This window comes from Arthrobacter sp. StoSoilB22 (genome assembly GCF_019977315.1).
In the GTDB taxonomy this organism is placed as follows: domain Bacteria; phylum Actinomycetota; class Actinomycetes; order Actinomycetales; family Micrococcaceae; genus Arthrobacter.
This window is the reverse complement of the sequence record NZ_AP024652.1, coordinates 3,723,075-3,779,385: the sequence shown is the minus strand read 5'-3', so window position 1 is coordinate 3,779,385 and position 56,311 is coordinate 3,723,075. Positions and strand designations below refer to the sequence as shown.

General features: G+C 62.3%; 56 protein-coding genes (2 of these 56 only partly in view). 29 read left to right on the top strand and 27 right to left on the bottom strand.

The features are described 5' to 3' along the window. The 6 genes from LDN70_RS17500 to LDN70_RS17470 all read left to right on the top strand — a co-directional run. Positions 1 to 20: the 3' portion of an IclR family transcriptional regulator gene (locus tag LDN70_RS17500; protein ID WP_223940930.1), read on the top strand. It extends 745 nt beyond the left edge of the window; 20 of the gene's 765 nt are visible here — the last part of the coding sequence; its start codon lies beyond the left edge, outside the window; the stop codon is at positions 18 to 20. Positions 21 to 252: 232 nt separating this feature from the next. Then, a complete protein-coding gene (locus tag LDN70_RS17495) occupies positions 253 to 411 on the top strand; it encodes a hypothetical protein (RefSeq protein WP_018778776.1) in 159 nt (52 codons plus the stop codon). Further along, positions 408 to 671, top strand: a complete 264-nt coding sequence (locus LDN70_RS17490; protein ID WP_142937947.1) for a hypothetical protein — start codon at positions 408 to 410, stop codon at positions 669 to 671. The genes LDN70_RS17495 and LDN70_RS17490 overlap by 4 nt, the downstream gene beginning before the upstream one ends. 587 nt (positions 672 to 1,258) lie before the next feature. Beyond that, positions 1,259 to 1,612 (top strand): hypothetical protein, encoded by a 354-nt coding sequence (locus LDN70_RS17480; RefSeq protein WP_165450170.1) that lies wholly within the window; start codon positions 1,259 to 1,261, stop codon positions 1,610 to 1,612. 115 nt (positions 1,613 to 1,727) lie between these two features. Next, positions 1,728 to 2,321 carry an SRPBCC family protein gene (locus LDN70_RS17475; RefSeq protein WP_142937949.1) on the top strand — a complete coding sequence of 198 codons (594 nt, stop codon included), beginning with the start codon at positions 1,728 to 1,730 and terminating at the stop codon, positions 2,319 to 2,321. A gap of 134 nt (positions 2,322 to 2,455) precedes the next feature. Next, positions 2,456 to 3,985, top strand: a complete 1,530-nt coding sequence (locus LDN70_RS17470; RefSeq protein WP_223940928.1) for a CYTH and CHAD domain-containing protein — start codon at positions 2,456 to 2,458, stop codon at positions 3,983 to 3,985. Positions 3,986 to 4,054: 69 nt separating this feature from the next. Here the strand turns inward: LDN70_RS17470 and LDN70_RS17465 are convergent, their stop codons facing one another. Together LDN70_RS17465 and LDN70_RS17460 are read right to left on the bottom strand one after the other, a co-directional pair. After that, positions 4,055 to 4,891: an alpha/beta fold hydrolase gene (locus tag LDN70_RS17465; protein ID WP_223940927.1), complete on the bottom strand. Its 837-nt coding sequence runs from the start codon at positions 4,889 to 4,891 to the stop codon at positions 4,055 to 4,057. A gap of 73 nt (positions 4,892 to 4,964) precedes the next feature. Continuing rightward, entirely contained in the window at positions 4,965 to 5,963 is a 999-nt protein-coding gene (locus LDN70_RS17460) for an aldo/keto reductase (protein ID WP_142937952.1), read from the bottom strand. Between the two features lie 160 nt (positions 5,964 to 6,123). On the opposite strand from LDN70_RS17460, the gene LDN70_RS17455 reads away from it, so the two are divergent. Then, positions 6,124 to 7,857, top strand: a complete 1,734-nt coding sequence (locus LDN70_RS17455) for an ABC transporter ATP-binding protein (protein WP_223940926.1) — start codon at positions 6,124 to 6,126, stop codon at positions 7,855 to 7,857. Continuing rightward, positions 7,854 to 9,821, top strand: coding sequence for an ABC transporter ATP-binding protein (locus tag LDN70_RS17450; RefSeq protein WP_286198865.1), 1,968 nt, complete (start codon positions 7,854 to 7,856; stop codon positions 9,819 to 9,821). Before LDN70_RS17455 ends, LDN70_RS17450 begins: the two co-directional genes overlap by 4 nt. Positions 9,822 to 9,945: 124 nt before the next feature. On the opposite strand, the gene LDN70_RS17445 is transcribed toward LDN70_RS17450, so the two are convergent. Further along, positions 9,946 to 10,518, bottom strand: a complete 573-nt coding sequence (locus LDN70_RS17445) for an MOSC domain-containing protein (protein ID WP_223940925.1) — start codon at positions 10,516 to 10,518, stop codon at positions 9,946 to 9,948. A gap of 64 nt (positions 10,519 to 10,582) precedes the next feature. On the opposite strand from LDN70_RS17445, the gene LDN70_RS17440 reads away from it, so the two are divergent. From LDN70_RS17440 to LDN70_RS17430, 3 genes are read left to right on the top strand one after another with little or no spacing between them, the layout of a single operon-like run. Continuing rightward, positions 10,583 to 11,020: a hypothetical protein gene (locus LDN70_RS17440; RefSeq protein WP_223940924.1), complete on the top strand. Its 438-nt coding sequence runs from the start codon at positions 10,583 to 10,585 to the stop codon at positions 11,018 to 11,020. Next, positions 11,017 to 11,208: a helix-turn-helix transcriptional regulator gene (locus LDN70_RS17435; RefSeq protein WP_142937956.1), complete on the top strand. Its 192-nt coding sequence runs from the start codon at positions 11,017 to 11,019 to the stop codon at positions 11,206 to 11,208. The genes LDN70_RS17440 and LDN70_RS17435 overlap by 4 nt, the downstream gene beginning before the upstream one ends. A 54-nt stretch (positions 11,209 to 11,262) precedes the next feature. Continuing rightward, positions 11,263 to 12,045, top strand: a complete 783-nt coding sequence (locus tag LDN70_RS17430; RefSeq protein ID WP_223940923.1) for an alpha/beta fold hydrolase — start codon at positions 11,263 to 11,265, stop codon at positions 12,043 to 12,045. Positions 12,046 to 12,069: 24 nt separating this feature from the next. Here the strand turns inward: LDN70_RS17430 and LDN70_RS17425 are convergent, their stop codons facing one another. From LDN70_RS17425 to LDN70_RS17415, 3 genes are read right to left on the bottom strand one after another with little or no spacing between them, the layout of a single operon-like run. After that, complete coding sequence (locus tag LDN70_RS17425; protein WP_223940922.1) at positions 12,070 to 12,249, bottom strand: hypothetical protein; 180 nt, start codon at positions 12,247 to 12,249, stop codon at positions 12,070 to 12,072. A gap of 15 nt (positions 12,250 to 12,264) precedes the next feature. After that, entirely contained in the window at positions 12,265 to 12,636 is a 372-nt protein-coding gene (locus tag LDN70_RS17420; protein WP_166842363.1) for a hypothetical protein, read from the bottom strand. Next, the gene (locus tag LDN70_RS17415) at positions 12,624 to 13,250 is read right to left on the bottom strand and encodes a TetR family transcriptional regulator (protein ID WP_223940921.1); all 627 of its coding nucleotides are present in this window, start codon (positions 13,248 to 13,250) and stop codon (positions 12,624 to 12,626) included. Before LDN70_RS17415 ends, LDN70_RS17420 begins: the two co-directional genes overlap by 13 nt. An 80-nt stretch (positions 13,251 to 13,330) precedes the next feature. Between LDN70_RS17415 and LDN70_RS17410 the strand changes: the two genes are divergently transcribed. Next, positions 13,331 to 14,110, top strand: coding sequence for an SDR family NAD(P)-dependent oxidoreductase (locus tag LDN70_RS17410; RefSeq protein WP_223940920.1), 780 nt, complete (start codon positions 13,331 to 13,333; stop codon positions 14,108 to 14,110). On the opposite strand, the gene LDN70_RS17405 is transcribed toward LDN70_RS17410, so the two are convergent. Continuing rightward, positions 14,105 to 14,584, bottom strand: a complete 480-nt coding sequence (locus LDN70_RS17405) for an NUDIX hydrolase (RefSeq protein ID WP_223942679.1) — start codon at positions 14,582 to 14,584, stop codon at positions 14,105 to 14,107. The two genes, LDN70_RS17410 and LDN70_RS17405, sit on opposite strands and share 6 nt — an antisense overlap. Before the next feature lie 365 nt (positions 14,585 to 14,949). Here LDN70_RS17405 and LDN70_RS17400 point away from each other — a divergent pair, with 365 nt between their 5' ends. Continuing rightward, entirely contained in the window at positions 14,950 to 16,200 is a 1,251-nt protein-coding gene (locus tag LDN70_RS17400; protein WP_223940919.1) for a hypothetical protein, read from the top strand. Between the two features lie 92 nt (positions 16,201 to 16,292). On the opposite strand, the gene LDN70_RS17395 is transcribed toward LDN70_RS17400, so the two are convergent. The 6 genes from LDN70_RS17395 to LDN70_RS17370 form a co-directional block, all read right to left on the bottom strand. Then, complete coding sequence (locus LDN70_RS17395) at positions 16,293 to 16,469, bottom strand: hypothetical protein (RefSeq protein WP_165450171.1); 177 nt, start codon at positions 16,467 to 16,469, stop codon at positions 16,293 to 16,295. 7 nt (positions 16,470 to 16,476) lie between these two features. Then, on the bottom strand, positions 16,477 to 17,616 hold the full coding sequence (locus LDN70_RS17390; RefSeq protein ID WP_166842365.1) for a glycosyltransferase family 2 protein: 1,140 nt from the start codon (positions 17,614 to 17,616) through the stop codon (positions 16,477 to 16,479). 273 nt (positions 17,617 to 17,889) lie between these two features. Then, the gene (locus tag LDN70_RS17385) at positions 17,890 to 18,060 is read right to left on the bottom strand and encodes a hypothetical protein (protein ID WP_178994140.1); all 171 of its coding nucleotides are present in this window, start codon (positions 18,058 to 18,060) and stop codon (positions 17,890 to 17,892) included. A gap of 205 nt (positions 18,061 to 18,265) precedes the next feature. Continuing rightward, the gene (locus tag LDN70_RS17380) at positions 18,266 to 18,808 is read right to left on the bottom strand and encodes a GNAT family N-acetyltransferase (RefSeq protein ID WP_223940918.1); all 543 of its coding nucleotides are present in this window, start codon (positions 18,806 to 18,808) and stop codon (positions 18,266 to 18,268) included. Further along, on the bottom strand, positions 18,805 to 20,154 hold the full coding sequence (locus LDN70_RS17375; protein ID WP_223940917.1) for an LLM class flavin-dependent oxidoreductase: 1,350 nt from the start codon (positions 20,152 to 20,154) through the stop codon (positions 18,805 to 18,807). Before LDN70_RS17375 ends, LDN70_RS17380 begins: the two co-directional genes overlap by 4 nt. 88 nt (positions 20,155 to 20,242) lie before the next feature. After that, the gene (locus tag LDN70_RS17370; RefSeq protein WP_223940916.1) at positions 20,243 to 21,127 is read right to left on the bottom strand and encodes a MetQ/NlpA family ABC transporter substrate-binding protein; all 885 of its coding nucleotides are present in this window, start codon (positions 21,125 to 21,127) and stop codon (positions 20,243 to 20,245) included. A 221-nt stretch (positions 21,128 to 21,348) separates the two neighbouring features. On the opposite strand from LDN70_RS17370, the gene LDN70_RS17365 reads away from it, so the two are divergent. The 4 genes from LDN70_RS17365 (at position 21,349) to LDN70_RS17350 (ending at position 24,754) form a co-directional block, all read left to right on the top strand. Next, positions 21,349 to 22,452, top strand: a complete 1,104-nt coding sequence (locus tag LDN70_RS17365) for a methionine ABC transporter ATP-binding protein (protein ID WP_223940915.1) — start codon at positions 21,349 to 21,351, stop codon at positions 22,450 to 22,452. A gap of 2 nt (positions 22,453 to 22,454) precedes the next feature. Continuing rightward, positions 22,455 to 23,114: a methionine ABC transporter permease gene (locus tag LDN70_RS17360; protein WP_090823323.1), complete on the top strand. Its 660-nt coding sequence runs from the start codon at positions 22,455 to 22,457 to the stop codon at positions 23,112 to 23,114. A gap of 19 nt (positions 23,115 to 23,133) precedes the next feature. Further along, positions 23,134 to 24,294 carry an LLM class flavin-dependent oxidoreductase gene (locus tag LDN70_RS17355; protein WP_223940914.1) on the top strand — a complete coding sequence of 387 codons (1,161 nt, stop codon included), beginning with the start codon at positions 23,134 to 23,136 and terminating at the stop codon, positions 24,292 to 24,294. Positions 24,295 to 24,430: 136 nt separating this feature from the next. Then, entirely contained in the window at positions 24,431 to 24,754 is a 324-nt protein-coding gene (locus tag LDN70_RS17350) for a hypothetical protein (protein WP_223940913.1), read from the top strand. Here the strand turns inward: LDN70_RS17350 and LDN70_RS17345 are convergent. From LDN70_RS17345 to LDN70_RS17335, 3 genes are all read right to left on the bottom strand, one after another. Then, positions 24,718 to 25,182, bottom strand: coding sequence for a rhodanese-like domain-containing protein (locus LDN70_RS17345; RefSeq protein WP_223940912.1), 465 nt, complete (start codon positions 25,180 to 25,182; stop codon positions 24,718 to 24,720). The two genes, LDN70_RS17350 and LDN70_RS17345, sit on opposite strands and share 37 nt — an antisense overlap. A 41-nt stretch (positions 25,183 to 25,223) precedes the next feature. Beyond that, the gene (locus tag LDN70_RS17340) at positions 25,224 to 26,360 is read right to left on the bottom strand and encodes an LLM class flavin-dependent oxidoreductase (protein WP_223940911.1); all 1,137 of its coding nucleotides are present in this window, start codon (positions 26,358 to 26,360) and stop codon (positions 25,224 to 25,226) included. Between the two features lie 111 nt (positions 26,361 to 26,471). Further along, the gene (locus LDN70_RS17335; RefSeq protein WP_223940910.1) at positions 26,472 to 27,146 is read right to left on the bottom strand and encodes an SRPBCC family protein; all 675 of its coding nucleotides are present in this window, start codon (positions 27,144 to 27,146) and stop codon (positions 26,472 to 26,474) included. 325 nt (positions 27,147 to 27,471) lie between these two features. Between LDN70_RS17335 and LDN70_RS17330 the strand changes: the two genes are divergently transcribed. From LDN70_RS17330 to LDN70_RS17320, 3 genes are all read left to right on the top strand, one after another. Continuing rightward, entirely contained in the window at positions 27,472 to 27,834 is a 363-nt protein-coding gene (locus tag LDN70_RS17330; protein ID WP_142937962.1) for an ArsR/SmtB family transcription factor, read from the top strand. Further along, positions 27,831 to 28,319: an SRPBCC family protein gene (locus LDN70_RS17325; RefSeq protein WP_166842374.1), complete on the top strand. Its 489-nt coding sequence runs from the start codon at positions 27,831 to 27,833 to the stop codon at positions 28,317 to 28,319. Before LDN70_RS17330 ends, LDN70_RS17325 begins: the two co-directional genes overlap by 4 nt. Positions 28,320 to 28,420: 101 nt before the next feature. Beyond that, on the top strand, positions 28,421 to 28,999 hold the full coding sequence (locus LDN70_RS17320) for an adenylate kinase (RefSeq protein ID WP_223940909.1): 579 nt from the start codon (positions 28,421 to 28,423) through the stop codon (positions 28,997 to 28,999). Between the two features lie 24 nt (positions 29,000 to 29,023). Here LDN70_RS17320 and LDN70_RS17315 read toward each other — a convergent pair whose 3' ends face one another. From LDN70_RS17315 to LDN70_RS17300, 4 genes are all read right to left on the bottom strand, one after another. Then, a complete protein-coding gene (locus LDN70_RS17315) occupies positions 29,024 to 29,767 on the bottom strand; it encodes a glycosyltransferase family 2 protein (RefSeq protein WP_223940908.1) in 744 nt (247 codons plus the stop codon). Positions 29,768 to 29,769: 2 nt separating this feature from the next. Further along, positions 29,770 to 31,128 carry a PIG-L family deacetylase gene (locus LDN70_RS17310; protein ID WP_223940907.1) on the bottom strand — a complete coding sequence of 453 codons (1,359 nt, stop codon included), beginning with the start codon at positions 31,126 to 31,128 and terminating at the stop codon, positions 29,770 to 29,772. Then, a complete protein-coding gene (locus LDN70_RS17305; protein ID WP_223940906.1) occupies positions 31,122 to 32,195 on the bottom strand; it encodes an acyl-CoA dehydrogenase family protein in 1,074 nt (357 codons plus the stop codon). Before LDN70_RS17305 ends, LDN70_RS17310 begins: the two co-directional genes overlap by 7 nt. 102 nt (positions 32,196 to 32,297) lie before the next feature. Further along, on the bottom strand, positions 32,298 to 34,310 hold the full coding sequence (locus tag LDN70_RS17300; RefSeq protein WP_223940905.1) for an FG-GAP-like repeat-containing protein: 2,013 nt from the start codon (positions 34,308 to 34,310) through the stop codon (positions 32,298 to 32,300). 431 nt (positions 34,311 to 34,741) lie between these two features. Between LDN70_RS17300 and LDN70_RS17295 the strand changes: the two genes are divergently transcribed. Beyond that, entirely contained in the window at positions 34,742 to 37,021 is a 2,280-nt protein-coding gene (locus LDN70_RS17295; protein WP_223940904.1) for a SulP family inorganic anion transporter, read from the top strand. A 202-nt stretch (positions 37,022 to 37,223) separates the two neighbouring features. Beyond that, positions 37,224 to 37,820: a DnaJ family domain-containing protein gene (locus tag LDN70_RS17290; protein WP_142937970.1), complete on the top strand. Its 597-nt coding sequence runs from the start codon at positions 37,224 to 37,226 to the stop codon at positions 37,818 to 37,820. A 70-nt stretch (positions 37,821 to 37,890) separates the two neighbouring features. Here the strand turns inward: LDN70_RS17290 and LDN70_RS17285 are convergent, their stop codons facing one another. Together LDN70_RS17285 and LDN70_RS17280 are read right to left on the bottom strand one after the other, a co-directional pair. Next, positions 37,891 to 39,216, bottom strand: a complete 1,326-nt coding sequence (locus LDN70_RS17285) for an ammonium transporter (RefSeq protein WP_223940903.1) — start codon at positions 39,214 to 39,216, stop codon at positions 37,891 to 37,893. 140 nt (positions 39,217 to 39,356) lie between these two features. Then, positions 39,357 to 40,583, bottom strand: coding sequence for an MFS transporter (locus LDN70_RS17280; RefSeq protein ID WP_223942678.1), 1,227 nt, complete (start codon positions 40,581 to 40,583; stop codon positions 39,357 to 39,359). Between the two features lie 166 nt (positions 40,584 to 40,749). On the opposite strand from LDN70_RS17280, the gene LDN70_RS17275 reads away from it, so the two are divergent. Continuing rightward, positions 40,750 to 41,481: a glutamine amidotransferase gene (locus tag LDN70_RS17275; protein ID WP_142937972.1), complete on the top strand. Its 732-nt coding sequence runs from the start codon at positions 40,750 to 40,752 to the stop codon at positions 41,479 to 41,481. A 287-nt stretch (positions 41,482 to 41,768) separates the two neighbouring features. Here LDN70_RS17275 and LDN70_RS17270 read toward each other — a convergent pair whose 3' ends face one another. The 4 genes from LDN70_RS17270 to LDN70_RS17255 all read right to left on the bottom strand — a co-directional run bounded on the left by LDN70_RS17270 (position 41,769) and on the right by LDN70_RS17255 (position 45,803). Then, positions 41,769 to 43,394, bottom strand: coding sequence for an FAD-dependent oxidoreductase (locus LDN70_RS17270; protein ID WP_223940902.1), 1,626 nt, complete (start codon positions 43,392 to 43,394; stop codon positions 41,769 to 41,771). Then, a complete protein-coding gene (locus LDN70_RS17265; protein ID WP_223940901.1) occupies positions 43,391 to 44,452 on the bottom strand; it encodes an alcohol dehydrogenase catalytic domain-containing protein in 1,062 nt (353 codons plus the stop codon). Before LDN70_RS17265 ends, LDN70_RS17270 begins: the two co-directional genes overlap by 4 nt. Before the next feature lie 9 nt (positions 44,453 to 44,461). After that, a complete protein-coding gene (locus LDN70_RS17260; RefSeq protein WP_223940900.1) occupies positions 44,462 to 44,794 on the bottom strand; it encodes a YciI family protein in 333 nt (110 codons plus the stop codon). A 112-nt stretch (positions 44,795 to 44,906) separates the two neighbouring features. Further along, positions 44,907 to 45,803, bottom strand: a complete 897-nt coding sequence (locus tag LDN70_RS17255) for a LysR family transcriptional regulator (protein ID WP_223940899.1) — start codon at positions 45,801 to 45,803, stop codon at positions 44,907 to 44,909. Positions 45,804 to 45,903: 100 nt separating this feature from the next. On the opposite strand from LDN70_RS17255, the gene LDN70_RS17250 reads away from it, so the two are divergent. The 6 genes from LDN70_RS17250 (at position 45,904) to LDN70_RS17225 (ending at position 54,478) form a co-directional block, all read left to right on the top strand. Beyond that, positions 45,904 to 46,704: an IclR family transcriptional regulator gene (locus LDN70_RS17250; RefSeq protein WP_223940898.1), complete on the top strand. Its 801-nt coding sequence runs from the start codon at positions 45,904 to 45,906 to the stop codon at positions 46,702 to 46,704. Positions 46,705 to 46,944: 240 nt separating this feature from the next. Further along, complete coding sequence (locus LDN70_RS17245; protein ID WP_223940897.1) at positions 46,945 to 48,306, top strand: MFS transporter; 1,362 nt, start codon at positions 46,945 to 46,947, stop codon at positions 48,304 to 48,306. A gap of 133 nt (positions 48,307 to 48,439) precedes the next feature. Further along, positions 48,440 to 49,579, top strand: a complete 1,140-nt coding sequence (locus LDN70_RS17240) for a Gfo/Idh/MocA family protein (RefSeq protein ID WP_223940896.1) — start codon at positions 48,440 to 48,442, stop codon at positions 49,577 to 49,579. Positions 49,580 to 49,581: 2 nt separating this feature from the next. Continuing rightward, the gene (locus LDN70_RS17235; RefSeq protein ID WP_223940895.1) at positions 49,582 to 51,834 is read left to right on the top strand and encodes an FAD-dependent oxidoreductase; all 2,253 of its coding nucleotides are present in this window, start codon (positions 49,582 to 49,584) and stop codon (positions 51,832 to 51,834) included. Next, positions 51,831 to 52,721: a sugar phosphate isomerase/epimerase family protein gene (locus tag LDN70_RS17230; protein ID WP_223940894.1), complete on the top strand. Its 891-nt coding sequence runs from the start codon at positions 51,831 to 51,833 to the stop codon at positions 52,719 to 52,721. The genes LDN70_RS17235 and LDN70_RS17230 overlap by 4 nt, the downstream gene beginning before the upstream one ends. After that, entirely contained in the window at positions 52,718 to 54,478 is a 1,761-nt protein-coding gene (locus tag LDN70_RS17225; protein WP_223940893.1) for an FAD-dependent oxidoreductase, read from the top strand. Before LDN70_RS17230 ends, LDN70_RS17225 begins: the two co-directional genes overlap by 4 nt. Positions 54,479 to 54,574: 96 nt before the next feature. Here LDN70_RS17225 and LDN70_RS17220 read toward each other — a convergent pair whose 3' ends face one another. Next, positions 54,575 to 56,311, bottom strand: the 3' portion of a protein-coding gene (locus tag LDN70_RS17220; RefSeq protein ID WP_142937981.1) for a transglycosylase domain-containing protein. Its footprint extends 444 nt past the window's final position; 1,737 of the gene's 2,181 nt are visible here — the last part of the coding sequence; its start codon lies off the right edge, out of view — the gene reads right to left on this strand; it ends in the stop codon at positions 54,575 to 54,577.

Here is a 56,311-nt window from a genome sequence, read left to right as displayed (position 1 = left end):
TCTCCACAAAGGGCTACTAAGTTTCCTCTCTGAATACTTCGTTCCGGCCTAATGCGCGCCTATCATGATGCTATGTACGTACCCCTTCACGGGCAGAGGGTCCGTTTGAACTAATTCCGTGGGGGTACGTAAGCGATATAGGGAAGAAATTCTCTCATCGGTGCCCGTTGGCATGGGTGGCGCTTCAGTAATGGAGTACCAGCGGACGCCTTCCTGAATAGACAACAGTTATTGAAAGGGATGCGTAGCTCAATGAACACTCTCTTAATAATCGCCGGTGTTATAGCGATCATCTTGCTCTTGGTAGGCGGATTCAATCAGGCCCTCAGCTTCCTGCTGTGGGTGGGAATCATCCTGCTGGTGCTGGCACTGATTGGCTGGGTAGTAGGCCGAGGCCGGTCGCGCGTATGACAACAGACCCAAGCGAAGTTGCAGGTTTTGCCCAAGTTCGCGATGGGACCACCACCCCCGGCAACCCTATTCCCAGGGATCCGGGGACGCCCGGCCAAAGCAGCCAAGTGCCTGCAGGTGATGCTTCGTCGGAAAGTCCGGACGACGCCGTCGATACCGGTCCCAGCGAATCGGCCAGTCCGCCCGGACCAGCCGAAGAAAAGGACGAGAAGACCGCGGACCCGCGTGGTCTGACTACCGAAACAAATCCTACGGATTGATCGGCACCAGCGCGGCCGCGAGCAGGAGATATCCCGTCCGCGGCCGCGTTCTCGTGGCAAACCAGGATCTGTGGTTTGCTGCTAATTGCCGGGCCTTGTCTTAGCGATTGGGAAAAAGATGCGAATCGGTTCAATCATCGGGTTGTTGGTGGTGGTGTGGCTCATTATTGGAGCTATTGCTGCCGGTCAGCGGGGATATTTCACATCACCGCCCGCGCAGTGTTCGCAGTTTGCCACCATAGCGCTGAATATCGTTGCCGGCCCGCTGAATTACACAGGCTTGAATCCTCAGGGTGGCTGTGAGATTCCACAGCCGTCATAAGTAGATCCGCAGGACACCTCGTTGGCGCGTTGGCGCCCGCGCGCACTCAAGCCCGCGCCCGCTCAAGCCCGCCCGCTCACGCCGCGCGCGCTGATGGCGCCTGCCGTGATGGCATCCCACCCGCGGCGGCATCCTAGCCCCCGAATAGCCTTTTACTAAGTTTGCTGACTATTATCGTCAAAGGCATGGACATGCCACCAAGGGGCCTTATAGGTTCGAAGTGTTCCATTAACACGTTCCACCGCTCAGGGAAAGGACAGTTCACATGGACAAGCAGAATGCCACACCGGAAGAGGAAGTGGGAGGCTACGGCACTCCTACCGCGGAGCAGGAAGCCGGCGGAGGGCAGGCACAGCCCCGCGTGGAAGAAGACATCGAGGAGGCTTCCCTCGGAGAGGGCACTGGCGCGCCAAACCTCAGCCACCTGAATCCTGAGGACTCAGACAGTGCGGGCGAGCCCGGTGCCGGCCGATTCGGCGGTACTGAGGAGCAGGCCCACGCGGAGCAGTCCTCGTTGCCTGACGGCAATAACGGCAACCTTCCGGACGGAAGCGGCAACGACCTTCCTGAGGAAGAGTCTCCCAACGACGATGACGAAGAAAGTTTCGACGCCGGCTAAGAGCTTTGGCTGGCGCGCTTTAGACAGGCGCGCCACTGGTTAAGCAGCCAGCTGGCTGGCGCGCCACCAGCAGTACAGCATGAGCACCCGAGACGAGATCGAAGGAGCAAAATCTATGGCTACCGTCCATAAATCAGTCGAAGTGGATGTCCCCGTATCTGTCGCCTACAACCAGTGGACACAGTTTGAGGCGTTCCCCCAGTTCATGAATGGAGTGGAGGCCGTACAGCAGATTGACGAGACCGGCCTGCACTTTTCAACCAACGTGGGTGGAGTGAAGCGCGAGTACAACGCGCAGATCATAGAGCAAGTCCCGGATACCTTGGTGAGTTGGGCCAGCGTTGACGGGCCCCGCAACGGCGGCACCGTAAGCTTTGAGCCCCTCGACGCCAGCCGCACGCGGGTGAACGTTGAGATTGTCTGGGAACCCGAGGGCCTTGCTGAGAAGGCGGGTTCAGCCCTTGGTGCGGACAGCCTCCGGGTTGGCGCGGATTTGGACAAGTTCAAGAAGTTCATTGAAGCCCAAGGCCATGAAACGGGTGCTTGGCGCGGCACGGTGTCCGGGGGCGATGTTGATGACACCGGTGAACCTTTTGGTAGCGGGGGAGTGGCAACAGCCGAATTCCCGTCCGTCGACCCGGATCTCTCAGCCCCCGCGGCCAATGAGGGGCCTGCCGAGCCGCCCCAGCCGCGTGCTCCTGGTCTCTAGGCACTCTGGCGCCAGGCTGAGGACTGGTTCAAACTGGATATCGAATCATCAGTAGCACTAGCGAGGGCCGGCCACCACAAGGGCCGGCCCTCGCGGCATAGCTAAGACCAGCGGCAGAAGGAGTTCTGACAGCGATGGCAACGTCTTGGAGCGTGGAAGCTGAGCAGAAATTCGACGCCGAAGCGTCCACGCCGCTGCCACGCCTTGACGCGATTGACGGGGTAAGCCGTGTGGGCGAGCCTGGCACGTACAACCTGGAAGCCGTCTACTTCGATACACGGCATTTGGCCCTCGCCGCCCGCGGGATCACGCTGCGCCGCCGCACGGGCGGACCCGATGCAGGCTGGCACTTGAAGCTCCCACATAGCGCGGGACGGCGAACGGAGATTCAGGCACCTTTGGGTACTGCCGATACTGTCCCGGTTGAACTCATGGACCGCATACTGGCCTACACCCGGGGTGATGCAGTGGCCGCCATCGCAACTCTGAACACGGAACGTACCAGCTACTCCTTGTACGGCAAGGATGGCCACCGCATGGCCGACTTTGTGGATGACCGCGTTCGCGCCCGGTCGATGCTCGGCGAACCGCGCGATATGACTTGGCGGGAATGGGAGGTGGAGCTGGCACCGGATGGAACTGACGACGGTGACGACACCCTGCTGGGCACACTGACACAGCAACTTTCCCAGGCCGGAGCAAAGCCGAGCCAGCGTACCTCCAAGCTGGCTACTGCGTTGGGCGACGCTTGGCCTACGTCGGAACAGTCAGAACGTGAAGCGCCCAGCGATAGTGGTCCTGCAGTAACACCAGTGCTCCTTTATCTGGAGGAGCAGGTGGCTGAGATGCTCCTCCAAGACTCCCACGTACGCCTCGCCCGGGACGATTCAGTCCACCAAATGAGGTCCCAGATTCGCCGAATCCGTGCAGTGCTGCATGGTTATAGCGAGCTTTTCGCGCAGGCCGCGGTGAAGGATCTGGAAAGGGAGCTGAAATCGCTTGCAAAGACACTTGGCCGGTACCGCGATGTGGAGGTTTTGCACGAACGGTTGAAGGTCAGCCTCGATCAATTGCCGGGGAAGCTTGTTCTGGGTCAGCTCGGGGACGAGTTGGAAGAGCGAATGACCCTGAGGGCCCGGAATGCGATGTCTGCCGTGAAGAACCGGTTGAACAGCCCGCGCTACTTCACGTTGCTGGACAATCTGGAGTCCTTTCTTAGTCATCCGCCGCTGACATCAGAGGCTTCCGTGCCGGCGAAGAAGGCCACGGCAAGGCTCGTCAACAAAGCCGGCAAAAGGCTCCGCAAACGTCATGACGCAGCGGTGGGAGCCGCCGTCGGGCCTCAACGCGACACGGCGTTCCACGAAGTTCGGAAGGCCGCCAAAAAGTTGCGTTTTGCCGCAGCGGCAGTGGAGGCCATCCACGGCAAACCCGCGGTGAAGCTGGAGGATGCCGCCCACAGGATTCAATCGATCCTTGGCGACCATCAGGACAGCGTCATGGCCCAAACGGAACTGCTGAAGCTGGGGTCCTCGCCAGGCGTCAGCAACGGCGCTTTCACCTATGGAGTGCTCCACGCGATGGAAAGCACCGCCGCTGAAGCGACGCTGGACGAGTACCTGCGGAAGGGAAAGAAGGCGCGAAAGCTTCGCCTGAAGAAGTAGGAGTTTGTGTACAGCAAATGCCCTTAAAACGCCCTCTAAAGGTCATCTGCTGTACAAAAACTGCGGGCTTTACTTCTTGAGGAACGCCAGCAAGGCCTGGTTGATTTCGGCGCCGTGCGTCCACAGCAGGCCGTGCGGCGCGCCTTCGATTTCCAGGTACTCGGCGCTGGGCAGGGCGTCCTTGAAACGCCGGCCGGTGACGTCGATCGGCAGGATGTTGTCCGCAGTGCCGTGAACAATCAAGGCCGGCACGTCAATCTTGGGGATGTCGGCACGGAAGTCGGTGAGCCACGTGGGCTGGGCTGCCACCGAGGCGAAAGCACCCGACTTGCTGGCCAGGTTCCAGCTCGCATCCACGGCTTCCTGACTGAGACGATCCGTGCCCAGGAAGGTGTCGCTGTTGTAGAAGTTCTTGAAGAACTCGGTGAAGAAGGCGTAGCGGTCAGCCTTGACGCCGGCGGCGAGGCCATCGAAGACTTCCTGCGGCACGCCGTCCGGGTTGTCGTCGGTTTTCAGCAGGAAAGGCTCCAACGAACCGAGGAACACGGCCTTGGCGACACGGGCCGAACCGTAGGTGCTGATGTAGCGCGCAACTTCGCCGGTGCCCATGGAGAAGCCCACCAAGACGGCATCGTTCAGGTCCAGCGTGTCCAGCACGGTTTTCAGGTCTGCGGCGAAGGTGTCGTAGTCGTAGCCCTCGGTGGGCTGGCTGGACTTGCCGAACCCGCGGCGGTCGTACGTGATGACGCGGTAACCGGCGTCGAGCAGCGCGGCTGTCTGCTTCTCCCAAGAGGAACCGTCCAACGGGTAGCCGTGAATCAGGACCACTGCCTGGCCGGTCCCGTGGTCCTCGTAGTAAAGCTCGATCTCAGTGCTGTTTTCGTTTCCGACGGTGATGTAAGCCAAAACTCAAGTCCCTTCGATGCGGTTCAACACGAACGTTTCCAGCCTACTGTCCTGCTGCGACGCCGGCACGGGTTTACAGGTTGGTCATCCGCTCGCCAGCCTCGTTGTAGCGGCCACCCTCCACGGTGATTTTCGCCGCGGCCGCCTCGATTTCGTCCAGCTCAGCAGATGAAAGTTCGACGTCGGCCGCGGCCAGGTTTTCTTCCAGGCGGTGCAGTTTCCGTGTACCGGGAATGGGAACAATCCAAGGCTTCTGTGCCAGCAACCATGCCAAGGCGATCTGGCCCGGCGTCGCGCCTTTTCGTTCAGCGATTCCGGCGAGGAGGTCCACCACGGCCTGGTTGTTCTGCATGGCCTCGGGCGTGAACCGGGGGATGGTGCTGCGGATGTCGTTGCCGGATTCGAAGCTGGTGGAAGCGTTGATGGTGCCGGTCAGGAAACCTTTGCCGAGTGGGCTGAAGGGAACGAAGCCGATTCCAAGCTCTTCGCATACACCCAGGACTTCTTCCTCCGGACGGCGCCACCACAACGAGTACTCGCTCTGAACCGCAGCCACGGGGAGAACTGCGTGGGCTCGCCGGATGGTGCCTGCGGCTGCCTCCGACATACCGAAGTGCTTCACCTTTCCGGCGTCTACCAATTCCTTGACGGCACCTGCCACGTCCTCGATGGGCACCTCCGGATCGACGCGGTGCTGGTAGTAGAGGTCCAGTGCGTCCACGCGGAGCCGCCGCAGGGATCCCTCAACTACTTCTTTGATGACCTCGGGCCTGCTGGTGACCTTGCCGCTTGGCTTCCGCTCAGCTGGGTCGATGTCCCAGCCGAACTTGGTGGCGATGACCACCTGATCCTTGAACGGTGCCAATGCTTCGCCAACAAGTTCCTCATTGGCGTAGGGCCCGTAGATCTCGGCGGTATCGAAGAACGTCACGCCGCGTTCCACGCCTGTGCGGATGAGGGAGATCATTTCGTCGCGATCCGGCCGTTCGCTGTAGCCGCCGCTCATGCTCATGCATCCCATGCCAATGGCGGAAACTTCCAGGCCGCCGGTACCGAGTGTGCGCTTTTCCATGGTTGGTTTCCTCTGCAGTTCGGGCTGATGATTACTTCGACGTTATGGGGCCACGGCAGAGTGAGGGAGTCCCTGACATTACCCCTCACTTCCCTCTAGTTGCCCACAGCAACCAGACGTAAACTGGCCTTCGGTTCACAACCCTTGGTTCGGAGACCCTATGCTGTGGAAGGTTCTTGTTCGCTTCCTGCGGCCGCATCAGCGGCTGCTGATCGCCGTCGTTCTCTTCCAACTGGCGCAGTCCATCGCGTCCCTGTACCTTCCCACACTCAATGCGGACATCATCGACAACGGCGTTGCTACCGGGGATACCGAATACATCCTGCGCATGGGCGGGCTCATGCTGCTCATTACCTTGCTGCAGATCGCGTGTGCCGTGGTGGCCGTGTACTTCGGCGCCAAGGCTGCCATGGGGATGGGCCGTGACCTCCGGGATGCCATCTTCAGCAGAGTAGGGGAGTTCTCGGAACAGGAGGTCACCAGGTTCGGGGCGCCCTCCTTGATTACCCGTTCCACCAACGACGTCCAACAAGTGCAGCAACTGGTCCTTATGTCCTGCACCCTGATGGTCGCGGCGCCCATGCTGAGCATTGGCGGCGTGATCATGGCGGTGCGACAGGACGCGCAATTGTCATGGCTGATCGCAGTGTGCGTGCCGGTGTTGCTGGTGGCCGTGGGGCTGATCGTCACCCGGATGGTGCCGCTGTTCCGGAAAATGCAGATCCGGATCGACGCCGTCAACAGGGTCCTCCGCGAGCAGTTCACCGGCATCCGTGTGGTGAGGGCCTTCGTCCGGGAGGACATGGAAGCCGCCCGTTTTGCCAAAGCGAACGACGACGTCACTGACGTTGCGCTGCGGGCCGGCCGTCTGATGGCTCTCATGTTCCCTGTGGTCATGCTGGTGATGAACGTTTCCTCCGTGGCGGTGATCTGGTTCGGGTCTTTCAGGATCGAGGACGGCTCCATGCAAGTGGGCACCCTGATAGCGTTCCTGAGCTACCTCATGCAGATCCTGATGTCCGTCATGATGGCCACGTTCATGGCCGTGATGATCCCGCGTGCGTCCGTTTCTGCCGACCGCATCGGCGAGGTTCTGGACACCGCATCAAGTGTCCAGCCGCCGTCGAACCCTGTCACGGGCGGCATCCGTCGCGGCGAACTGGAAATGCACGACGTCGGATTCGCCTACCCGGGTGCCGAGCAACCGGTGCTGAGCGGGCTTTCTTTCACCGCCCGAGCGGGGGAGACCACCGCAATCATCGGCAGCACCGGCGCCGGCAAAACCACGCTCGTGAACCTCATGCCTCGGCTGTTCGACGCCACCTCCGGGTCGGTTCGGATGGACGGCGTGGACGTCCGCGAACTGCACCCGGATCTGCTCTGGGGCCACATCGGGCTGGTGCCGCAGCGGCCCTACCTGTTCTCCGGGACGGTCCGCAGCAACCTTCATTACGGCAAACCCGACGCCACTGAGGACGAGCTGTGGCAGGCGCTGTCCGTGGCTCAGGCCCGGGATTTTGTGGAGGAAATGGAAGGCGGACTGGATGCGGTCATTTCGCAAGGCGGCACCAACGTGTCCGGCGGGCAACGTCAACGGCTCGCGATCGCCCGGGCACTGGTGAAACAGCCGGAGCTCTACATCTTCGACGACTCCTTCTCATCCTTGGACACCGCCACCGATGCCCGGCTCCGGCAGGCCCTCAAACGCCACACCAACGGAGCCACGCTGGTGATCGTGGCGCAACGCGTGTCCAGCATCGCGGATGCGGACCAGATCTTAGTGCTCGACGACGGCAGGATTGTTGGGCGCGGAACGCACCATGAGTTACTGGAGACCTCCGAAACCTACAGGGAAATCGTGTCCTCCCAGCTCGCGGCGGAGGAAGCGGCATGAGCTCCGTGTCAGCTGGCCCGCGCGGTCCCCAGCGGCCGGCCATGGGACCGGGCCGCGGAGGACCCTTCGCCGGTATGAACATCCCGGCCGAGAAGGCCACGAACTTCAGTGCCTCCGCCCGGCGCTTGCTGGGAACCTTGCGGCCGGAGCGATTCTGGCTGATCCTGGTGCTGGTGTTCGCCGTGGTCAGTGTTGCCTTGTCTGTCATTGGTCCGAGGCTACTGGGCGAAGGCACCAACCTGATCTTCGCCGGCGTCGTCTCAAAACAGCTTCCCGCCGGCGCCTCCAAAGCCGACGTGATCGCAGGGCTGCGCGCCTCAGGTGAGGACAGCAAGGCCGACATGTTGAGCGCCATGACCCTCACTCCCGGCGTCGGAATCGACTTTGCTGCGCTGTCCTCGGTGCTGCTGTGGGCGCTGGCGCTGTATGTCCTGGCCTCAGCGTTCGGTTGGATGCAGGCGTACGTGCTCAACGGCGTTGTCCAACGCACCGTGTACCGCTTGCGTGAACGGATCGAAGCGAAAATACACCGGCTGCCCCTGAGCTACTTCGACAAAATCCAGCGTGGAGAACTGCTCAGCCGCGTCACCAATGATGTGGACAACATCTCCCAAAGCCTCCAGCAATCCATCAGCCAAGTGGTCTCCTCCCTTCTGACCGTGCTGGGTGTGCTGGTGATGATGTTCCTGCTCTCACCGCTGCTGGCCCTGATCGCCTTGGTAACCATTCCGCTGACGCTGGGAACCACACTGCTGATCGCCAAACGCTCGCAGAAATTGTTCGTGGCGCAGTGGAAGAACACCGGTGAACTCAACGGCCAGATCGAGGAGACCTACACCGGGCATGCGCTGGTGAAAGTCTTCGGACGGCAGAACGAGGTGCAGGAAAAGTTCCGTCTCAAGAACTCGGAGTTGTACCAGGCGAGCTTCGGGGCGCAGTTCGTGAGCGGCCTGATCATGCCGGCCATGACGTTCATCGGAAACCTGGTGTACGTGGGGATCGCCGTAGTGGGTGGCCTGCAAGTCGCCTCCGGTTCCATGCAGTTGGGTGACGTCCAAGCCTTCATCCAGTACTCACGGCAGTTCACCATGCCTTTGGCGCAGCTTGGCTCGATGGCCAACATGCTGCAATCCGGTGTTGCCTCGGCCGAGCGGGTGTTTGATCTGTTGGATGAGGATGAAGAATCGGAGGAGCCGGCTGCTTCGGCTTCCGGCCCTTCCCGTGGGCGGCTCGTGTTCGAGAATGTGTCCTTCCGGTACTCGCCGGACAAGCCGCTGATCACAGACCTCAGTCTGGTTGCCGAGCCGGGGCAGAGCATCGCGATTGTTGGGCCGACGGGCGCAGGCAAAACCACCCTGGTGAACCTCATGATGCGGTTCTACGAGCTAGACTCCGGGCGCATCACCTTGGACGGCGTGGATATTGCGTCTCTCTCGCGGCAGGAACTGCGCTCGCGGATGGGCATGGTGCTGCAGGATACGTGGCTGTTTGGCGGGACTATCCGGGACAACATCGCCTACGGCAGGCCCACGGCTTCCGAGGACGAGATTGTGGAGGCCGCCCAGGCAACCTATGTGGAGCGCTTTGTTCGGTCCTTGCCCGAGGGCTACGACACCCTGCTGGACGACGAAGGCGGGAATGTCTCCGCTGGCGAAAAGCAGTTGCTCACCATTGCCAGAGCCTTCCTATCCCGCCCCTCAGTGTTGATCCTGGACGAGGCCACCAGCTCCGTGGACACCCGGACCGAGGTGTTGGTTCAGAAAGCCATGAACGCGTTGAGGTCTGACCGGACCAGCTTCGTGATCGCCCACCGGCTCTCCACCATCCGCGACGCCGATCTCATCCTGGTGATGGAGGCCGGGCAGATCGTGGAGCAGGGGACACACTCGGAGCTGCTGGCCGCGGGTGGGGCGTACTCGCGGCTGTACGAGGCCCAGTTCGCGGCGCCTGTCTCTGAGGTGTGAGGTCTCGCCTGTCGCTTCTGGCTCGTCGCTTCTGGCCCAACTTTCGACGCCGATGGGCCGCTTTGCAACTAGTATAGGTTGATTTTGGGTACTGATGGCTCAAAGAAGGGCTGGAAGCGACGGATTATGGCAACCTCGATGGCCTCAGCACGTTGGCGTCCCCGGCCTTAGCAGGGTCGAGCGGCACGGGGCTGACGAGTACTGCCGGGCCTCGATGCAGCACGCCGCCTGTGATCACCTGGCACCGGACGCCACCACGCCCGCGCATCGCCTTGTGGGCGCCGGGAGCGAGCATTTCATCCATCCAGGCGCAGGGGTGAGTGGGTCGCCCGGCCTTGAGCCGCACGGTGTCTCCGCCGGACTCAAGGGTGAACTCGTGTCCGAGCAGGGGAGCCAGCTCAACGCCTCGCAGCACCACATTTCGACGGGTCAGGAGAGGGTCAAACGGTCCAGCCCCAAGCTCGGCTGCCATGGACTCAAGTGCCTCCACCGCGAACAGCGTCAAGGCAGCATCCATGTGTGCGGCCTTGCCGTAGAATCGGTCGCCAACGATGCCTTTGCCCGCTACCAATTCCGCGTGGTCCGCGTCGGTGGTGGGGACATCTGCAGCTCCCTCGCGGGCGCGGCCGAAGTAGGCGTGTGCCGGCGACACCAAAAGGTGCAGCACCTCGACGTCGTACCTGTAGTCAGCGCTCATCCCCCAACGCTAGCCCCGATGCGCAACCATTGCCTCCACATGTAAAGGGTGCTTTACTTTGAAGATGAGTAAAGCTTCCTTTACATCTAGGCGGGCACCGTTCCATCACTACGTGTTGGCGGTGACGCTCGGCATCATCCTGACCATGGCGGTTTCTGTCCTGGTGGGTGCATCAAACCCGGATGACTTCTGGCTAGCTGCGGGGATCGGAGCCCTTTGTGCCGTTTACCCGGCTATGTCGCTGGGTGCCAAGGTTTTCGTGTCGAACCACACGGTGGCCCGCGATGCCCACGGCGAACAGGGCGTGGAGCTGCAGTGGATGCGCCAAGCCGGCGCCGGAGCTTTCATCGACGTCCTCGTCGCCACCATCGCGGCTGCTATGGTGCTGGTCATCGGACGCATCGCTGTGGATGCCCTTCCGATCCTTCTGGCCCTGGTCGGCTTGAGCGCGGTGGACGCCGGAGCGCGCTACCTCGTCATCCGCCACCGGGCTCTGAAGTGAAGAACAACCTCGCGGAGCGTCGCGCGGAACGGCGCTGGACGCAATCGGATCTGGCTGCCGCGCTCGGAGTGTCCCGCCAGACGGTGATTTCCATCGAGCGGGAGAAGTTCGATCCCTCGCTGCCGTTGGCGTTCCAGATTGCCAGGACCTTTGACTGCGCTATAGAGGACATCTTCACTGCTGATTGACACACTGTGTCCTGCGCCGCAGCGCTTTGAGGGCGGCCCGGATACTGTGGCACGGTGAACTTTGCTGAGGCCGCCGACGGCGCTGAACTCGCCTGGACGTCCGAAGGCGAGGGTGAGCCAATGCTCCTGATCGCAGGACAGGCCACGTCCATGGACGGTTGGGGTCCGACGGCGGCACTTCTGTCCCGCACATACCGCGTCATTCGCTTCGATCACCGCGGGATTGGTCGGAGTGGGAAGGGTGACGCCGAGCGCTACACGACGCGGCTTCTCGCCGAGGATGCCGTAGCCGTCCTTGACGCCGCGGGTGTGGATTTAGCACACGTGTACGGTCATTCGATGGGCGGGCGCATAGCCCAGTGGTTGGCCATCGACTACCCGAAGAGAGTCCGTACGCTGGTTCTTGCCGCAACGAGCGGTGGAAAGTGGCCCGACGCTGTGACCCAGCCGGATCGAGAGGCATTGGACGCCTTGACCAGTGGAGATATGTCCCGGCTGGAGCCGCTCTTCTTCGATGCTGAATGGGCGCAAAGCAATCCTGCGGCGGTTCACACGTTCTTCAACTCCCACGCGTCGGCATGGGCCAAGGCGCGACACTTTAACGCTAGCCGCGAGCACGACGCCTGGAGTCATCTCGGTTTCATCCAAGCCCCCACGCTCTTACTCCATGGAACTGAGGACGTGCTCACGCCCTTGCCCAATGCACTTCTGATGCGCCAGCACATCCGTGGCTCCGTACTGGTGCGGGTTCCTGGTGCAGGGCACGGCCTCCACTTGGACCACCCCGAGACAGTTGAGTGGATCCGGCAATTCATCGCCAGAAAGAGCCGCTCATAATCCGGGGACTCTTGAAGCGGTTTGCTACTTGGGCGGTCCAGCCTTGCGCTCTGAAGCAGCGATCAGCTTCTCGGTCTGTTCGAGAATCTTGGCCCGAATTGGGGACGAGACAGTGACTGTCTTATTGCGGGATACCAGGCGCACCTCGTACCGTCCTCCGCTTGATGGTCGGTGGGATGTATCGATTGCTGTTTTCTTAGCCATGTTCATCTCCTTGTTCTAAGTTTGGCTGACGTCCGGCGTGTCGTCTACTCGGCTCTCACCTTCCTCGTCATCAACCTCTTCTTCGAGTTCTTCATCTTGGATTGCTATGGAGACGATTTTCATGAGGTCGGCGTCCTCGGTTGTGGCAAGGTCACTGTCCACCATGTGTACTAGAACACTTACTCCTGTAAGTCTGCGTTGGGGATCTTCCTGATCCAGTGCTGCATCGATTGCCCATTGTGCCCGTTTCCACCATTGGTCCCGCTTGTCGGCCTTGGTTTTCTGGCGGTAAGCGAAGTAAGCCACCAAGGCCACGCCGAACGTCGCCAGAGGTGCCAATGATGCTGCTCCCTTGGCCACATCAAAGAGCACCGCTAGTGCTTCCACTGGCCAGCTCCTGCATTATCTAAAGGAACCTTCAAAACCTCCAGGGCGGCCAGCAGGTACGGGGTTGGGTCTGGCTCCGAGCCCGCGGCCCACTGCATCCATGCTTCGAAGGTGGCTGCGAGGTACGCGGCGCTCAGGTAGCGTGCCGCCGTTTCGGAAAGGCCACTCTCAGCAAGGAAAGCCAGGGCCCTTTCGCGCTGGGGGGCCAGGGACTCGTAGCTGCGGCTGGTCAGTTCAGGGTGCTCGGCAATCAGGCGGAGTCTGCCGCGGGTGACGGACAGGTCCGGGATGACGGCTACTCCGGCGATCGCCGCCGCGCGCAACCCGGCCAACACGCCGCCGTCGGACTTTCCGGGACTGTGGAACGAGCCGAAGGCGAGCGTCGAGGCTTCCACCACCGGCTCGCTTCCGCCCCACACGAGGTCGGCTTTGCTGGCGAAATAGCGGTAGAGGCTCTTGCGCCCGATTCCGGCCGCCTTCGCGATGTCCTCCATGGAGGTGTTCTCGTAGCCGTGTTCAGCGAAGAGGTCCAAAGCCAATCCGGCCACGGCGTCCGGGTCAATGGTCGCTGGTCTGCCGCTGGGACGCGGGGGTTGGGCATCGTCCGAAGTCATTTCTCCAGTATTCACTCTTACATAATGACACAGAGTGTCATAAGCTGGGTGGACCACTCAGCAATCATCGGAAGGACATCATGGGCAACGACGCTTCATGGCAGGAGACCATTACCTCCGGCCGTTTTGCCGGCAAGACCATCATCGTCACGGGCGCAGCCTCGGGAATCGGCCAGGCGACCGCGCTTCGGATTGCGAAGGAGGGCGGTAGGGTCATTGCTGCCGACATCAGCCAGGAGCGCCTTGACGCTCTTGTGGAGGAGAACGCCGGCCTGGACCTGATACCGGTGGCTGGCGACATTTCCACTGAAGAGACGGTGGCCTCTGTCCTCGCCGCTGCGGGCGGACACGTGGATGCACTGGCTAACGTTGCCGGCATCATGGACAATTTTGCACCCATTCATGAGGTTGATGACGAGCTTTGGGACCGCGTTTTTCGCATCAATGTAACGTCCCTCATGCGCCTGACCCGCGCAGTGGTGCCGCTCATGTTGGAAGCCGGATCCGGCTCCGTAGTGAATGTCGCGTCGGAGGCTGGCCTGCGCGGCTCGGCCGCCGGAGCTGCTTACACGGCGTCCAAGCATGCGGTGGTGGGCCTGACCAAGAATTCTGCAGTGCTGTACGGCCCCAAGGGTTTGCGGTTCAACGCCGTGGCTCCCGGTCCCACTATCACCAACATCGTGGCTAACTGGGGATCGCAACTCGCGGCCGAACGCCTCGGTCCGCTGATGCAGGCAACGGTTCCCACCCCCGCAACCGCAGCACAATTGGCTGCTTCCATCACCTTCCTGCTCAGTGACGACGGCACCAACGTCAACGGCGCCATTCTGGCGTCCGACGGCGGCTGGTCGGCCTTATAGGGTTTTCTCACCAAGGTGCCGGACCAGTGCGTCCACAATGGGCAATTGCCCTTTGACGAGCTTGGTCCGGGCCACTGTTTCCTCAAACCACCTGGCGTCGTCGATCTCCGGGAAATCCTTGATGGCACCCGAGCCCTTGGGCCATTCCATGGGGAAGGTGTTGCTGACAATCTTTTCCGGTTGAAAGTCGCTGGCTTCTGCCGCGAACGCGGTGATCAGCTTTCCGGAGGGCTGTTTAAAAACGCCCAAAAGTTCGTAATCCGCCAACGGTGGCGGTGTGCCTATTTCTTCAGTGAATTCCCGCTGGGCGGCAACCAGTGCGTCCTCGTCCTCAGGGAATTCTCCCTTGGGAATAGACCAGGCGTGTTCATCTTTGCGGGCCCAAAAGGGTCCACCCATATGGGCTATCCAAAGCTCCAATTGCCCGGCCGTGTTTCGCCGGTGAAGGAGGATGCCAGCGCTGCGGATTGTGATGTTCCCTCCCGGGTTTGGCGAGGCGGAAAAAGTCTCTCGGACAGGTCAAGGCTACTCGTGGAGTTGGCGCCGTTATCCAACTGATGTCGGGCCAATGATTTTTGCTTGTTCATTTTCCTTCCGACAGGGCCCTTGCTACTTGATAATCGAGGACAGGCGTTCCTCGGGGGTGGAACGTCGTTGCGGTCACCGGCATCAGCCGTTGACGGGTCTGGGCGCATCAGCAGGAGGAAACAGCTATGGCATTGTCAGTGAGGCTCCTTCCACATGGGGGAAGAAAAGCAATGGGGTTGGCCGTCATCGTTGCGGTCGGTTTATCGATGTTCACAGGAATAGGTCCATCACATGCGGCGGACACCACGCCCATGGCTGAGGATCCCGGCCCGGTGGGAAGTTTTGCCTGGAAAGGATTCAACTGGCAGAAGCGTTTTTGGGGCGGTGCGCCCATGTATAACGCCAGTTGGGATGCGAATAATGTGAGTAACCCGGATGCCAACGGGTACGTCAAGCTCTCCATCAGCAACCCCACGGGCTCGGCTCCGAAGGGTGCTGAGTTCCAGTCCACGCGTGAAGGTTTCGGGTACGGAACGTACAGCACCACCGTGGAAAAAGACGTTAGCTCCCTGCAGAAGGAAGTGGTGTGGGGTTGCCTGTTCACGTACGATCCCAATGCCGAGCCCGGATACACGGAGATTGACCTTTGTGAGGCCTCGGCCTGGGGCGGGGGCGCCGCGTACGGTGAGGATTGGCCGGTGACCCAAGGGCATGGATATTGGTTTGACGCCACCTTGCCGCCCGGACAGGGAAACAACACTGTCACCTTCGATGTCACCAATGCTCCGATTCTCACTCACAGGATGGTGTGGGAACCGGGCAAGCTGACGTATGAGACGTTTGCAGGCGAGGGCTACGACGGAACCCTCCTGAAGCGGACTGTCCTTGAAGGTTCTACTGTCCCGCTTCCGGCAAAGGAGCAAATTCACTTCAACCTGTGGGTCACCGGTGGTGGCGGAGGGGACGCCGCACACGTTTCTCCTGAAACGGTGACCATCCGTGACTTCTCCTTCGTGCCTGCAGATCAAGGTCAGCTCACCGCACCAACGCCCACCGTCTCAGGCACGGCCGCTGTGGGCTCAACGCTGACAGCAGCACCGGGAACCTGGACCACAGGAACCGCCCTAAGCTACCAATGGTTCCGGAACGGCACAGCAATTGCCGGCGCAACCGGTGCCGCCCGGGTCCTTGCAGCAGCCGACCAAGGTAGCACTCTGACGGTTCGTGTAACGGGAACCAAAGCCGGATATGCCACAGCCATCAAGGAGTCCGCTCCCACAGCAACCGTGGTGGCAGGGACGCTGGTAGCCCCAACCCCCGTCATCACCGGAACGCTCGCAGTGGGTTCTACGCTCACGGCCAACCCCGGGACGTGGACGTCCGGGAGCACCCTGACGTATCAGTGGTACCGGTCGGGTGCGGCAATCGCCGGAGCTACCTCCAGGAGCTACAAGCTGGTGAGCGTTGACCAGGCTGATTCCATGAGTGTGCGGGTAACAGGTTCTAAGGCCGGCTACACCACGGTGGCTAAATTCTCGGCCGGCACGGCACTGGTTCTGTAGGCCGTAATTCCGCATGCACTCAGCCCGCAGTCGTGTCGCGCTGGGGGTAGCGACACAACTGCGGGCTAAGTGGCCGGCCTGGATGCTCCGGCCTAGCCCTTTTGGGCCCGGACAGGGACGATCCTCTTGATGGCAAGGCCGAGTGCCAGCATGGCAAAGGCTGCCAGTGCGAACCAGAAGAGGTCCCCTGCACCGGTCAATGCGAGCGTTCCGGAACCCATTCCGGCTGCTGCTGCCCCTGTCACTGGGGCTACTGGGTTGTTGTACATGAGTCAGTTACCAAACTTTCTTTCTGTTGAATGCTGCATCCAGGTACGCCTTGGCGTGAACAGCCTGGAGGAAGATATCGATGACGGTTTCGTACATGGTTGCGGCAAGGAGCATGTACCTCCAGCCCCGGAAACGCACAGTGACTATGCGTTCCAGGATGAAGATGCCGGTGACGGTGATCCAAAACGGCTGAAGATTCAGGCCCATCCCGGATATCAGCGCGAACAGGATGGAACCGAAGTAGGCCAACGTCACTACGACGCCGATCATGGAGAGGAACTGGCGTCCCCAGTAAGGCCGGGTCACTTTGGTCCATCCGTATTGCACGCAGTTCTCCACCGCGCCGCGCTTCCACCGGAGCCGCTGGGACCACAGTTCACGCCACGTGGGCATGACCTCGGTGACCAGCGTGCAGTTCGAGGGAGATGCTATGCGGTAGCCCAGGGTCAACAGGGCAAAGGAGAGTTCGTTATCTTCGGTCAAAACCGACGTATCGTAGACGCCGCCCTTGCCGTTGCCGGGAGGGAGTGTGCCCTTCAACCGGGCGGCTACGACGTCGCGCAATGTCTTGACACGGAAAAGGGCTGCTGTGCCGGTGACCACCAGGCACTTGCCGTGAAGTCGCTTCACGTCCCGGGCGTAGCGGGCGTATTCGTTGCGCTGGAGGTGGCCCACAAAGCCGCCGCCGGGGCCGCCGCTGAACACTCCGCCAACGGCGCCGAGCAGTTCGTCGGCCAGCAGGTTCTTGGTGGCGTTTTCAATGAAGTCCAGGGCCAGCTGTGAGTCGGCATCCTGTACCAGGACCAAGTCCTCGGGGTCGGCATCAGGAAGGAGCTGACTGAGGGCGAAGTTCAGGGCACCGGCTTTTTTGTCCTTGTTCCCCACGGTGCGGATCACCTCGGCACCCTGGGCTAGTGCAAGTTCTTCAGTGTCGTCAGTGCAGTTGTCTGCCACCACAATGACGCGATCCGGGCGATGGGTCTGGTTGTTCAGGGAGTGGAGCGTCTCGGTGATGCCGGCGGACTCGTTGTGCGCCGGAACCAGGACGGTGACTACCCCGCCAGCCGCACGGTGGGATCGGCGACGCCTGGTTGCAGTGTCCGGGGCGCTTGCCGGGGCAGGTGCCGCTGTTGTTTCCGTGAGCATTGTGATCCCTCCGTTCGTGCCTTGAAGCGTTGACTCACTTAGAGTTCCAACGCGAACGCAAGATCAGGGGAGGGAAACCATCAAGGAAGTCTCAAGGTTTGCTCAGGACTTTCTGAGCTCCGTCACGTTTCGGGGTAGGGGCCCACTTGTACTGACTTTGGGATGGCTGTACTCATTTGGGGTGGGTGTACTGACGTGGCGTGGCGCGCTTTAACGCAAGAGGACGACGTCGGGGCGTCCCGGCGTCGTCCTCTTTCGTGGAGCTTGAGCTGCTTAGCGGTTCAGGCTGACCGTGAAGGTCTTGGGGCCGCTAAGGGTTACCGCGATTCCGCAGTTTTCGGCGGCAGCGCGGTGGGAGAGGGATTCAATGGCGGCATCGATCGTGTGGTCGATTGCCGACTTGTCCCAGATTTTCAGCGTGATGGAGTCAGTATGTGTCGTCATTGTCAGTACTTTCACTCAGGCCGGTGACAGCCCCAAGCTTCTTCGCCCGGGGCCCGCATCCTCGTCGGTGAGGATTGCTGATTCAGCTTGTGCGGGAACGAATTCCCTCATTCATGGTTCATGCTGTCCGGCGCCGTTGACAAGTCAATTCGGCTAAGTGTGACCGATTACACGTCGCTCGTGACGCCCTGTATCGCCGCTGGAGTCACTTCGATGCAGCCAGCTCCAGCGTGTAAACAACCAGTTGGACCTTCGGCGCAGGGCGCTCCTTTTCACGCTCCAGCCGGCGGACGTAGCCAAGGCGGCGGTAGAGCCGCTGGGACGGCTCATTATCGACGGCGGTGTCCAGGACTACGCGGTCTGCGCCCCGGGCGGCGGCAATACGGGCGGATTTATCCAGGAGCCGCTGGCCAAGCCCCGCGCGGCGGGCCTCCGGGAGCACGGCCAGCAGCCTGAGCTCCACTTCACCTTCTTCGGCCTGCCGGCTCAGGTACGAACCGAACGGCAGGAGGCTGGCAGTGCCTACAAGGCTTCCGGTGTCAGTGTCCTCGGCCACCAGCAGCACGCCCTCGCGGGCGCGGGCTTCAGCGTCCAACAACAGAGCGAGCCGCTCGCCGTCGGGCTGACGCGAGCCGGGAAGATGATGACCGAAACCTTGGTACGTCAGCCGCCCTACGGCGTCGTACTCCTCGTGGCGGGCCTCGCGAATCACGTAGGCACCGGTGGCGACGGTTGCTTGGGTGGTCATGATTGTCCTTTCGGCTGCGGATGAAGTCCCAGGTGCGATTTCAGGGTGGTGCCCGCGTATTCGGTGCGCGCAAGGCCGCGTTCCTGAAGCAGGGGAATGACGCCGGCGGCGAAACGCTCCAGGTCCTGGGGGAGAAGGGAGAACATGAGGTTAAAGCCGTCCGCGGCGCCTTCGGCGTGCCAGCGTTCCAAGGAGTCGGCCACATGTTGCGGGGTCCCGATGAAGTCGTGATTCCGTTTGTCGCCGGTGAGGATCGAGTAGAGGTCCTTGAGCGTCACCTCATCCTCCCGGCCGCGAATCTGTTCGCCAGCGGAGCGGAAATCGGTCCTGGGCTGCGTGATGCCGGGGATGCCGGACTGGGCCACGGTGGCATCCGCTCCGAGCCCGGTGAAATCCAGCTGGCCGGCGAAGTATTCCTGCAGGAAATCCAGCACCTGCTGATCGGTGATGAGGTTGTCCAACTCCCGGATGCGTTCCAAAGCTTCGTCCCGGGTGTCCGCGACCACGGGCGAGATGGCCTGGTAGATGTAGATTTCCTCGGGATTCCGGCCGAACGCCTTCGCCTGAGCCCGGACGGACTCCCGGTACTGCCGAGCCTGCGGAATGTCGGGGTGGCTCGCGAAAAGGGCGTTGGCGAAGCGGGCCCCCAGCTTCTGGCCGGGGACGGATGTTCCTGCTTGGGCCAGCAAGGGGGAGTGCTGCGGGGAGGGACCGATGTTCAGCGGCCCGGCGACCTTGAAGAATTGGCCCTTATAGTCCAGCCGGTTGAGTTTGCGCCGGTCAAAGAATCGTCCTTGCGCTTTGTTGTAGAGGAAAGCGTCCGGGTCCCAGGAATTCCAGAGCCCTTGGGTGACCTCCACGAATTCTTCAGCGCGGCGGTAGCGGAGGCTGTGGTCGAAGTGCTCATCGGCACTGAAGTTGCTGGCCGTGCTGTTGGTGAGGTCCCGCGTGGTCACGATGTTCCAGCCAACACGGCCGCCGCTGATGTGGTCCGCGGTGAGGGCCGCGCGGGCAAAGTTGAACGGCTCGTCATAGGACGTTGAGGACGTGGCGATGAGGCCGATGTTGCTGGTGACCGCGCCAAGGGCCGTGACCAGGCCTATGGGGTCAAACCTGTTGAGGATGCCCGGATTGGACGTCTCATCGATCGCGAGGGAGTCGCCCAGGAAGATCGCGTCGAACTTGGCTTCTTCGGCAGTTTTGGCTAGCTGTACCTGGTGGGCGAAGTCGATGCTCGCCTGAGGGAACGCTGTCTCGTGGCGCCATGAAGCCAGGTGGATGCCTGTGCCCACAAGGTAGGCGAAGAAATGGATCTGCTGGCGTTCACGGATGAGTGTCTGGTTCATGGGCCTGTTTCGGTGCTGTTGCTTTTTGGGGTCAGGAAGGTTGAGGGGCGGCGGCACTCTGTGGCGCAGGGCCGCCGCCCCTCAAGTGCTATTTGCTCTTCTTGATGGCTGCTTCTTCAGCAGTGAGGACTTCCTGCAGCTTCGCAGCGGTCCAGTCAGCCTTGAACTGCAAGTTGCCGTCGTTGAGCTTGGTCACCGAGGCCTCAACTTCGGGGGAGTGGTAGGCATCAACGATCTTCTTCCACGTGGCGTCGTCCTTACGGTCGGCCTTCACCACGAAGCCGTTGATGTACGGGGCCAGGGACTCGGAGTTCAGGTCTTCCTTGAAGATGATCTTCTCGTCACCCAGTCCACCCTTCTGGGCTTGGGTGTTGTTCACGACGGCGGCGTCCGTGGTTCCCTTGAGCGCGTTCACCGTTTGGTTGCTGTCAACGGGGACAACCTTGATCTTGCTCGAGGTGATCTCAGCCGGAGTGGACAGCGAGTTGCCGCCATCCTTGAGCTGCAGCAAGCCGGCGGTCTGCAGGTTCAGCAGTGCGCGGGCCTGGTTTGTGGGGTTGTTCGGAATCGCAACCTCGGCGTCCGCCGGCAGCTCACCAACGGATTTGAACTTCTCCGAGTACAGAGCCAGCGGGTAAACGGCGGTAGCGCCTACCGGGACCAGCGAGCCATTGCTGTTGACGTTGAACTGGGACAGGTACTTCAGGTGCTGAAAGAGGTTGATGTCCACCTGGCCCTGCTGGGTTGCCGTATTGATCTGCGCGCCATCTGTGAAGTTCTTGACCTCAAGATCAACGCCCTGATCCTTGAGCTTGTTCTTCAGGATGGTCCAGTGCTCCTCGGCACCGTCGTCCACGCCGATGACCACCTTGGTGTTCGCAGAGGTTGTGGAACCACTTGACGCACCCCCGCATGCCGAGAGCGATAGGGCGGCGATCAGGCCGACGGCGGCGACTAACAGGCGGTTCTTCATGATGCTTCTCCGTACAAAGGGTCTTGATGCGAATGGAAGGTGCAGGGTGTTCCCCTCGGCTCACGCTAGGCACGGTGGATGGTGTGAATCGAATGCCTGCGCAACACTCCGTCGCGGGCCGTCAAGGGAAGAAACCGCAGGTCACAGGGCTTCACGCGGTTCGGTCACCCGGTGACCGCGCTGCTGGAATGGGCATTCAATCAACCCCGAAGGAGGCTCCGGTGAGCGCGATCGTTTCCCTGCGCGGAGTCAGCAAGCTGTTCCCGATCCAAGGAAGCAAGCGCAGCCAACGCACCGAAGCAGTGCGGGCCGTAGACGAGGTCACCTTGGACATTGAAGAGGGCACTGTAGTAGGCATCGTGGGATATTCCGGTGCCGGAAAATCCACGCTGGTCCGCCTGCTCAACGGCTTGGAACGTCCCACCGAGGGCCACGTTTACGTCAAAGGCCAGGACATCTCCTCGCTCCCCGAAAGCCAATTGCGCACAGTCCGTGCCGGCATCGGCATGATCTTCCAACAATTCAATCTTCTGAAGTCCCGCACCGTGTTCGGGAACGTCGCGTATCCGTTGAAGGTGGCAGGGTGGCCCAAAGAGAAGATCAAGCCGCGCGTGGAGGAGCTTCTTGAGTTCGTGGGTATCGCGGACAAGGCAGGCTCCTACCCACGCCGGCTCTCCGGAGGGCAGCAGCAACGCGTAGGCATTGCCCGTGCGCTGGCAAACGCCCCGGACATCCTCCTCGCTGACGAAGCAACCAGCGCACTGGACCCGGAAACCACCCGCGACGTCCTGCGCCTTCTACGCCGCATCAACAAAGAACTCGGCACCACCGTTGTGGTGATCACCCACGAGATGCACGTTGTCCGAGAAATTTGCGACACCGTAGTGATGATGGAATCCGGCCGGGTAGTTGAATCCGGGCCTACATACTCCGTATTCGCCGACCCCCGCAGCGACTCCACCCAACGCTTCGTTTCCACGGCCGTCCACGGCACTCCGGGACCGGACACCGTCAGCCGCCTCTCCGCGGCACACCCCGGCCAGCTTGTCTCCATTGGCATCTCCGAGGCAGCGCCTACTCCTCTGGTTGCGGCCACCTTTGAGCGCCACGGCGTGGGCTCCAGCGTAGTGTTCGGGGGCATCACCGAGATCCAGAACAAGATCCTGGGCACACTCACGTACGAGCTCACAGGCAGCGACGCCGCGATTGACGCCGCGCTCGCCGACCTGGGCGACGTCACCGCCGTCGAACGCCAAACGCCGACGGCGGCCCCCGCCGATAGTGCCGTTCCGCACCTTCCCGTCCCCGCGAACGCCGGAGAATAGCCATGACCGACTGGACAACCCTCCTGCCCGTCCTGGGCGAATCCTTCCAACAGACCATCTACATGGTGGTCATCACCGTCCTGCTCAGCGGCATCGCCGGACTGGCGTTGGGCGTCACCCTTTACGCCACCAGGCCCGGAAACCTGTTTGCCAATAAGGCCGTGTTCTCGTTCCTGAATTTCCTGGTGAACATCATCCGGCCCATCCCGTTCATCATCTTCATCACGGCCATTGCGCCGCTGACCCTCATCATCATGGGCACCACTATTGGCACTACTGCCGCGATCCTGCCCATGGCGCTGATGGCCGGTGTGGTGATTGGGCGGGTAGTGGAGCAAAACCTGGTGGCGTCAGACCCTGGCGTGGTTGAGGCCGCCCGGGCCATGGGCGACAGCCGACTGCACATCCTGTGGGCCGTGGTGATTCCCGAGTCGCTGGCACCGCTGATCCTGGGCTACACGTTCATGATCATCGCGATTGTGGACATGTCTGCCATGGCCGGGTACATCGGCGGCGGTGGGCTGGGCAACTTCGCCATCATGTACGGCTACCAGCAGTTCAACTGGGAAGTCACCCTGGTGACAGTCCTGATCATCATCGTCATGGTCCAGGCCGCGCAGTTGCTGGGTAATTTCCTGGCCCAGCGCATCCTTCGCCGCTAAGTCTTTTTGGAGAATTATTATGCCTATCGAGTTCCTCGGCATGGGCGCCGGCAACGACTCCACGGAGACTTCGCCTGCCACCACGTCTTTCTTCGACCCTCAGTACGCGGCCCGCATTGCGCGGATCCACGAGGACAACAACTGGGACCACGTACTTTTTGCGTACAACTCCACCACACAGGATCCCTCTGTCCACGCGGCGTGGGTAGCTGCGAACACGGAGCGAATCCAGCTGCGGTTGGCGCACCGGCCCAACGTCTCCCATCCGACGTTCGCCGCCCGTTCCTTCCTGACGCTGGACCACATCGCGCAAGGGCGGCTGACAGTGCACTTCATCACCGGTGGAAGCCAAGCGGACCAGGCCCGCGAAGGCGATTTCCTGGCCAAGGATGCACGGTACGGACGGACACAGGAGTACATGCAGATCGTGCGGCGGGCGTGGTCCGGGGAATCGTTCAGTTGGGACAGCGAGCATTACCGCTTCCAGGACTTTGCCTCGGGGCTAGGGCCTTTTGCCGGCAAGAGGCCGGGTATTTCCTTTGGCGGATCCTCCGAGGCTGCGTGGTCTGTGGGCGCCGCTGAAGCTGACATCTATGCCCTGTTCGGTGAACCCTTGGCCGACGCCGCTTCGCAGCAAGAGCAGATCCTTGCGCGGGCCGCTGCTGTTGGGCGGACTGAGCCGTTGCGCTGGCAGATCGCGTTCCGGCCCATTGTTGCAGCGACTGATGAGCTCGCGTGGGAGAAAGCGCACGCCATCCTTGGAACGTTTGAGGCGCGGCGCTCCGCCGGCGAGGTGATTGATCCCGTCCGCCACTACAACCAGAAGCCTGAAGCTGCCGGCACCCAAAGGCTGCTCGCCGCCGCGGAACGTGGCGACCTTCACGACCGCGCCCTCTGGACGGCACTCGCCAAAGCAGCGGGCGGCGGGGGCGGAAGCGCGACGGCGTTGGTCGGCTCCTACGACACCGTCACCCAAGCGATCCTGGACTACCACGACCTCGGATTCGAGATCTTCGGCCTCCGAGGTTACGACTTCGTCCCGGACGCACTGGAGTTTGGCCAGCACGTCATCCCGCAGTTGAAGCAGGAAGTGGCGCATCGGGAGCAGGGCCGCACCGCCGAGGAACTCCGGGCAGGCCAAGCCGCCGCCCGAGCGCGGGTGCTGGCCCACACTTCCTGACCCTCTCTCACATCCCGCGGGTTTTTGGGCGTCCCTCTCTCACGAACCGCTTTCCCTTCAGGTGCAATGCCGCCCGTCGTTCCCCGCCGACGCTATGATCCGCCGACAAACGGCACTCCGGATGCTCCATTCGGGAGTGTCCGTTTATCGGTGGGTCCGGGCCTTGGGTGCTGATTCACACACGGTCATGCGGTTCCTGCAGGCAAACGGCGCCGCCACCGGCCAAGCTTCCAAGAACGCCTTCCACCAAGGCATCGTCATGTGCCGCATTTTTCTGGGCGTCGCCCCGCTCGCCGCTGGAATCGACTGGCTTCGTGAGGCGCGGGATCGCGCAAAGACGAGTGCCGCCGTCGTGACTTCCGGAAAGGAAGCCGCGACGACGGCGGTGGTGCTGACGCCGGAAGGCCCGACGGCGGCAGGTACTCAGCGCTCGGAAGCCACCGAATCGGTGGACGCCTGAGTGGTGGCTGCGGGCGGAGTCGCTTCGACGGGCGGGGCGGTGGGCCCGGTGGTGGGGACGCCGGCATCGCGGAGGGCCGGGAAGCCGCCGTCCACGTGGACAGCGTTGGTGTAGCCGAGGACCTTGAGTTTTTGCGCGACGGGTCGTGAACCGTTCACGGAGCCGCAGAACACCACGATTTTCTGGTCGGTGCCGCTGAGCTGGGCGAGGCGGTGTGCGGATTCAGGGCTGAAGTCTTCGTCCACGTGCTCGCGGTTCACCACCACAGCGCCGGGGACTGCGCCGGTGCTGGCGCGGCCGCCTTCGCTGCGGACATCGATCAGCAGGGCACCTTCTTTGATGAGCTTGGCCGCGGCATCGGCGGTGATCAGTTGGGTGTCCTGGACTGATTCCTGGACGGGTTCCTGGACGGCGGTTTCGTTGGACATGGTGCTCCCTTGCTAGGTGGTGGTTGGAAAATCGGAAAAGGCTAGAGGCCCCAGGCTTCGGCCAGCAGCTGGTAGGAGTTCTGACGGTCGGCGGGGTCATGGGCAATGGTGGTGATGAGCAGTTCCTGGGCGCCGGTGGCCCGCTGCAAGGTACGGAGACCTTCGCTGACCTGGTGGGGATCGCCCACGAACCGTGTGTCCAAGCGGTCCTTGATGAGGTCCTTGGCTTCCGCATCCAGGGTGAGCTCCAACGCATCGTCTGGTGACGGGTACGGGATGGCGCCGTGGCCGCTGCGGATGCCGTGCACCCAGTGTTCGTAGCCGCGGGCCAAGCGCTGGGCCTGGCGTTCGTCCGGAGCTACCAGCACGTCCGCGGAGACGATCACATGCGGTTCCCGCAAGGCTGCGGAGGGTTCGAAGTGGGCCCTGTACTCGGCAATGGAGTCCAGAACCCCCGCCGGTGCCACGTGGTAGTTCGCGCCGAAGGGGAGGCCCAACTTGCCGGCCAGCCGTGCACTGGGTCCGGCTGTTGAGCCGTGGACCCAGAACTGCGGCGCGTGGCCGAGGGCGGGTGTAGCAGTGACTTCCTCGCCGTGTTTGGTCCTGTACTCGCCGGTGAAGAAGCCGATGATGTCCTGGATGTCATTCTCAAAGTTGTCCGCGTCTCCCGGGAAGCGGCCCAGGAGCTCACCCTGCAGCCGGAACTTCCTGGGCAGGACTGCACCGAAGATGGGGCGCGGCGCGGGGATCAGCAGACCGTCAACCACTCGATCGCTGACGGCCTCCGCCGCGGGCACGACTCCGGGCGCGGGTTCGCTGGGCGACTTGGGCGGGCCGGAGCGACCGAAGCCAAGGTCCACGCGGTCCGGGAAAACGGCGGCGAGCGTTCCAATGCTCTCGGCAATCTGGAGCGGCCTGTAATTTCCCAGCAAGGTGGCCGCGGTCCCCACCCTGATGGTCGTGGTGGCGGAGGCAACCAACCCGGCCAGAATGTGCGGGGCTGACCCCGCAACGCCTGTGTTGAGGTGGTGCTCGGCCAGCCAATACCGCGAGTAGCCGGAAGCCTCGGCAGCAGCGGCCAGGGCAAGAGTGCTCCGCAAGGCATCGCCGGGGGTCTGCCCGGCCGATACCGGACTCAGGTCAAGGACGGAAAGGGGAGTAACTGAAGGCTTCGGCATGGCACGACACTACGGAGCGAGGTGCCTGCGCCCAAGCCGGTCTGTCACCCCGCTCAACCGTGCTAAATCCTACGAAACGCAGCGAAACGGGTCGTCACAAGGGAGGAGCGATTAGTGCTGCCCAGGCAGGAAGCCGCTCTGTGGCGGTATGAAGCCCGGTCCGCGGTCCTCGTCCTGCTTCCGTTCTGCGGCACTGCGCGTGTCGCTCTCGGCGGTTTCGTCGGAGTCGCCATCCACGTCGGCCAGGCCGTTGGTCTGATCGAACGGGTGGGTGATGGGATCCACGATCGGTGTCGAGTCCGAGGCGGGGGTAGCCGACGCCCCGGCAGCGGCAGTCCCTGGCCTGGGGTTCTCGTCGCCGGTCTCCGGTGCCTGCTTTTCGATGTACTCCTTGAACTTCTTCAAGTCTGACTCAGCCTGCCTTTCAACAATGTGCAACTTGTCGCCCAGGAACTCGAGGACGCCGTGCGGTTCGTATTCCAAGGACAGATGCAGTGACGTCTGGCTTGGGCCTGCTTCTTTGAAATCAACCCAACCTGCGTTCTTGGCACCCTCAACGGCGGCCCAGGCCACCGCTCGGTCCAGGTCCTGTTGGACGATTTTGGCTTCCCAGCGGCGATGGACGCCGGCGATTTCGGCCACCCATTCCAGCCGGTCGTCACTGAGTCGCGTGACGCGCTCAACTCCGCCCATGAAGTGCGGAAACTCCTCGAACTTGGTCCACTGCCTGTAGGCCGTACTGACCGGGACGTTGACCATGATTGTCTTGTTCACTTTCGTGGTCACTGTGTCCTCCTCTTAGCCTTGCCCGTTAATAATCAGCATACTTACATTGTCGGTCTTTGAGGAGGGAAATAACAGGCCCGGTCAGCCCAGACGCTCTCTCACATAACAGCCCCTTCCGCCCAACGCTCTATCACCCGGTGATAGAGCGTCGGCGGAAATGGCGCGTTATGTGAGAGAGCGCCGGGAAGGCGATTGGTGGTGCGGGTGGGCGGCCCTGGTGAATGTGCGTGTCGCCGGCGAACTGTCGCCAGCGAACTGTCGCCGGCGAACTGTCGCGTCGGTAACCCGTTGACACCCTTACGAGTCAGCGATATCGTACAACCAAATGGTTGTAGATCAGCTCCGTACACACCTCTCCGACGCCGAGATCGACCGGATCTTTCAGGCTTTGGCCGATGCCACCCGCAGGGACATCGTGGCCCGGGTGACCGAGGGGGAGTACTCGGTCTCCGGGCTTGCTGCGCTCTACACCATGAGTTTCGCGGCCGTACAAAAACATGTTGCGGTCCTGGAACGGGCCTCCCTGGTGACCAAGGAGAAGCGTGGGAGGGAACAGATCGTGCGGGGAAACTATGAAGGACTACAGAAAGCCCGCCATCTGCTGGATCAACTGGAAATGATCTGGAGGCAACGAGCCGACCGGATTGCGGACATACTCGCCGAAGATGATGAAAGGGATCTGCCATGACTGTTGTCAGCGTAAACAAGGATGTTGAGGCCCTGAGCTTCAGCATTGTTTCTGAATTCGATGCCGACGTGAAGCGCGTCTGGCAGGTTTGGGAAGACCCCCGGCAGCTTGAGCGTTGGTGGGGACCGCCCACCTGGCCGGCCACTTTTGAGACGCACGAATTCACCGTTGGCGGGAAGGCCGCGTACTACATGACCGGTCCGGACGGCACCAAAGCGCGGGGCTGGTGGAAGTTCACCGCCATCAACTCCCCGGACCACCTTGAGTTCGACGACGGATTCGCCGACGAACAAGGCGAGCCGGTAGATGACCTGGGTATCACCCACGCCACCGTGAAACTTGAGCCCCTGGAAAACCGCACCCGCATGACCATCACGTCCACCTTCGACTCCGAAGAACAGATGCAGAAGATGGTCGAGATGGGCATGGATGAGGGAATGCGGGAAGCAGTCGGGCAGATCGACGCCATGCTTGCCAATGCCTGATCACTGAACCCAAAGCAAAAAGATGCCGACGACGGCGGGCGCCTCCCGCCGTCGCCGGCGTATGGTTAAGTCCCTGTTGCCTCTCGAAACGGACCAGTGTCATGGCGCGAATGATCATCATGGGTCCTCCCGGTTCCGGTAAAGGTACGCAGGCAGAGCACATTGCCCGGCATTTTGGGATCCCCGCCATTTCCACTGGTGAGCTGTTCCGTGACCACGTCCGCGACAAAACGGAATTGGGGGCAGAAGCCAGCGGCTATATGGATCGCGGGGAGTTTGTGCCGGATCACGTCACCACGGCCATGCTGAGGGCGCGGCTTGATGAAGAGGACGCGCCGGCCGGGTTCCTGTTGGACGGCTACCCACGGACGGTCATCCAGATCGGCGCCCTGGACGAGATCCTGGCCGACCGTCAGCAAACCCTTGAAGTAGTTCTCGAGTTGACCGCATCAGACGACGAATTGCTTTCCCGGATGCTCCGCAGGGCGCAGGAACAGGGACGCGCCGACGATACCGAACCCGTGATTCAGCGGCGGCTTGAGCTGTATCGGGACCAAACGCAGCCAGTGCTGACGGCGTACTCGAACCGGGGGATTCTGCTCAGCGTTGACGGAACGGGCGAACGCCGAACGATCACGAAGGCTGCGATTGCCGCGTTGGAGGGGGCGTTGGCGGTTTAGCCGCTGGCTGTCAGCCGCTGGCTGTCAGCCGCTGGCGGGAGTCGGAAGCTCGGCTGCGAGGGAGCGTAGATACGCGGCGAACCCTTCCGGCGCGCGGGAATGTGTCCGCCCAGAGGTTACAACGCGGATGGTGTCCGTGGCTGTCACTGCGAAACCTCGGTGGCGAAGCCGTTCCACCAGGACGCGGTCCTCATGGGCCCGCAACTCGGGGAACCCGCCCGCGCTGATGTATGCCGAGGCCCGGATTCCCATGTTGGCGCCGTAGATGTGCTGATGGTCCTCCCGAAAAGGGTGGAGTTCCAGCCAGCGGCGATGGATGGCTGGCTCCATGTCTGCTGGGTCGGGTTCAACCGACCCAAGGACGGCGTCCGCGCCGGCATCGGCCAGTTCCACCTGCCGCGTCAGCCAATGCAGGGGTACAGCGGAGTCGGCGTCCGTGGTGGCCAGCCAGATACCGGCAGCGTCATCAGCACGCAGGCTTTCCAACGCGGCGCGGAAACCAAAGTCCCGGCTGGCCCCCGTGCTCCGCAGCTGCACGTTCACCACGCTGAAGCGGTTGTCGCCGGAGGTATGGGCAGCGGCAATCTCTGCTGATCGATCGGTGCAATGATCAAGAACCACCACGATCCTGGCTTCAATGTCCTGGCGTTCGTGGTGGAGAGCGTCCGCGGAGGCTTTCAGTGCGGCCAAAGCTTTGCCGATGTGCTGGTCCTCATTATGGGCGGGCATCACCACTGCCAGGCTCTTGATCTCCAGCGGCCGGGGCATGGTTATGCTGTCCTCTCAGGTGCCAGAAGGATCTCCAACATGAAGTCTTTCTCACGGTAGAGGCCGTGCGTGGGCCAGCCGAGCTGGGTGCGTGCCATCGCATGGACCGCTTCGGCGTCCAGTTGCCAGCCCGAAATGGGGTGCCGCCAATGGCACAACACCAAGGTGCCGCCGTGCCGCGTGGTCGCCTCAATCCGTGCCAAGAGCTCAGAGAGTTCATCCGGCGAAAGGTAGTAACCCGTCTCGGACAACACCACAAGATCGAACGTTCCCTCAGGCCATTCACCGGGCATGGTCAGGTGCTTGGCATGGGCGGAGGGGAATCGGGCCAGCCGTTTAGCTGCCTGAGCAAGGGCTGCGCTGCTGGCGTCCACTCCAAGGAACTGTTGGCAGCGCTGGGCGAGTTCCTCGCTGAGAGTGCCAATGGAGCAACCCAGTTCCAGCCCGGATTCATATGATTCCTCCGGCAGCGCGGCCAAGGTCAGTGACCGTTTGCGCCGTTCGTACCAGCTGGTGGTGTAACTCCAGGGATCTTCCTCCCTGGAGTGGACCTCGTCGAAGATCCGCTCGGCGTCTGCGGCACTGTTGCTCCCGGCCGTGGAAGGATGCCAAGCGAAGGCCTCCCATGGCCTTCTGAAGTGTTCAAGGAACGTATCTGAAAGGAGCGTCTCATCTCCGGGTTGATCGGACAGCGGCTTCGTTTGGGAGAGGTGGGCACCCATTGCCCGTTGTTTGGCGCGCTGATCCTGATCCGCTAACGGCACCCGCACCCACGAGTTCCATGTGGAGTCATCCGGACCAGCCCACAACCAGTACCAGATGGGATACTCCAGCAGGCCATGGCCGCCCTGTGCCGCGACTTCCGCGGCGATGCTGCCAAGGGTGTCATGGTCGGTGTGCCCGTCATGGCGATAGGGGGCAATAATCGTGACGCTGTCTGCCGGCCTTCCCGCAACCGCTGCCCGAAGAGAGTCCGCGATCCTCTCCGTACTGGCCGCGAGCTGCCCATCGGCAAGTTCCAGGAACCGCCACGTGGCGCTGGGATTCAGCCCGGACACTGCCGAGTCGAACTCCGTGAGCCTGACAGCGGCAAGCTGTTCCGGCGTCGTGGTTTGCGAGTCAGGATGCGAAGCTTCGCCGGCGGTGCACAGCAGAACCTCCACTGCAGCTCCGGCGGCATGAAGTTTGGCAAGGAAGCCACCTGCACCCAGTGTTTCGTCGTCCGGGTGGGCCGCGAGAACTACGAACGTCATGTCAGCCAGTTCGTCTGCGCTCAGGGGCAGTTCGGGCAAGGCAGCAACCCCGCTGGCAGCCCATTCCGACTCCGACGTGCCGGTGTCCGTGTGCGAGAAAGCTACCAACTGCGGTCCCCTTTCAGAGCCAGGGCGCCCAACTGGGCGTCGTCCCGCAAGGCGTGATGCTGCCTGATGTACAGCGACAGGTCCGCCATGCGCTTTCCATAAGCTTCGTCGAAAGCCAGCGGGCCGGGGCCCAGGTTCTGGGTCACCAAGGTTTGGACACGCTCGACGGCGGTGGCAACAGTTCCGCGGATACGGAGGGCTTCGGGCCAGGGGCTTGGTCCGTCGGGATCTGAGCCCTCCAGATCACCGGCGTCGATGCGTTCCGCGGTCTGGGCGAGGTGGCTCGTGGTGGTGGCAAGGATACGGTCGATCTCGCCCAGGGAAGCCAGCGCAATCTGGTCCGGTTCGCGGCCGTTGGCTGCGGCCTTGGTCAACGCATCCGTGTAGTCTCGCGCTACGGCGACGGCTCCGCCTAACCAACACGCAGCCACACCCATGCCGCCCCAAGCGAAACCCGGGCGCTGGAAATACCAGTTTCCGTGGTTGACGGGCCGTGCTTCCACTTGGTCAAAGTGGACTGTTCCGCTGGGGATTTCCTGCAGGCCGCGACTGGTCCACGCAGGTGTCTCCGCTGTCACGCCTTGGTGCTTTAAGTCAACGGCGAAGGCCGCTCTGGTGTTGTCTTCCGTGTGGGCGGTGATGACGGCGCCGTCCAGCTGCGCGGCCAGTGAGCACCACGGCTTGGATCCGTTGAGGACGTAGCTGCCGTTTGCGGTTCGCTTGGCCTCGAGCTTTGTTCCGGGGCCTTCCGCTGCGAAGACTCCCCATGTTCCCTCTTGCGGTTCTTCTGCCCCCGCTTGAGAGAGGATTGCCAAGGCATCAAGGTGTGGTTCGAGCACTCGCCCGGCCGCGACATCCACGGCTGTGACGGAGGCCAGCAATTCCCACAGCTTGGCGGTGTTTCCCTCGCCGGGCTTCGGGGCGGTCCGGCCGATGTCCTCGGCCAGGGTCAGCAATGCCGGCACGTCGCCCACTGCTGCCCGCACTTTTTGGAGCACAGGTTCCAGGGCTTGCAGCTGCGCAGGTTCGGAACTGATGCGGACGGGCTGGGCTTCGGAATAGCTCATGATGCCAAGCCTAAACTAAGGAACCTTAGGTTATGGGTTCGGAAAGCAAGCGAACGACGGCGGGAGCCTCCCGCCGTCGTCCGCTTTGCTTTGTTTTAGGTGCTAGATGATCAGGTTCATGGCGTTCCAGCCGGAGCCGACCAGGCCGCGGGGGAGCCAGCCTCCTTGGCCGTTGCTGGGGTAGAGCCAGAGGGCTCCGCCTGCGTCGCGGGCCAGGAGGTCCACGTTGCCGTCGCCGTTGAAGTCGCCGGGGCCGATGATTGAGGTCATGGCGTTCCAGCCGTTGCCTACGGTGGTGGGGCCGGTGAAGTACGAATGCACTCCCCACTCATACCGTGTCTGGTGACCTCTGTATTCCTGCAATGCTCCGGGGCCGTCAGTAGCCAGAAGATCGGGAACGCCGTCCTTGGTGAAATCGCCGGGCCCCATCATCGCAGTCAATACATGCCACCCGTTCCCCATCCGGCTCGGCGGAAGCCAGCCACCTTTTCCGTTCCCTCGATAGAGCCAGAGGTAGCTGTCCGCGTCCCTGGCTACCAAGTCGGCACTTCCGTCAAGGTCGAGGTCTCCGACTGCTGTGACAGCGCTCATCGAATTCCATCCCTGTCCCACTTGGACTCGAGCAAACCAACCGCCTCCGCCGTTGCCTGGGTAAAGCCAGAGTGCGCCGCCGCCATCACGCGCCAGAACGTCGGCATTGCCGTCCCCATTGAAGTCTCCGGGGGCAACCATGGACGTCATCACGTTCCAGCCTTGGCCAACCTGAATCCGCGGAAGCCAGCCACCGTTGCCCTGACCGGGGTAAAGCCACAAGTTCCCGTTTCCATCGCGGGAAAGGACATCGGGCTTTCGGTCTCCGTTGAAGTCGTGCCCCACGCTAGCCGCTTTGATCGTGATGGTCAGGAGTGCGCTGATCGCATCTGAACCGTAGCCATTAGTGGACGCGACGCGGAACGTGTAAGTGCCTGGTGTGGTGGGAACGCCGGTTAGCACCCCGCCAGGATTTAGTGATTGCAGAGTGAGGCCGGGCGGTAATGAGCCGCTTGCAACCTTGAACTGGGGTACCAGCGAGCCGCTAGCCGTGAAGTAGTGCTGGTACCGGACCCCGACAGTCCCTGCGTTTGGCGGGTTACCGGAGGTGAAGACCGGCGCAACGTTCTTCCCGTCAATGATCCGGATTTCAGCGGCACCTGAGTCGAGGACATAGATCTTGTTCGTGGCCTCGTTCACGGCCAGGTCAGCCGGATTATTGAAGTCCCTGACATCACCCAGCAGGTTTGCCTGCGAATCAAATACCGTTACACGGTAGTTGTAAAGATCAGATGCATAGACCTTATTGGTGGTTTCGTTGACTGCCATGCTCTGATAATTGGTGTCGTCCACCGGGGTATTAGTAACTTTCAGGGTGGCACCGTCGAGCGCCGTCAGGTACTGGCCGCCTTCATCTGAGGCATAGACCATGTTGGCTTTGCGGTTGATGGCCATGACCCCGGGACGCGCATCTGTTCCAGTTGGAGCAACAGTCACAGCATTGGTTTGTCCATCGAGAACCGCAAATGCCTTGGCGGCCGGGCAGGCAAAGAAAATCTTTTGGGCAGCGCTATTCAAGACCATGGACTGGGCGACACATCCAAGGTCAATGGTGCTGAAAGTGTGGTTAGCTCCGTCGAGAACCGCAGTCTTCTTACCGACCCAATCCGTGACAAAGATCCGGTTCGTTGTCTCATCAACGGCCATTGATTCAACAGCCAAGGGCGAAGGCAAAAGAGTAGCTGTCCGAGTGGACCCGTCGATAACTGAGAGTCCTGCGCCCCTGTGGCTAACGTAGATCTTGTTGGTTTTGCTGTTGACGGCGAGAACCGATGGGCGTGCCGCGAGAGCGATGGTCGTGGTCACTTCAGATGCGCCGTCGATTACTGTGACCACTTTGCTGCCAGCATGGGAGACGTAAATCTTGTTGGTAATTTCATTGACGGCAATTTCCTCGGGAAATTCGGTAACGGCGATCGATTTCGAGGTCATGGTGTTTCCATCAACGACCATCACCGACTTGGCGGTGTAGTTCGTTACGTAGATCTTGTTGGTCTTGGCATTCAACACTTCGTCTATAGGCATGCTGCCTTTGAACTTTTGGTCAGTCAGAATGTCAGCCTGCGCCGACCCGGCTCCCACTCCGACCAGGATGCTCGCCGCCGTGAGCAGCACAAGAAGCCCGGCAGCAAGACGCCTCCCCGCGGCACCGACAAAAGACCTGGATATACCCCGAGCAGCCAAGGCTCAACCCCCAATAAATTCGATGAGCGACTATCGCTTCAACCAGCGAAGTTTACAGCCGGCCGAGCATTGGATGTGATCCGGGTCCCAATGTTTCGTCCAGCGGCCAAAGCTTCGGACCCCCAACGCGCTCAACCCCCGCCAAAGTTCCCATTGGTCCCAACATGAAGCGCATCTTCACAGCTTTTGTCACGCTTGTCACATCTTGTTGTCATTAACGGTGACAAGTTCCGTAGCTTGGAAAGGTCAGCAGTCCAGAGCTAGGAGTTCCCATGCCGCAGTCCAACGAATCCGCCACCGTTCCCGCCGACTCACACAGCCCGCCAGGCCCCAAGGCCCGTAAGACCAGCCTCCTGAGCAACCTGGGAGCAGACCTACCCGCATCGCTCGTCGTCTTCCTCGTAGCACTCCCGCTTTCCCTCGGCATCGCCGCCGCCTCAGGTGCTCCGATCATGGCGGGCCTCATTGCCGCAGCCGTCGGCGGCATTGTTGCAGGCAGCCTGGGCGGCTCCCCACTGCAGGTGAGCGGCCCAGCCGCCGGTCTGACCGTCGTCGTTGCCGGTCTGGTAGACGAGTTCGGCTGGCAGGTGACATGCGCAATCACCGCTGCTGCCGGCGTCGTGCAGCTCCTCATGGGTGTCAGCCGCATCGGGCGTGCTGCGCTGGCAGTCTCGCCGGTGGTAGTCAAGGCGATGCTCGCGGGCATCGGCATCACCATCATCCTGCAGCAACTACACGTACTTCTTGGCGGTCAGGCCGCTGGATCTGCCATCGAAAACCTCACAGCGCTCCCCGCAGCCATCACCAACGTCGAGCTGCACTCGGCGTTGCTGGGCGTGGCCGTCGTCGCGATTCTGCTGACGTGGAAGTTCCTCCCCGCCGCAGTCCGGAAGATCCCCGGGCCGCTTGCCGCCGTCGTCGCCGTGACGGCGCTGTCAGTTGCGGTTGCGCCAAGCGTGGAGCGCATCAGCTTCAGCGGCTCCATCTTCGACGCCATCGCCCTCCCAAGCCTGCCCGACGGAAACTGGCGAGCCGCGGCCATGGCCGTCATCACGGTGGCACTGATCGCCAGCATTGAGTCGCTCCTGTCAGCCGTCGCCGTAGACAAAATGGGCGGCTCGCGCACCAACCTCAACCGGGAACTCGTGGGCCAAGGCTCCGCGAACGTCGTTTCCGGCATGCTCGGCGGGCTGCCCGTCACCGGTGTGATTGTCCGTAGTGCCACCAACGTAGAAGCCGGAGCGAAGAGCCGTACCTCCGCAATCCTGCACGGCGTGTGGGTTCTGGTGTTTTCGGCCCTCTTCGCCGGACTCATCCAACTGATTCCGTTGTCCGTGCTCGCCGGGCTCTTGCTGGTGATCGGCGCCAAGCTCATCAAAGTCGCGGACATCCGCACCAGTCTCCGCACGGGAGACCTCCTCGTCTACAGCGTCACCCTGGTCTGCGTGGTGGCCCTCAACCTCCTTGAAGGCGTCATCATCGGCCTCGCACTGGCCGCCCTCTGCGTACTGTGGCGCGTGCTCCGGGCACAGATCCATGCGCACGCTCCCTCTGCAGAAGCACTGCCGTGGCGCGTGACCATCGCCGGCTCCTGCAGCTTCTTCGCGCTGCCCCGGCTCAACCGCGTCCTCCATTCCGTGCCCGAAGGCCAGGATGTGGTGGTGGAACTCAACGCCGACTACCTTGACCACGCCTTCCGCGAAGCACTGGTCGCTTGGCAGAAGCAGCAGCGCAACACCGGCGCCTCCGTGATCCTCGAAGAGCACGGAACCACTGCATTCAGCGACGCCGCGGACAACACCCCGCAGCGCCAAGACCCGCGCGAATTCCCGCTGCCGCCCCGTACGTCCTGGTTGCCTGCCGGTGTCACCCCAGCTCACGACGACGGCGGGCGGCTGCCGCTGCGGTCAATCCTCTTGGGCATCGATAAGTATCACCGGCGGCACGCAGACAAGGTCCGGCCCCTGGTTCAGGACCTCACCGAAGGGCAGAATCCGGACACGCTCTTTGTTGCCTGTGTGGACTCCAGAGTCAATCCCAACCTGATCACCAGCAGCGGGCCCGGCGACCTCCTCACACTCCGGAACATTGGCAACGTGGTGTGCAATGACGGCAGCGATGCTTCGATCGACTCTGCCCTGTCCTTCGCCGTAAAGGGCTTGTCCGTGGACTCGATGGTGGTCTGTGGGCACTCCAACTGCGGTGCGATGAAAGCTGTCATTGCCGATGCTGAGGGAGCTGCGCCGGCCATGGGCAAAGGCTTTGATACGTGGCTGGAGCACGCCCGGCCGAGCTACTCTGCCCTGATGACCGGCCACCCTGTAGCGATTGCTGCAGCGGCTGAGGGTTACAGCCGGCTGGACCAATTGAGCATGGTGAACGTGGCCCTCCAACTCCGGAAGCTGGAAGAACACCCGGTCACCGGGCCTGCCTTGGCGTCCGGTCAACTTGAGGCCACTGGCTTGTTCTACGACATTTGCTCGGCCCGGGTTGTCCTGGTGACGCCGGAGGGCATCGAGCAACTGGACCCGAGCATGGCGGTTCGCGCGTAGCTCCACGTGCCCCAGACTGGCCCCATCCACCCACTTTGGGAGGACAACAGCCCCGACACTCCGCTTCGGCGGCGTGTCGGGGCTGTTTCAGTTTTAATGTGGGTGGTGGAGGCCCGGGCCACCCACAGCGTGCGCAATACTGGACTCAGAGACCACGATTTCCGGCAGGCGAGGGCTGCCGTGTGAGGAGGTGGCGGGGAACGTGAATGCCGAGAACAACGCCTTCAGACGGAAGCTCGAGCGGGGCGCGGAACTGCGGGCAGTACGGTCTTGGGGCGGGAATGCCGAAGAAGACGCAGAGCTTGAGGCCGCGGATGCCGAAGAACGCGAGAAACGCCGCAAGGTGGATGACGCTGCACGGGTTGAATACCTCATCCGCGATGCCATGAACCAGGGCAAGTTCGACAACCTGAAGTACGCCGGCAAACCAATCCCCGGTTTGGGGGAGCACTACGACCCCGACTGGTGGGTCAAGGGGCTCATCCAGCGTGAACGGCTCAGCGGCATCGGGCCGCCCGCCATCTTACTGCGGATTGAGGACTCGGAACTCGACGCCAAGGTGGACCTGCAATACACCGAGAAACAAGTCCGGGATCTGCTGGAGGACTTCAACAAACGCGTGGTGGAGGCGCGGCGGCAATTACAAGGCGGCCCGCCAGTGATCACTAAGCTCCGCGACGTGGAGGCTGAAATTGTAAGGTGGCGGGAGCGCAGGGCCGCAGCAGCCCCACCCGAGCCGGAGCCTGACCCGCCCGGCAAACGAACGTGGTGGCAGCGACTCTGGAACGGCCCCGGGTGAGGGGCACACAACGGCAGCCGACGGCGAAACCTGAGTTCCGCCGTCGGCTGCTGTTCTGTGTGAGAGGACTTTAGGCGAAGCTGTCTTCCTTGGCCTCCGGGGCAGCTGGAGCCGGTTTCCGGGCGATCAGGGCTGAGAGGTGAGCTTGCTGCTGGCGGAAGTGGCCGTGGGCGGTGAGGCCAAACTCGTACGCGGACTCTGCGTGCTGGGTGAGGTCCACGCCGGTGACTTCGTGCTCCAGGGGAACCCGGAATCCGATGGTCTTGTGGATGATCCGGCCGATCACCAGTGTGCCCAAACCGGACAGGACGATGGTGATCAGTACGGCAACTGTTTGGGCAATCAGCTGCTGCGGGCCGCCGCCGTAGAAGAGGCCGCCGGCCGTGCCCTCGGTGGGGAACGCGATGAAGCCCAGGGAGAGCGTGCCGATGACGCCCGCACCGAAGTGCACGCCCACCACGTCCAGGGAGTCGTCGAACCCGAACTTGTACTTCAGGTCCACGAACACGGCGCAGGCGGCGCCGGCAACCAGGCCAAGTCCCAGTGCGGCAAGCGGACTGATGTTGGCGCAGGAAGGCGTGATGGCCACCAGGCCGGCCACGACCCCGGACGCCGCACCCAGCGATGTCGGGTGACCGTGACGGACTTTTTCTACAATGAGCCAGCTGAGCATTGCTGCTGCCGGTGTGACCAGGGTGTTGATCCAGATGAGGCCGGCTTGCTCGGCGGTGGTTGCTGCGCCGCCGTTGAATCCGAACCAGCCGAACCAGAGAATGGCCGCGCCGATCATGATGAACGGCACGTTGTGCGGGCGGTGGTTGGGGTCTTTGGCGAATCCGTGACGCTTTCCCACGATCAATGCGAGGACGAAAGCGGCGGTTCCGGAGCTGACCTCAACCACTGCGCCACCGGCGAAGTCGATGACCTGGCCGAAGATTTGCGTCACGGCACCACCGGCGCTCATGATACCGCCGCCCCAGATCATGTAGGCCAGTGGGCAGTAGACCACGGTGATCCAGATCGGTACGAACAGCGCCCAGGCGCCGAACTTGGCACGGTCGGCAATTGCTCCGCTGATCAGGGCCACGGTGATGATGGCGAAGGTGGCTGCAAAGCCGGCCTTGATCAGGTCAGGCGACCCGATCAGGTCCTGCAAGCCGAAGTGCGCGAAAGGGTTGCCGAACAGGCCAAGGAAGCCGTCGCCCGTGGTCATGGAGTAGCCCCACAGGACCCACACCACGCCAACAATTCCCGCCGAGATGAAGCTCATCATGATCATGTTGAGCGCTGCCTTGGCACGGGTCATGCCGCCGTAGAACAGGCCGAGGCCGGGCGTCATGAACAGCACCATTGCCGCCGACAACATCATCCAGACGTGTTGCGCAGAGATCTCCACCTGCGTTCCCTTCTCATTGAGTCCAACCCCCCGATCAATATTCGGTGAGCTATGTTTCCGACTCAGAAGAGCTAAGTTGCAGCTAAGTTACAGAAATCCCGCGTTCGTGAAGATCACGTCACTGCCATGTTTCAGGAATGTTAACGGCGCTTCTCGCGTGGCCCGGAGGGGTAGCCTCCGCGACGGCTGGCGATGATGATCACCAAGGCAGTCGCCGTGGGCAGGGCCGCGGCCAGAGGCACCAACTGTGCCCCCACCGAGGTGAGGGCGAAGGCGCCGTAGACAGCCCCAACGGCGATACCCAACTGAATGGTCACCACGGTGAGGCCGTTGGCAGCATCCTTATGCTCACCACCGGCACGGAGAATCGCGGCCTGGTTGTAGATACCCACCGCGCCAAAGGCGATGCCCCACAGCGTCATCAGTCCGAACGCGCCCACCCAGGTGCCGCCCAGCGCCGGCAGCAGGGCAAATGCCAACGTCAAGAGCCCGACGGCGGCAATCACCGAAGTGCGCGGGCGGGAGTCAGCGGTCATGCCGGCAATCCAGATACCCACGAGGCTTGCCACGCCCACCACCGAGAGGGAGAGGCTGGTGGCGGACTCCGGCAGTCCTGATGCGAGGAGGAAGGGCGCAACGTAGGTGAACAGCGTGAAATGGGCCAGCAACAAGAGTGGCCATGCGATGGCGATTGCGACCACGCCAGGCAGCTTCATGGCCGCCCGGAGAGAGGGAGTTTTCTGGCTGGCTTGGTCGTGGGCGCCGGGGAGGAGCCAGAAAGCCAATACGGCCAGCAGGACGCCCACCCCGGCCAACACCAGGAACGAGGCACGCCACGTCATAAGTGAACCCATGAGCGTCCCGATGGGAGCACCCACGGCCAGTGCAATGCTGTTGCCGCTGAACACCACAGCCATGGCCTTGCCTACTGAATGGGCGGGAACGATGCGGGCCACATACGGGGCCATGCTGGACCACAACATGCCATGCGCGATGCCGCCAAGGAGCCGCGCCCCGATCGCCCAACCCAGTGTCGGGCTCAAGGCCAGGAGAACGTTACTGAGGGCAAACGCCAGTACGGTGGCGATCAGCAGCGTCTTGCGGGGGACCCGTCCAGCCAGGAACCGGGAAAGCGGCAGGGCAGTGAAAACGATAATCGCAGCGTAGACCGCAGTCAGAGAACCCACGGCCGATTCGTCCACTCCCAGATCACGGCTGATTTGGGGAAGCAGGCCGGAGGGCAGGAGCTCGGTGGTCACGGCGGTGAAACCTGCAGCCGCCAAGACCAACAGCCCGCCCCACGGGATCTTCTTCGGTTGCTGCGTTGCAGCACGCGACGCCTCGGCTGATGGCGTTCCGACGACCACGGGGTCCTGCTTCAAAGATTGCTCCTCTGGAATGAATAAAGGGTTAGTTCATAGGGGTCCCTACAACGTTATGCAGCCACGGCGATGCGAGGGAGTCTCTGTCAGAAACCCCCTCCGGTTAGCAACACACTTTGTCCGTCAGTCATTCCTCGCGCAGACTGGGCCTGTGAAGCCCTTTCTCTTGCTGGCCACCCGAGCCGAAGACGCCGCAGCCGATGACGAGTACCAGGCCTACCTCCGGTACTGTGGCCTGAAACCGGAAGAACTGGTCCGGATTCGGCTGGAATCCGGGCCTTTGCCGGCCCTTGAACTGTCCGACTATTCCGGTGTGATCGTCGGCGGCAGCCCGTACACCTCCAGCGATCCTGTGGAGGAGAAGAGCGCAGACCAGATCCGGGTTGAGGCCGAACTCTCATCATTATTGGACCGAATCGTGGCCGATGACTTCCCTTTCCTGGGCGCCTGCTACGGCGTCGGTACCTTGGGCGTGCACCAGGGCGCTGTGATTGATCGTCGGTTCGGGGAGCCCGTTGGAGCCACGGAGATCACTTTAACGGCGGAGGGAGAACGCGATCCCATACTTCACGGAGTCTCCCGCTCTTTTGAGGCGTTCGTTGGGCACAAGGAAGCGTGCAGCAAACTCCCTGCACACGCCGTGCTGTTAGCTAGTTCAGCTGCCTGCCCGGTGCACATGTTCCGGATCAAGAACAACCTTTACGCCACGCAGTTCCACCCCGAACTCGACGCCGACGGGCTGATCACGCGCATCGACATCTACAAGAACGCTGGCTACTTCCCGCCTCACACGGCCGACGAGCTCATCCAGTCGGCGCGCCAATCATCCGTGACGGAGCCGATGCGGGTGCTCAGGAACTTCGCGGAGCGCTACGCCCGCTAGCCCGTGCGTTGTGGGGCCCGCTTTGCGCCCCTTGCGCACGAAGTTGGGCGCAGAGTGGGCCCGGCAACGTGGGGGTGTTTGTTGTGGGGCCTGCTTTGCGCCCTTCGCGCACGAAATTGGGCGCAGAGTGGGCCTGGCAACGTGGGGGGTGTTTGTTGTGGGGCCTGCTTTACGCCCCTTGCGCACGAAATAGGGCGCAGAGTGGGCCTCGCAACGCCCAACGCTCGACGGCGGTAGTCGCCGTCGAGCGTTCGTCCCCCAAAACGTTGTTGTCCCCTAAGGTGCGGCTACGTGAGCCGGGCAGCCAGGTCCTCTCCAACAGCGAAGGCACGCGTGATCGCCGAGCCCAGTGTGGCGCCCCCGCCGGGGTAATTGTTTCGGAACACACCGGCTGATACGTTGCCTGCCGCGTAGAGCCCCGGAATGGGCGATTGCCGATGGTCAAGCACCCTCCCGTTGGCGTCCGTGGCAAGCCCGCCGGAAGTGCCCAGTACCCCGGCGTGGATAGGAACGGCGTAGAACGGTGCCGCAAGTAGAGGCGCAAGGCAGGGGTTGGGAGTGTTGCCGGCGTCGCCCAGGAAACGGTCCTGTGGGGTGGCGCCGCGTCCGAACTCCGTGTCCACGCCCAAGGCAGCGTCTGCATTGAACCGGGCAACCGTTGCGTCCAGCCCGGCCGGGTTGATGCCCAGATCCAGTGCCAACAACTCAAGGCTCGGTGCGGACACCATCCACTCGGCTGCCAAACCCGGAGTGGAACCCGCCACGGGGTACTTGGCTAAGTAGGTGGAGTCGAACACCAGCCATGCGGGGTTGTTCTGTTGCCTGCCCGTATGCGGGTTGATGGACGCGAAAACCCGGCTGGCATCGTGATAGTTGAGGGCTTCGTTAACGAAACGCTTGCCGTCGCTGTTCACGGTGATGGACCCCGGGAGTGTCATCTCGACGTTCCCCATTCGGCCGGAACGCTGCCCAGCGTACTGATGCGCCGCCGTAGATATGACAGGAACGCCCCACACAGCGGACATGTCCTCCACAGCCGCTCCGGCTTTAAATCCCAGTTCCAACCCGTCGCCCTCGTTGGACGGTGCGCTGATGGGCGTCACCGGATACGGCAGGAAGGCGCTGCGGAGCCGTGGGTTCCATTCGAACCCTCCGGAGGCGAGTACGACGGCGGTCGCGGCCACGTGCGCTCCGGCGCCGCCGCCGAGACGCACGTTCCATCCGGTGCCGGACGGCGACAAGTCCTCCACAGGACTGGAGGCAACGATGTGAACACCACGATCCAAAGCGCTCGCCACAAGGCTGCCCACCAGTGCACCGCCCATGGTCCGGATCCCTGAGGAGGCCCGGCGCGACAGGAGCGCCGGATCGGCCGCACGGCCATTGAGTTCATCGCGCTCGGTCATAGTGAGCAGCGGGAAATAGGAGGACGGCCGGATCAGTTCCGAAAGGCCTGGATAATCCTGGGGATCGAACGCGTTGTTATCCAGGCCCCGGCCCCCATCTGCGGATCCCTTCCACTCCATGTGGTAATCCGGACGGGCGATCGGAACCATGGAAACCTTCGTGTTCCGGTTGAGGAATTCCACGGCCCGCGGCGCAGTGGACACGTACCATTCGATCTCCTCGGCCGTCATCACGTGCCCGGCCGCCTCGGAAAGGTACGCGACGCCGTCGGCATGGCTGTCCTGGTATCCCGCAGCCTTGGCGAGATGGTTGTTGGGCGCCCACATCACGCCACCCCCAGCCGCCGTGGTGCCTCCCAGCAGGTCAGCCTTTTCCACAACCAGGACGCTGAGGCCGGCGTCGGCCGAGCGGACGGCAGCCACCAGCCCGGCGGCGCCACTGCCCATGATGACGACGTCGTAGCTTGCGTTGAGTTGCTCGGGTGCGGTGAGGATGGGGGTGCTCATGCGGTGGTTCCTGCTGGCATCTCGATGAGGATTTTGCCGATCTTTTCCTTGCGTCCCTGCATCAGGCGGTATGCCTGTTCCAAGTCCGCGAAGGCGAAGCGGTGGGTCATGAGTGCCCTGGCCTGCTTTGGGTGTCTGGCCAGGAGGGCCAGACCGTCAGGGATGAGGTTGAGACTCATGCGGCTTCCCATGATGTCCAGTTCCTTATAAGGGATGTCCTTCATGGACACGTTGGCCTGTCTGGGCGAAATGCCTACTTGGACGATTCTCCCGGCACTGGCCACAAGCCTGATGGCGTTCTCCAAAGACGAAGGAACGCCCGTGGCCTCGATGACCAATTGTGGTCCGTAGCCATCGGTGAGTGCATCCAACCGAGGTCCCTGATGTGCGTCCGGGAAATTGCTCCCCGGGGACACCAACAAAGTGTCCGTGGCGCCGAACTCGACGGCGAGATCCAGACGGTGCTGCTCGGTATCGGCGCAGACCACGGTGACTCCCAGCTCTGTCAGATACAGGGTGGCCAACAAGCCGATGGGACCGCTGCCCAGCACCAGCGCGGTTTCACCGGCCTCAGGCCGGCCCCGGTTGACTGCCTGCATGGCGATGGATGCTGGTTCTCCCATGGCAGCGATATCCAAAGGGAGCTCGTCCGGAACCGGGCAGAGCTTGTCCAGTGGGACGCTGATCAGTTCAGTGAGCGCTCCGTCCGAGTAGCATCCCAGGCAGCCCACGTTGTGGCAGACGTTGTAGCGGCCCGTCCGGCATGGGCGGCACTTGCCGCAGCAGATGATGGGATTGACGGCCACGCGATCGCCGATGCTGATGGCAGCGTCGTCGTTTGAGACCTCGCCGGGCGTTAGGGCCTCCACGATCCCGGAGAATTCGTGACCTTGGATGAGCGGCAAATCTGTGGGGTAGTCGTCTTCCCAGATGTGGAGGTCGGTGCCGCACAGAGTGACGTTGTGGACCCGGACAAGGGCGTGGCCTGATTGGAGGGTGGGCTCTGGGGAGTCCCGGAATTCAATGGTTTCCTGGGAGACGGTGACTGCGGAGAGCATTCCCGGACCTCAGACCTGGCCCGTAGCGTGGCCCGCGGGCTGAGCGTCCTGCACCACGGTGTCAGCGCCAAAGAAGATGTTCCACTGGCGCACGGTGCGTTCCTGGATGAGCCCGGCGAGCTGGAATGGATCCTGGTCCATGAGGGCTTCGACGTCGGCCTTGGAATCGCCGGAAATGATCAGCAATGCGCCGGGAGTTTCCTCGGGACCGAAGGGTCCGCTCTTCAGGAGGCGACCGCCGTCGAACTGGGCTTTGAGGAACTCGACATGAGACGGACGGATCGTATCCCGGCTGGCGGATGTTGTGGGGGAGTAAGCGTAGGTAACGGCGAAAGTGGCCATGAGTGTGTCCTCTTCATTGAGTGAGTGGGGGCTTTCCTCAATGCTGGGCAAACTATTAGCTCTTGTCCAATACTTAATTGCTCTCTCACTATGTGCTAAAAACACATAGTGATCAGGGTGCCGGTGTGGGGAGCACTTCTTCGGCCAACCGCAGGGCTGCACGGATGGCTGGCGACGTTGCTGCCGGGTTCCACGCGAGACCTGAAAACAGCAGGACATCCTCCCCCGCCAAGGAGAGGAAGATGGTGCCCGCCGGCATGATTCCTTGGATGGATTCGGGCATCAGGCTGATTCCCACGCCGCCTGCTACCAAGGAAAGGGCTGTGTACGGATCGGCCACTTCCTGGCTGATACGGGGCCGGAATCCAGCAGCGGCGCAGGCTGCGAAAGTGACGTCCCGGAGTGTGGACCCTTGAGCGGCAGGCATGGTGATGAACGGGTCGCTTGCGAGTTCGGCCATCTCCACCGACGTCTGCCCGGCCAAAGGATGGTCCGCGGGAACTGTGACCCCCAGACGCTCCGTGGCAATCCGGCGGGTGGCTAACGACGGCGAGTCGATGGGGAGGCCGATGAAGGCCAGATCCAACACGTTGTTGCCCAACTGATGGAGTGCTTCCTGGGTCAGTAGCCCGCCATGCAATGTCACCTCCAGTTGCGGGTAATGCTGGCGAAGAGCGCGTGCCAGAGGGGGAAGCGTGGTGTGGTTCAACGCCCCGGAAAAGCCAATGGCAAGCTTGCCGTAAACGGTCCCGGTTCCGGCGTTCACTGCACGGCGGGCCAAGTCCACTTCGTCGAGGATTTTCCGGGCGTGCGGAAGCAGTGAATGCCCCGCTGCCGTTAGCGTGACAGACCTGGTGTTGCGTTCGAACAGCGCCGACCCCAAGTCCTTTTCGAGCTTTTTGATGGTTTGGCTCAGTGGTGACTGCGCCATCCGGAGCCGCTCCGCCGCGCGGCCGAAGTGAAGTTCCTCGGCCACCGCCAGGAAGGCCTCAATTTGCCGCAGTTCCACGTTGCCTCCCACATTTTCAAGGTCAAGTGCAAGGCTATATTGGGTTCACGTCCGGGACGTCCGGGGTGGCCGGATTGCCGGGAAGCTAACGGGAGGCATCATGGCTAACTCAGCGTCGGGGGAGTCCGTCATTGAGCGTGTTGTGAAAATCATGGATGCGTTCTCCAAGGGCCAACCGTGGCTTCCACTCAAGGAGCTGGTCCGGATTACCGGGATGTCCAGCAGTACCGTGCATCGGCTGGCCATGGACTTGGCGTCCAGTGGACTCCTGGAACGTAATGCTTCAGGGGAGTTCGGGGTCGGCATGAAGATGTGGGAGCTGGCCTCCCGCAGCAACCCCTTGGAGGAGTTCCGCCGTCGGGGTTTGCCGTTTTTGGAAGGCGTTCATGCGGCCGTCCGGGAGCATGTGGCGTTGTCCATACCTGACGTGGAGAACAACAGCGTGCTGTACCTGGAGCGTCTGGACCGGCATGGAACGGTCATGAACCTGGCCGAGGTGGCGGGCCGACTGGACATCCACACCACATCCTCCGGGATGGCCATGATGGCGCACATGCCGGGCTGGGTGCAGGACCGATTCCTGGCCGGGGCGTTGGAGAAGACCACTCCGGCTACGGAAACAGATCCTGCAAGGGTCAGGGCCAACCTCGCGCTGATCCGGGAGCGCGGCTACGCCCGGTTGGTCGGCGTCCTTGTGGAGGAGAACACCGCCTACTCCGTTCCCGTATTCGGCCAGGGCCATGCGGTCATAGGTGCGATTTCCGTCGTCGTGCCCTCCGTTGACGAGGACGCCGGGCTGATTCTTCCCGTGCTGGTGGCCGCTGGCCGCGGCCTGTCGCGGACCATGGGTGCTGAGCGTCGCCCCTACGGATCCCGCCCCTGGTTGTCTACCACTGACTAAGCCAGGCATGGCTGTCCCGTTCAACGGGAAGTTTCCCCTCGGCCTGTGACCTGGGTCCTACAGTCGATCCCAGAGGAACTATCGCCAGTGACCTGGACCACACATCCTGAATTCGTTATCAACGGCCACAGGATGGACTGCCCAACAAATCGGCAGCCGGCGATTCGTGACTCATCTAATTCTTTGCCGGGCAAGGCACCATGGCGGTGCCACTTCCCGCGCACTCAATGAGGAGACAGTATGGGAAACGTGCAGCAGCACTCGCCCTCGGACGTCAACCCGGCAGCGCCGGTTGAGCACGTCAAAATGCCCAAGAAGGCGGCCCTTGCCTCCTTCCTGGGATCCACTTTGGAGTACTACGACTTCTTCATCTACGGCACCGCCGCCGCCCTGATCTTCCCCAAGATCTTCTTCCCGGGCGGCGACCCCGTAGTGGCACTCCTTGGAGCGATGGCTACGTTCGGCGTCGGGTATCTGGCCAGGCCGCTGGGTGGCTTGGTGATGAGCCACTACGGCGACAAGATCGGCCGCAAACAAGCGCTGATGATCACGCTGGTGATCATGGGCGTGGCCTCCATTGGCATAGGATTCCTGCCCACGTACGGGCAGATCGGGTACTGGGCAACGGCGCTGTTGCTGGTAGGCCGTTTGGCCCAAGGATTCTCCGCCGGCGCCGAAGCCGCAGGTGCGTCAACACTCACCATGGAGCACTCACCGGAAGGCCGCCGCGCGTTCTTCACCAGCTTCGTGATGACCGGGTACGCCTCGGGAATGGTGCTGTCCACCATCGTCTTCATTCCGCTGGCCGCGCTGCCCGAAGAGCAGCTCCTCAGCTGGGGTTGGCGTGTGCCGTTCTGGCTTTCGGTAGTGGTTCTCGCTGTGGCTTACTGGATCCGGACCCGCCTGGATGAGCCGCCTGTGTTCGAAGAGATCGTGGAGCACAACAAACCCAAGGCGATCCCCGCCGTCGCAGTTTTCAAAACGCAGTGGCGCGACGTCCTGCGCGTCGGCGTGGTGATGCTCTTCTCGGTCATGCAGACCACCTTCACCGTGTACGCCCTGGCCTACGCCACCGGACCGGCCGTGGGCATCGACCGCACCCTCATGCTTACCGTGAACGCCGTAACCATCGGTCTCTCCATGGTGACCATTCCCATCTCCGCCATGATCTCGGACCGCATTGGCCGCAAGAAGGTTCTGTTGGTGGGAGCCCTCGGCTGCGCTCTGACCACCATTGGCTACTTCTGGGCCATCAGCGGGCAGAACATCCCCCTGATCTTCCTGTTCGGCTTCCTGAACATGACCGTCTTCTACTCCTGCTGGAACGGTGTGTGGACGGTCTTCTTCCCGGAGATGTTCCCGGCAGCAGTCCGATACTCGGGCATGGCGATCGGAAGCCAGATCGGCCTCATCCTCGCCGGGTTCGCACCCGCAATCGCAACGCTCCTTGCGCAACCCGGTCCCAACGGTTGGTGGCCGGTAGCCGGCTTCACCATCCTTTGCCTGGCAGCCTCGGCCATCGCCATCATGACGGCCCGCGAGACTTACAACGTCCCGCTTGAGGACCTCGGCAAGCCGCGCAGCGCGCAGGTCAACAGATAGAGCACGACGCCGGGCGGCGGCTCTCAGCCGCCCGGCACCCGTTCGCCTCCGGGCAACCCGCCGCGCCCCTGACTCCGGCGCCCGTCATATCCGCACTCACTTCTACGACTCATGCCCTGAAAGTTGGATACCCATGACTTCGTCAGCAACCGCACCCCGTACCTTCCGCGTTGGAATCGCGGGTTGCGGTGCCATCTCCCGAAACCACCTCGAGGCTTTCCGTGCCCTCAACAACGTGCAGATCGTGGGTGTCTGCGATGTGGATGCGGACCGGGCAAGGGCCACAGCCGAAGCCTGGGGCATACCGAATGCGGTAACAAGCATGGAGGAACTACTCAACCTGGGCCTGGACATTGTTTCTGTCTGCACCCCACATCCCACGCACGAGGAAGTGGTGCTGAAAGCTGCGGCGGCGGGGGTTAATGTACTCTGCGAAAAGCCGATTGCCACCAAACTGGAGTCAGCCGAACGCATGGTGGAGGCCTGCGAGAACGCCGGGGTCCAACTAGGGGTTTTGTTCCAGCGCCGCTTCTGGCCGGCCTCTCAGAAGATCCGCGCCGCGATCGACGACGGCACGTTGGGCAAGGCAATCCTGGCCCAGTGTTCGGTCATGCTGCACCGTGCCCCGGACTACTACAACCGCGACGCGTGGCGCGGCACGTGGGAGAGCGACGGCGGTGGAGTCCTCATGTCACAGGCGGTCCACCAGATCGACCTCCTCCAGTGGTATCTGGGAGACGTGGCCGAGGTTTACGGCAAGGTCAACACCTACCGTCACGCCGACTATATAGAGGTAGAGGATTCCGCAAAGGCGGTAATCACTTTCACCTCCGGAGCCATGGCCACGCTGGAAGCCTCCACGGCAGTGTCTCCCAACCTCGGAATCCAGCTCCGCATCACCGGCGAAACAGGGGCTTCGGCTTCCCTCACCGAGTTTCCGGAAGGCAGCGACGGCCGGCTGGACCTGTGGGCGGTAGGCGAGCAAATCGTCGTCGAGCCTGTCCACCCGGAAGGCGTGGAGCCGAACGTCGATCTGTCCGTCATCAACGGCCAGCTGATCCCGTTCCACAAACTGCAGGTCCAGGACTTTGTCCAGGCACTGGAAAACGGGACGGAACCGGCAATTACCGGCAAAGACGCCCTGAAATCCTTGCGGATACTCCTCGCCGTTTACGAATCTTCACGCACCGGCCAACCCGTCCGCTTCGCACCAGCCCAGCCCTCCCACGCAGCCATTCCCGAGCTGCGCGGCCGTGAAAAGGTGGCTCGCTGACCATGCTTTCCACCACGCCCGCAGCGGGAATGCCCCTGACCCTGGGTCGCAACGGCCGCACCCCCAAGACCCTTCGCAACCGCCTGGCCTCCGCACCCATGGAACGCAACTATGGCACCACGGATGGCTTCATCACCGAGCAATACATCGACTACCTGGTGACCCGTGCCAAGGCCGGCCTCGGCATGGTCACCACGGAGGCCACCTACGTCCGCGCTGACGGTAAGGGCCGCACCCACCAACTCGGCCTGCACACCGATGACATGATTCCGGGGCTTCGCCGCCTCACCGACGCCCTGCACGCCGAAGGTGCGTTGGCCGCCGTCGAACTTAATCACGGTGGCCGCACCGCCCAAGCGGCAGTCTCGGGCTTCAAGAACCTCGCGCCGTCGCCGGTTCCCTGCCCGACGGCGGGTGGTGAGATTCCGCGGGAGCTCACCGCCGCTGAGTGCTACGAACTTGTGGAAGCTTATGGGGCTGCGGCCCGCCGCGCGGTGGCCGCCGGGTTCGACGTGATCAACCTGCACGGCGCCCACGGCTACCTGATCCATCAGTTCATGTCGCCCATTTCCAACCACCGAACTGACGAGTTCGCAGCACCGGAGTTCTTCATGAACCTGGTGATCGACGCCGTGCGGCAGGCCGTGCCGGACACGATTGTGGGAATGCGTGTCTCGGTAGTGGAAGGTCCGGCCGACGGTATCAGCGCCGAGCAGCAAGTGGCCATCATCGCCAATGCCCACTTGGACAAGCTCGATTTCCTGGACATCTCTGCGGGTAGCTACGACGCCGGTGAGTGGATCGTCCAGTCGGGGGAGTGGAAGCCCGGGATCCTGGCCGAGTACGCCAAGGCCTACCGTCAGTTCGGACTTCCACTGGGTATGGCCGGGCGACTCAACAGCCCGGAAATCATCGAGGAAGTCCTATCCCAGGGAACTTGCGACTTTGTGAGCCTAGCGCGCGCCATCCATGCCGATCCTGCCTTCGTGGGCGGGGTGCTGCGGGGCGAACGGTACCGGCCCTGCATCGCGTGCAATGTGTGCATAGATAACCTTGGCCTCGGTCAGGTCACCTGTACGGTCAATCCGGCAGTTGGCCGCTCACGTGTTCCCGTTCCCACGCCCGTTGTTCGCCCGGGCTCCCGGGTGCTGGTGGTCGGCGCCGGGCCTGCGGGCCTCACCGCTGCCCGCGAACTCGCCGAAGCCGGTGCCAGCGTGACATTGATGGACGACGGCGTGCGGCCGGGTGGGCAATTCGCGCTCGCTGAGCGGATGAAATCGACGCCGGATTTCCACCGCTTTGCAGATTGGTCCAGCGCGGAAAACGAGCGGCTGGGCGTTGAGGTTTGCCAGGGAGTCCACGTGGACACGTTCGACGTCGGCTCGCTGGCCCGCGACTTCGGCGCAGACGCAGTGGTGGTGGCCACGGGCGGGGTGCGCCCTGCTCCCGGGTTCATTGGCGGCGACTCGCCCCGTGTTTCTGACATCCGGGATTGGCTAGCCGCGCATCCTGAGGTCCTTGACGGCAGCGTGTCCAGGCCCTCAGGAAACGGGTCCGGTCCCGTGGGGAGCTCGTCCGGGTTGTTGGTCAGTGCGGACGATTCTGTGGGCAGTGCGCCGGAAGCGGTGACAATTTGGGGTGCGGATTCTGTTGCCATGAGCGTGGCAGACACCCTTGCAGCACTTGGTACTGCCGTGCTGATCATTGGGCCGCAGGAAGCCCTGGCTCCTGAATCCGGCCGTCGAGCCAAGATCCTCGCAGTACCCCGGCTTGAAGCCAATCCGAAGGTGCGGATCTTCCTGTCCAGCACTATCGAGGAGTTTGACGGTACTGGTGAGCCTGGCGTCAATAGGGTTCGGATCAGGCGCTCGGGTGTGGAGGACGAGTGGATTGATGCCCCGGGCGATCTTTTGGTCTCGCGTTCGGTGCTGCCGCTGGACGGGCCGCCCACGCTGGAGCAACCGCTGACATTGGAGCAACGGGAAGCCGAGCTCAGCTTTGCCGCTTCGCTCCCCATTGCCCTCGCCGGGACGGTCGTGGACAAGGCACCGGCCATTGTGTCCAACGCGGTCAAGAGCGGTTACGACGCAGCCCAGCGCATTGCCGCGGCACTGGCCACCCCGTCCGCCGACACCCCCTTCGCCGAGATCGCTGGAACAGTGCCGGATCGCCGGAGAGTTTCGGCGAATTCGCAGCATTCCAGCGACCTCGCCGACACCCAGCATGACTTCACTGTGAACGGAGCCCGAAAGTGACCACACCTACGCGTCGGCTGGGAATCGCCCAGCTCTCCCTGGTCGGAACCGCACCACCGGATTTGGTGAGCATCGCGGCACAGGCCGGCTTCGACTTCATCGGAGCCAGAGTCCGTCCAGTCACCGCCACGGAGCGGCCATACGATCTCCAGCCCGGTTCCCACCTGCTCAAGGAGACGCTGCAACGGATGGCGGATACAGGGATCACGGTTGAGGATGTTGAGTTTCTCCTCTTGGACGGAACTGGCCTGCAGGGCGGGCAGGATCAACGCGAAGCCTGGCTGCGAATGATGGAGGCCGGCCAAGCCCTCGGGGCATCAACACTGACGGTGGCCTGCGCAGACCCGGACCTTGACCGTTTCGGTGACCACCTCGCGCAGATGACCCAGGACGGTAAGTCCTACGGAATCATGCCGACGCTGGAACCCATCGCCTACCAAACCGTTCGTTCCCTTCCCCAGGCAGTGAAGCTGTCCCGGCGGGCGGGCTGCAAGATTGTTGTTGACGCACTCCACGTCAACCGCTTCGGCGCAACTACGGCTGAGCTCGAAGCGGCCACGGATCTGGTTCCTTTGGTCCAACTCTGCGATGGTCCTGCTGCTGCGCCGGAAAACAGGGAAGCCCTGATTGTCGAGTCGCGCTCGGAGCGAGGCGTACCCGGCGACGGTGAATTTCACCTAGCGAGCATACTCGCGACCTTCGCCGCAGGAACCCCGGTTAGCATCGAAACGCCATCGGACAAAAGGGCGGCCGAGATGGGCGAACTGGCATGGGCCAAACATCTCAAAGCGGCGGCAGATTCCGTCCTCACCACCACAGCAGTCACCACCGCAGCAGTCAACAGCCCAGCACACAACATCGCAGCACTTACCGGGAGCAACAAATGATGGACAGTACACCTAGCCCCGTGGACTGCGACGTCCTGGTTATCGGCTCAGGCGCCGGTGGCATGTCTGCAGCTGTCACAGCAGCCTTCCACGGAATGAAGGTGATTGTGGTGGAGAAGGCAGAGGTTTGCGGCGGTGCAACCTCCTGGTCCGGAGGTTGGGCTTGGGCACCGGGCAACCCATTGGCGAAAGCCGAAGGAGTCAATGAGGACAAGGAAACCTTCCGCACATACCTCCGGGAGGTTCTCGGGGACGACTACCAGGCTGACAGGGTGGATGCCTTCCTTGAAGCTGCCCCGCACATGGTGGGCTTCTTCCACAACAAGACGTCCCTGCAGTTCGTTCCCGGCAGCAAAATCAACGACATCTACGGTGACCTTCCAGGTGCAGGAACTGGCAATCGTTCGGTCGGTCCTAAGCCTCTGAACGCCCGCACCTTCAAGCCTGGACTGAGGGCGAAGATGCGTCATCAGCTCTACGAAACCTCGTTCCTAGGCATGGGAATCATGGCCGGTCCGGACCTTGGTAAGTTCCTGTCGGCATCCCGGGGCAACCCCAAGGGCCTGTTCCACGCAGGCTGGCGCTTCGGATTCCACCTCCTGGACCTGCTGACGCACCGGAGGAACATGCAACTGGTCAACGGCACAGCGTTGACCGGAAGGCTCATGAAATCCGCTGACGATCTCGGAGTGGACATCCGGGTCGCCACGCCGGCCACAGCGCTGCTCAGCGATGAAAACGGCAAGGTGACCGGCGCCGTCGTGCGTTCTACCGAAGGTGAGGTGCAGATCAACGCGAGACGCGGCGTCGTGCTGGCAACCGGCGGCTTCCCCAACGATGTGCAGCGGCGCAAGGAGCTGTTTCCGAAGACGCCCACGGGCCGGGAGCACTGGACGCTGTCCCCGGCGGAAACCACCGGTGATGGCATCAACCTGGCGCAGGCCGTGGGTGCACGCTTCACCACCGCAGTGCAGTCGCCGGCCGCTTGGTGCCCGGTGTCCTTGGTGCCGTACCGCAACGGCCGGACGGGCGTGTTCCCCCACATCATGGACCGTGCGAAGCCGGGCAGCATCGGCGTCCGCGCGGACGGGAAGCGGTTTGTGAACGAGGCCAATGGCTACTACGACTACGTCCAGGCCCTCCTCGCAGCGACTCCCGACGGTGAAACTGTGGAATCGTGGCAAATCGCGGACAGCCGATTTGTCCGCAGGTTCCCTCTGGGCATGGCCAAGCCGCTGCCCGTGCCGCTCTTCCCGTACCTGCGCTCCGGGTACCTCATCAAGGGGCGAACGCTGGAAGAACTTGCGACCAAATGCGGTATTGACCCCGCGGAGTTGCGCCGGACGGTGGCGCGCTTCAACGCGAATGCCCGTTCCGGCGTCGACCCGGACTTCGGACGCGGCGAATCCGCGTTCAACCGCTACGGCGGCGACGCCACGCACCGGCCGAATCCGTCATTGGGGCCTATCGAGAAGGGGCCGTTCTATGCGGTGCGGGTTGTGCCAGGGAGCTTCGGGACATTCGCGGGCGTGGAAACTGACGGCCGAGGGCGGGCGCTCAACAACCAAGGCCACCCCATAGATGGCCTCTACGTAGCCGGCAACGATCAAGCAAGTGTCATGGGCGGGCATTACCCCGCCGGCGGCATCAACCTGGGACCCGCACTGACCTTTGGCTACATCGCCGGACGGGACCTCGCCGGCGTCACTGCATATGAGGACGACGGCACGCAGGCGGAGATGGAGCTCGCACTGTAGAAGTTCGTTGTGAGGCCTGCTCTGCAGGGTTTGGCCTTGGAATTGTGTGGAGAGCGGGCCTCGCAACGCGAGGCAAGGTGGGTGCAACGCGTGGGGTCAGCGGCGCGTGGGCTGCGGTGTCGACGGGGTGGGCGCTGGGGGAGGGGCCGGTGCCGGGAAAGGCCCGCTCGGGTATAGGGACGTGGCTGTCATCATGTAGTTGGCCCACTGTGGGCCGGCGATCATGTAGCCATCCAAGGACTTGTAGAACTTGCCGTTGATGGTGACGTTTTGCCCGGCTCGCTGCTGGCCCGCCGTCGTGTCCCCGAAGAACGACGCCGTTGCAAGAGTTGTGGTGTAGCCGGCAACCCAGGTGGCGCCGTTGTTATTGGACGTGCCTGTTTTTGCCGCCACCGGAGCCTGACTCTGGACCTTGGGTTCGATGTAAACGCCCGAGCCCATCTTGAGAACATCCTGCAGGACGGCGTTGACGCCCCGCGCCACGGCTGGCTTCACTGCCTCCCTGCACTCAGGGGTCTGGGCTTGGAACTGGCGTCCTTGGGCATCGCTGATCTCGGTGATGGCAATGGGCTTGCAGTAGGTGCCGTCGTTGGCGAAGGTGGCGTAGGCGCTCGCCAGGACCACAGGGGCCACTCCAATGGAGCCAAGGAGATTGCCGATCTGGTGCATGTTGACCGGTGCGTTGTCCAAGCCGCTGTGCAGGCCCACGGTGTCCACCATTTTTTGGATCCCGCAGAAATCCAATTGGGCTGCGGTGGCGAAAGTGGCCGTGTTGATGGAGTTGTAAAGGCCGTAGTTGATGGGCATTGGCCGGTAGTAGCCGGCGTCGTTGTTTTGCAGGTCGTCATCGGCGCCAAGGTTCTGGGCTTTCTGCGCGGTGCTGTAACCCCCAAGGACCCTGCCGCAGCTTGAGCGCCACGGGAAACCGACTGGATAGACCCGGCGGGAAGCGTCAACAACTGCAGTGGGATTCTTGCCTTCATTGAGCCATTCGGCGTAAATGAACGGTTTCATGGTGGAACCGGGCTGGAAGCCGCCTGCGCCATTGAGGTCGTAGCCGTTCTCGTCTTTGGCATCGACGTTGAAGTTCAGTTGGGTATCGTATTTTCCTTCCTGGGGAACGAACACCGTGTTTTGGGCCATCGCAAGGATCTTGCCTGTGCCCGGCTGGACGGTGCTCATCGCGGCGCCCCATTTATCCGGGTTGTCGCCGGCGGAGGCGTCAACTTGCTCCTGCGCGGCGTTCTGGAGCCGGCTGTCCAAGGTGGTGGTGATGGTCAATCCGCCACGGTAGAGGAAGCGTTCACGTTCCTCCACGGTGTCACCGTAGGCCTCGTCGTTAAGGATGAGGTGGGAGACGTAGTCACAGAAGTAGGTGGCAAACGAGGTACCCGCGCAACCTTGCAGGGACGGGGTGATGTCGAGCTCAAGGGGAGAGGCTACAGCGACGCCGTGATCCACAGCCGTGATCTTGCCCTGTGCCAGCATCCGGTCCAGCACCAGGTTGCGCCGGTTGAGTGCAGCCTGAGGATCCACAATGGGGTCGTAAATGCTGGGGCCATTGACCAGACCAGCCAGGAGGGCTGCTTGCGGCAAGGTCAGGTCCATCGCGGAGGTGCTGAAGAAATAGCGGGATGCAGCCTCGATGCCGTAGGCGTTCCGGTTGAAGAACACTATGTTCAGGTATCCCTCAAGAATCTGATCCTTGCTGAACCGCTTTTCCAGCTCAAGTGCGAGCTTCACTTCGCGCAGTTTGTCACCCACGGTCTTCTGCCCGCTGAGCACCACATCCTCCGGACGCCCCTCGGATAAGCGGGACTCGTTGAGCACATT

Coding starts and splice junctions, on each gene's coding strand:
- LDN70_RS17460 (WP_142937952.1), bottom strand. CDS start 5,963: ATGGAAAAGCGCACACTCGGTACCGGCGGCCTGGAAGTTTCCGCCATT.
- LDN70_RS17415 (WP_223940921.1), bottom strand. CDS start 13,250: ATGACTTCGGACGATGCCCAACCCCCGCGTCCCAGCGGCAGACCAGCG.
- LDN70_RS17355 (WP_223940914.1), top strand. CDS start 23,134: ATGCCTATCGAGTTCCTCGGCATGGGCGCCGGCAACGACTCCACGGAG.
- LDN70_RS17360 (WP_090823323.1), top strand. CDS start 22,455: ATGACCGACTGGACAACCCTCCTGCCCGTCCTGGGCGAATCCTTCCAA.
- LDN70_RS17425 (WP_223940922.1), bottom strand. CDS start 12,249: ATGGCTAAGAAAACAGCAATCGATACATCCCACCGACCATCAAGCGGA.
- LDN70_RS17300 (WP_223940905.1), bottom strand. CDS start 34,310: ATGCCTATAGACGAAGTGTTGAATGCCAAGACCAACAAGATCTACGTA.
- LDN70_RS17385 (WP_178994140.1), bottom strand. CDS start 18,060: ATGACGACACATACTGACTCCATCACGCTGAAAATCTGGGACAAGTCG.
- LDN70_RS17250 (WP_223940898.1), top strand. CDS start 45,904: ATGGCTAACTCAGCGTCGGGGGAGTCCGTCATTGAGCGTGTTGTGAAA.
- LDN70_RS17450 (WP_286198865.1), top strand. CDS start 7,854: ATGAGCTCCGTGTCAGCTGGCCCGCGCGGTCCCCAGCGGCCGGCCATG.
- LDN70_RS17470 (WP_223940928.1), top strand. CDS start 2,456: ATGGCAACGTCTTGGAGCGTGGAAGCTGAGCAGAAATTCGACGCCGAA.
- LDN70_RS17330 (WP_142937962.1), top strand. CDS start 27,472: ATGGTTGTAGATCAGCTCCGTACACACCTCTCCGACGCCGAGATCGAC.
- LDN70_RS17490 (WP_142937947.1), top strand. CDS start 408: ATGACAACAGACCCAAGCGAAGTTGCAGGTTTTGCCCAAGTTCGCGAT.
- LDN70_RS17320 (WP_223940909.1), top strand. CDS start 28,421: ATGGCGCGAATGATCATCATGGGTCCTCCCGGTTCCGGTAAAGGTACG.
- LDN70_RS17370 (WP_223940916.1), bottom strand. CDS start 21,127: ATGAAGAACCGCCTGTTAGTCGCCGCCGTCGGCCTGATCGCCGCCCTA.
- LDN70_RS17240 (WP_223940896.1), top strand. CDS start 48,440: ATGACTTCGTCAGCAACCGCACCCCGTACCTTCCGCGTTGGAATCGCG.
- LDN70_RS17480 (WP_165450170.1), top strand. CDS start 1,259: ATGGACAAGCAGAATGCCACACCGGAAGAGGAAGTGGGAGGCTACGGC.
- LDN70_RS17390 (WP_166842365.1), bottom strand. CDS start 17,616: ATGCTCACGGAAACAACAGCGGCACCTGCCCCGGCAAGCGCCCCGGAC.
- LDN70_RS17245 (WP_223940897.1), top strand. CDS start 46,945: ATGGGAAACGTGCAGCAGCACTCGCCCTCGGACGTCAACCCGGCAGCG.
- LDN70_RS17475 (WP_142937949.1), top strand. CDS start 1,728: ATGGCTACCGTCCATAAATCAGTCGAAGTGGATGTCCCCGTATCTGTC.
- LDN70_RS17305 (WP_223940906.1), bottom strand. CDS start 32,195: ATGAGCTATTCCGAAGCCCAGCCCGTCCGCATCAGTTCCGAACCTGCG.
- LDN70_RS17315 (WP_223940908.1), bottom strand. CDS start 29,767: ATGCCCCGGCCGCTGGAGATCAAGAGCCTGGCAGTGGTGATGCCCGCC.
- LDN70_RS17325 (WP_166842374.1), top strand. CDS start 27,831: ATGACTGTTGTCAGCGTAAACAAGGATGTTGAGGCCCTGAGCTTCAGC.
- LDN70_RS17440 (WP_223940924.1), top strand. CDS start 10,583: ATGAGTAAAGCTTCCTTTACATCTAGGCGGGCACCGTTCCATCACTAC.
- LDN70_RS17235 (WP_223940895.1), top strand. CDS start 49,582: ATGCTTTCCACCACGCCCGCAGCGGGAATGCCCCTGACCCTGGGTCGC.
- LDN70_RS17375 (WP_223940917.1), bottom strand. CDS start 20,154: ATGAACCAGACACTCATCCGTGAACGCCAGCAGATCCATTTCTTCGCC.
- LDN70_RS17400 (WP_223940919.1), top strand. CDS start 14,950: ATGGCTGAGGATCCCGGCCCGGTGGGAAGTTTTGCCTGGAAAGGATTC.
- LDN70_RS17260 (WP_223940900.1), bottom strand. CDS start 44,794: ATGGCCACTTTCGCCGTTACCTACGCTTACTCCCCCACAACATCCGCC.
- LDN70_RS17340 (WP_223940911.1), bottom strand. CDS start 26,360: ATGCCGAAGCCTTCAGTTACTCCCCTTTCCGTCCTTGACCTGAGTCCG.
- LDN70_RS17395 (WP_165450171.1), bottom strand. CDS start 16,469: ATGTACAACAACCCAGTAGCCCCAGTGACAGGGGCAGCAGCAGCCGGA.
- LDN70_RS17495 (WP_018778776.1), top strand. CDS start 253: ATGAACACTCTCTTAATAATCGCCGGTGTTATAGCGATCATCTTGCTC.
- LDN70_RS17225 (WP_223940893.1), top strand. CDS start 52,718: ATGATGGACAGTACACCTAGCCCCGTGGACTGCGACGTCCTGGTTATC.
- LDN70_RS17345 (WP_223940912.1), bottom strand. CDS start 25,182: ATGTCCAACGAAACCGCCGTCCAGGAACCCGTCCAGGAATCAGTCCAG.
- LDN70_RS17455 (WP_223940926.1), top strand. CDS start 6,124: ATGCTGTGGAAGGTTCTTGTTCGCTTCCTGCGGCCGCATCAGCGGCTG.
- LDN70_RS17380 (WP_223940918.1), bottom strand. CDS start 18,808: ATGACCACCCAAGCAACCGTCGCCACCGGTGCCTACGTGATTCGCGAG.
- LDN70_RS17410 (WP_223940920.1), top strand. CDS start 13,331: ATGGGCAACGACGCTTCATGGCAGGAGACCATTACCTCCGGCCGTTTT.
- LDN70_RS17270 (WP_223940902.1), bottom strand. CDS start 43,394: ATGAGCACCCCCATCCTCACCGCACCCGAGCAACTCAACGCAAGCTAC.
- LDN70_RS17295 (WP_223940904.1), top strand. CDS start 34,742: ATGCCGCAGTCCAACGAATCCGCCACCGTTCCCGCCGACTCACACAGC.
- LDN70_RS17445 (WP_223940925.1), bottom strand. CDS start 10,518: ATGAGCGCTGACTACAGGTACGACGTCGAGGTGCTGCACCTTTTGGTG.
- LDN70_RS17265 (WP_223940901.1), bottom strand. CDS start 44,452: ATGCTCTCCGCAGTCACCGTCTCCCAGGAAACCATTGAATTCCGGGAC.